The 57,447-nt window shown below is 70.2% G+C and carries 50 protein-coding genes and 1 pseudogene (1 of these 51 only partly in view); 42 read left to right on the top strand and 9 right to left on the bottom strand.

Annotation, left to right across the window (positions count from 1 at the left end):
- On the bottom strand, positions 1–136 hold the start of the coding sequence (locus ACFU8Q_RS02415) for an IclR family transcriptional regulator (protein ID WP_384446883.1). The gene continues 665 nt to the left of window position 1, outside the view; 136 of the gene's 801 nt are visible here — the first part of the coding sequence; it begins with the start codon at positions 134–136; its stop codon lies off the left edge, out of view.
- Between the two features lie 361 nt (positions 137–497).
- On the opposite strand from ACFU8Q_RS02415, the gene allB reads away from it, so the two are divergent.
- From allB to ACFU8Q_RS02375, 8 genes are all read left to right on the top strand, one after another.
- Positions 498–1,841, top strand: a complete 1,344-nt coding sequence (gene allB, locus ACFU8Q_RS02410) for an allantoinase AllB (RefSeq protein ID WP_384446882.1) — start codon at positions 498–500, stop codon at positions 1,839–1,841.
- Between the two features lie 2 nt (positions 1,842–1,843).
- A complete protein-coding gene (gene alc, locus ACFU8Q_RS02405; protein ID WP_384446880.1) occupies positions 1,844–2,959 on the top strand; it encodes an allantoicase in 1,116 nt (371 codons plus the stop codon).
- Positions 2,960–3,026: 67 nt separating this feature from the next.
- On the top strand, positions 3,027–3,359 hold the full coding sequence (locus ACFU8Q_RS02400; RefSeq protein ID WP_384446878.1) for a putative quinol monooxygenase: 333 nt from the start codon (positions 3,027–3,029) through the stop codon (positions 3,357–3,359).
- Positions 3,360–3,521: 162 nt separating this feature from the next.
- Entirely contained in the window at positions 3,522–4,145 is a 624-nt protein-coding gene (locus ACFU8Q_RS02395) for a dihydrofolate reductase family protein (protein ID WP_384446876.1), read from the top strand.
- A gap of 214 nt (positions 4,146–4,359) precedes the next feature.
- On the top strand, positions 4,360–5,283 hold the full coding sequence (locus ACFU8Q_RS02390; protein WP_384446874.1) for a DMT family transporter: 924 nt from the start codon (positions 4,360–4,362) through the stop codon (positions 5,281–5,283).
- A 119-nt stretch (positions 5,284–5,402) separates the two neighbouring features.
- On the top strand, positions 5,403–6,620 hold the full coding sequence (locus ACFU8Q_RS02385) for a sensor histidine kinase (RefSeq protein ID WP_384446873.1): 1,218 nt from the start codon (positions 5,403–5,405) through the stop codon (positions 6,618–6,620).
- 183 nt (positions 6,621–6,803) lie between these two features.
- Complete coding sequence (locus tag ACFU8Q_RS02380; RefSeq protein ID WP_384446871.1) at positions 6,804–7,994, top strand: cytochrome P450; 1,191 nt, start codon at positions 6,804–6,806, stop codon at positions 7,992–7,994.
- 16 nt (positions 7,995–8,010) lie between these two features.
- Positions 8,011–8,433, top strand: coding sequence for a PaaI family thioesterase (locus ACFU8Q_RS02375; RefSeq protein ID WP_384446869.1), 423 nt, complete (start codon positions 8,011–8,013; stop codon positions 8,431–8,433).
- Between the two features lie 21 nt (positions 8,434–8,454).
- Here ACFU8Q_RS02375 and ACFU8Q_RS02370 read toward each other — a convergent pair whose 3' ends face one another.
- The gene (locus ACFU8Q_RS02370; RefSeq protein ID WP_384446867.1) at positions 8,455–9,507 is read right to left on the bottom strand and encodes a Gfo/Idh/MocA family oxidoreductase; all 1,053 of its coding nucleotides are present in this window, start codon (positions 9,505–9,507) and stop codon (positions 8,455–8,457) included.
- Between the two features lie 137 nt (positions 9,508–9,644).
- Between ACFU8Q_RS02370 and ACFU8Q_RS02365 the strand changes: the two genes are divergently transcribed.
- The 10 genes from ACFU8Q_RS02365 to ACFU8Q_RS02320 all read left to right on the top strand — a co-directional run bounded on the left by ACFU8Q_RS02365 (position 9,645) and on the right by ACFU8Q_RS02320 (position 19,596).
- Positions 9,645–10,403 carry a GntR family transcriptional regulator gene (locus tag ACFU8Q_RS02365; RefSeq protein WP_384446865.1) on the top strand — a complete coding sequence of 253 codons (759 nt, stop codon included), beginning with the start codon at positions 9,645–9,647 and terminating at the stop codon, positions 10,401–10,403.
- 93 nt (positions 10,404–10,496) lie between these two features.
- Positions 10,497–11,507 carry a sugar ABC transporter substrate-binding protein gene (locus ACFU8Q_RS02360; RefSeq protein ID WP_384446863.1) on the top strand — a complete coding sequence of 337 codons (1,011 nt, stop codon included), beginning with the start codon at positions 10,497–10,499 and terminating at the stop codon, positions 11,505–11,507.
- Between the two features lie 194 nt (positions 11,508–11,701).
- On the top strand, positions 11,702–12,685 hold the full coding sequence (locus tag ACFU8Q_RS02355; protein ID WP_384446861.1) for a sugar ABC transporter substrate-binding protein: 984 nt from the start codon (positions 11,702–11,704) through the stop codon (positions 12,683–12,685).
- Positions 12,682–13,734 (top strand): ABC transporter permease, encoded by a 1,053-nt coding sequence (locus ACFU8Q_RS02350; protein WP_384446859.1) that lies wholly within the window; start codon positions 12,682–12,684, stop codon positions 13,732–13,734. Before ACFU8Q_RS02355 ends, ACFU8Q_RS02350 begins: the two co-directional genes overlap by 4 nt.
- On the top strand, positions 13,731–14,591 hold the full coding sequence (locus tag ACFU8Q_RS02345; protein WP_384446857.1) for an ATP-binding cassette domain-containing protein: 861 nt from the start codon (positions 13,731–13,733) through the stop codon (positions 14,589–14,591). The genes ACFU8Q_RS02350 and ACFU8Q_RS02345 overlap by 4 nt, the downstream gene beginning before the upstream one ends.
- A gap of 131 nt (positions 14,592–14,722) precedes the next feature.
- Positions 14,723–15,886 carry an ROK family glucokinase gene (locus ACFU8Q_RS02340; RefSeq protein WP_384446855.1) on the top strand — a complete coding sequence of 388 codons (1,164 nt, stop codon included), beginning with the start codon at positions 14,723–14,725 and terminating at the stop codon, positions 15,884–15,886.
- A 14-nt stretch (positions 15,887–15,900) separates the two neighbouring features.
- On the top strand, positions 15,901–16,491 hold the full coding sequence (locus ACFU8Q_RS02335; RefSeq protein WP_384446853.1) for a hypothetical protein: 591 nt from the start codon (positions 15,901–15,903) through the stop codon (positions 16,489–16,491).
- Between the two features lie 54 nt (positions 16,492–16,545).
- Entirely contained in the window at positions 16,546–18,099 is a 1,554-nt protein-coding gene (gene pcaC, locus ACFU8Q_RS02330) for a 4-carboxymuconolactone decarboxylase (RefSeq protein WP_384446925.1), read from the top strand.
- A gap of 12 nt (positions 18,100–18,111) precedes the next feature.
- Positions 18,112–18,768 carry an MBL fold metallo-hydrolase gene (locus ACFU8Q_RS02325; protein WP_384446851.1) on the top strand — a complete coding sequence of 219 codons (657 nt, stop codon included), beginning with the start codon at positions 18,112–18,114 and terminating at the stop codon, positions 18,766–18,768.
- A 48-nt stretch (positions 18,769–18,816) separates the two neighbouring features.
- Positions 18,817–19,596 carry an exodeoxyribonuclease III gene (locus ACFU8Q_RS02320; RefSeq protein WP_384446850.1) on the top strand — a complete coding sequence of 260 codons (780 nt, stop codon included), beginning with the start codon at positions 18,817–18,819 and terminating at the stop codon, positions 19,594–19,596.
- Positions 19,597–19,729: 133 nt separating this feature from the next.
- Here the strand turns inward: ACFU8Q_RS02320 and ACFU8Q_RS02315 are convergent, their stop codons facing one another.
- Positions 19,730–20,911, bottom strand: a complete 1,182-nt coding sequence (locus tag ACFU8Q_RS02315) for a Cmx/CmrA family chloramphenicol efflux MFS transporter (protein WP_384446848.1) — start codon at positions 20,909–20,911, stop codon at positions 19,730–19,732.
- Positions 20,912–21,411: 500 nt separating this feature from the next.
- Between ACFU8Q_RS02315 and ACFU8Q_RS02310 the strand changes: the two genes are divergently transcribed.
- The 5 genes from ACFU8Q_RS02310 to ACFU8Q_RS02290 all read left to right on the top strand — a co-directional run bounded on the left by ACFU8Q_RS02310 (position 21,412) and on the right by ACFU8Q_RS02290 (position 25,176).
- Positions 21,412–21,852: a DUF6278 family protein gene (locus ACFU8Q_RS02310; RefSeq protein ID WP_384446846.1), complete on the top strand. Its 441-nt coding sequence runs from the start codon at positions 21,412–21,414 to the stop codon at positions 21,850–21,852.
- Positions 21,853–21,975: 123 nt separating this feature from the next.
- Positions 21,976–22,719, top strand: coding sequence for an amino acid ABC transporter ATP-binding protein (locus ACFU8Q_RS02305; protein ID WP_384446923.1), 744 nt, complete (start codon positions 21,976–21,978; stop codon positions 22,717–22,719).
- 14 nt (positions 22,720–22,733) lie between these two features.
- Entirely contained in the window at positions 22,734–23,645 is a 912-nt protein-coding gene (locus ACFU8Q_RS02300) for a glutamate ABC transporter substrate-binding protein (RefSeq protein WP_384446921.1), read from the top strand.
- A 17-nt stretch (positions 23,646–23,662) separates the two neighbouring features.
- Positions 23,663–24,307 (top strand): amino acid ABC transporter permease, encoded by a 645-nt coding sequence (locus ACFU8Q_RS02295; RefSeq protein ID WP_384446845.1) that lies wholly within the window; start codon positions 23,663–23,665, stop codon positions 24,305–24,307.
- Complete coding sequence (locus ACFU8Q_RS02290) at positions 24,304–25,176, top strand: amino acid ABC transporter permease (protein ID WP_384446843.1); 873 nt, start codon at positions 24,304–24,306, stop codon at positions 25,174–25,176. The genes ACFU8Q_RS02295 and ACFU8Q_RS02290 overlap by 4 nt, the downstream gene beginning before the upstream one ends.
- Positions 25,177–25,233: 57 nt before the next feature.
- Here the strand turns inward: ACFU8Q_RS02290 and ACFU8Q_RS02285 are convergent.
- Positions 25,234–25,466, bottom strand: a pseudogene (locus ACFU8Q_RS02285) (acyl esterase); the annotation flags it as partial.
- Positions 25,467–25,562: 96 nt separating this feature from the next.
- The gene (locus ACFU8Q_RS02280) at positions 25,563–26,777 is read right to left on the bottom strand and encodes an Ig-like domain-containing protein (protein WP_384446841.1); all 1,215 of its coding nucleotides are present in this window, start codon (positions 26,775–26,777) and stop codon (positions 25,563–25,565) included.
- A 224-nt stretch (positions 26,778–27,001) separates the two neighbouring features.
- On the opposite strand from ACFU8Q_RS02280, the gene ACFU8Q_RS02275 reads away from it, so the two are divergent.
- The 5 genes from ACFU8Q_RS02275 (at position 27,002) to ACFU8Q_RS02255 (ending at position 32,542) form a co-directional block, all read left to right on the top strand.
- A complete protein-coding gene (locus ACFU8Q_RS02275; protein ID WP_384446839.1) occupies positions 27,002–28,168 on the top strand; it encodes a lipid II:glycine glycyltransferase FemX in 1,167 nt (388 codons plus the stop codon).
- Positions 28,165–29,829 carry a murein biosynthesis integral membrane protein MurJ gene (murJ, locus tag ACFU8Q_RS02270; RefSeq protein WP_384446837.1) on the top strand — a complete coding sequence of 555 codons (1,665 nt, stop codon included), beginning with the start codon at positions 28,165–28,167 and terminating at the stop codon, positions 29,827–29,829. Before ACFU8Q_RS02275 ends, murJ begins: the two co-directional genes overlap by 4 nt.
- A gap of 66 nt (positions 29,830–29,895) precedes the next feature.
- Positions 29,896–30,579, top strand: a complete 684-nt coding sequence (locus ACFU8Q_RS02265) for a response regulator (RefSeq protein WP_384446836.1) — start codon at positions 29,896–29,898, stop codon at positions 30,577–30,579.
- A complete protein-coding gene (locus ACFU8Q_RS02260) occupies positions 30,576–32,012 on the top strand; it encodes an ATP-binding protein (RefSeq protein WP_384446834.1) in 1,437 nt (478 codons plus the stop codon). Before ACFU8Q_RS02265 ends, ACFU8Q_RS02260 begins: the two co-directional genes overlap by 4 nt.
- Positions 32,009–32,542 carry a hypothetical protein gene (locus ACFU8Q_RS02255; RefSeq protein WP_384446832.1) on the top strand — a complete coding sequence of 178 codons (534 nt, stop codon included), beginning with the start codon at positions 32,009–32,011 and terminating at the stop codon, positions 32,540–32,542. Before ACFU8Q_RS02260 ends, ACFU8Q_RS02255 begins: the two co-directional genes overlap by 4 nt.
- 117 nt (positions 32,543–32,659) lie before the next feature.
- On the opposite strand, the gene ACFU8Q_RS02250 is transcribed toward ACFU8Q_RS02255, so the two are convergent.
- Both ACFU8Q_RS02250 and ACFU8Q_RS02245 read right to left on the bottom strand, forming a co-directional pair.
- Complete coding sequence (locus tag ACFU8Q_RS02250; RefSeq protein WP_384446830.1) at positions 32,660–33,520, bottom strand: alkaline phosphatase family protein; 861 nt, start codon at positions 33,518–33,520, stop codon at positions 32,660–32,662.
- A 44-nt stretch (positions 33,521–33,564) separates the two neighbouring features.
- Positions 33,565–35,682, bottom strand: coding sequence for an alpha-galactosidase (locus tag ACFU8Q_RS02245; RefSeq protein ID WP_384446828.1), 2,118 nt, complete (start codon positions 35,680–35,682; stop codon positions 33,565–33,567).
- Positions 35,683–35,838: 156 nt separating this feature from the next.
- Between ACFU8Q_RS02245 and ACFU8Q_RS02240 the strand changes: the two genes are divergently transcribed.
- The 11 genes from ACFU8Q_RS02240 (at position 35,839) to ggt (ending at position 52,221) form a co-directional block, all read left to right on the top strand.
- Entirely contained in the window at positions 35,839–36,996 is a 1,158-nt protein-coding gene (locus tag ACFU8Q_RS02240; RefSeq protein WP_384446827.1) for an ROK family protein, read from the top strand.
- A 140-nt stretch (positions 36,997–37,136) separates the two neighbouring features.
- Positions 37,137–38,408 carry an ABC transporter substrate-binding protein gene (locus ACFU8Q_RS02235; RefSeq protein WP_384446826.1) on the top strand — a complete coding sequence of 424 codons (1,272 nt, stop codon included), beginning with the start codon at positions 37,137–37,139 and terminating at the stop codon, positions 38,406–38,408.
- Complete coding sequence (locus ACFU8Q_RS02230) at positions 38,405–39,397, top strand: carbohydrate ABC transporter permease (RefSeq protein ID WP_384446824.1); 993 nt, start codon at positions 38,405–38,407, stop codon at positions 39,395–39,397. The genes ACFU8Q_RS02235 and ACFU8Q_RS02230 overlap by 4 nt, the downstream gene beginning before the upstream one ends.
- A gap of 5 nt (positions 39,398–39,402) precedes the next feature.
- Positions 39,403–40,248 (top strand): carbohydrate ABC transporter permease, encoded by an 846-nt coding sequence (locus ACFU8Q_RS02225; RefSeq protein WP_384446822.1) that lies wholly within the window; start codon positions 39,403–39,405, stop codon positions 40,246–40,248.
- Positions 40,249–40,539: 291 nt separating this feature from the next.
- Complete coding sequence (locus tag ACFU8Q_RS02220) at positions 40,540–42,495, top strand: glycoside hydrolase family 5 protein (RefSeq protein WP_384446820.1); 1,956 nt, start codon at positions 40,540–40,542, stop codon at positions 42,493–42,495.
- Between the two features lie 48 nt (positions 42,496–42,543).
- A complete protein-coding gene (locus ACFU8Q_RS02215; RefSeq protein ID WP_384446818.1) occupies positions 42,544–44,298 on the top strand; it encodes a glycoside hydrolase family 35 protein in 1,755 nt (584 codons plus the stop codon).
- Entirely contained in the window at positions 44,288–44,692 is a 405-nt protein-coding gene (locus ACFU8Q_RS02210; RefSeq protein WP_384446817.1) for a DUF3459 domain-containing protein, read from the top strand. The genes ACFU8Q_RS02215 and ACFU8Q_RS02210 overlap by 11 nt, the downstream gene beginning before the upstream one ends.
- Positions 44,693–44,767: 75 nt before the next feature.
- Positions 44,768–47,809, top strand: coding sequence for an alpha-mannosidase (locus ACFU8Q_RS02205; protein ID WP_384446815.1), 3,042 nt, complete (start codon positions 44,768–44,770; stop codon positions 47,807–47,809).
- Between the two features lie 162 nt (positions 47,810–47,971).
- Positions 47,972–48,643: an HAD family hydrolase gene (locus tag ACFU8Q_RS02200; RefSeq protein WP_384446814.1), complete on the top strand. Its 672-nt coding sequence runs from the start codon at positions 47,972–47,974 to the stop codon at positions 48,641–48,643.
- An 854-nt stretch (positions 48,644–49,497) separates the two neighbouring features.
- Positions 49,498–50,286: an SAM-dependent methyltransferase gene (locus ACFU8Q_RS02195; protein ID WP_384446812.1), complete on the top strand. Its 789-nt coding sequence runs from the start codon at positions 49,498–49,500 to the stop codon at positions 50,284–50,286.
- A gap of 126 nt (positions 50,287–50,412) precedes the next feature.
- The gene (gene ggt / locus ACFU8Q_RS02190) at positions 50,413–52,221 is read left to right on the top strand and encodes a gamma-glutamyltransferase (protein ID WP_384446810.1); all 1,809 of its coding nucleotides are present in this window, start codon (positions 50,413–50,415) and stop codon (positions 52,219–52,221) included.
- 111 nt (positions 52,222–52,332) lie between these two features.
- Here the strand turns inward: ggt and map are convergent, their stop codons facing one another.
- Positions 52,333–53,100: a type I methionyl aminopeptidase gene (map, locus tag ACFU8Q_RS02185; RefSeq protein ID WP_384446808.1), complete on the bottom strand. Its 768-nt coding sequence runs from the start codon at positions 53,098–53,100 to the stop codon at positions 52,333–52,335.
- Positions 53,101–53,141: 41 nt separating this feature from the next.
- Here map and ACFU8Q_RS02180 point away from each other — a divergent pair, with 41 nt between their 5' ends.
- Positions 53,142–53,411, top strand: a complete 270-nt coding sequence (locus ACFU8Q_RS02180; protein WP_384446807.1) for a helix-turn-helix domain-containing protein — start codon at positions 53,142–53,144, stop codon at positions 53,409–53,411.
- A gap of 247 nt (positions 53,412–53,658) precedes the next feature.
- Here the strand turns inward: ACFU8Q_RS02180 and ACFU8Q_RS02175 are convergent, their stop codons facing one another.
- Entirely contained in the window at positions 53,659–54,927 is a 1,269-nt protein-coding gene (locus ACFU8Q_RS02175) for an aminotransferase class I/II-fold pyridoxal phosphate-dependent enzyme (RefSeq protein WP_384446805.1), read from the bottom strand.
- Positions 54,928–55,197: 270 nt separating this feature from the next.
- Between ACFU8Q_RS02175 and ACFU8Q_RS02170 the strand changes: the two genes are divergently transcribed.
- Complete coding sequence (locus ACFU8Q_RS02170) at positions 55,198–56,040, top strand: nitrilase-related carbon-nitrogen hydrolase (protein ID WP_384446803.1); 843 nt, start codon at positions 55,198–55,200, stop codon at positions 56,038–56,040.
- A complete protein-coding gene (locus ACFU8Q_RS02165; protein WP_384446801.1) occupies positions 56,037–57,320 on the top strand; it encodes an aspartate aminotransferase family protein in 1,284 nt (427 codons plus the stop codon). The genes ACFU8Q_RS02170 and ACFU8Q_RS02165 overlap by 4 nt, the downstream gene beginning before the upstream one ends.
- Positions 57,321–57,447: the final 127 nt, after the last annotated feature.

Genomic DNA, 57,447 nt, shown 5'->3' with positions numbered 1-57,447 from the left:
AGAGTTCGCTCAGCCCGACCTCGCCCCCGGCATCCGCCATCCGCTCCAGCAGATCGAAGGCGCGCTCAAGGGACTGCACGCCGCCGCTGGAAGCGGCGGGCTTGGAGTCGGATGTGCTGGCGTGGGACGACGGCACGTCAACGGTCCTTTCGAGGCGGAAGAGCGGGTGCCTCGCCGGGCGAGGCACCCAGCAGACTACCGGTCGGTTCCCGATCGGCGCACTGCTCCGGGTGCGGCGTCCTTGCCGGTCAGAGCCCGTTTGTCCCGGTGTCTGCAGTCGGCGGGGTCATTCTGCGGTGCCGCACTGGTTCCATGTTACGTTCCGCTCTCCGAAATTGGTCTTTTACTTTGTGGAAACCTCCAGTCGTGGCCAGGGGTGGTCCACCTGCCGTCGAACGAGGAAAGTGGGGTCTTGACGGGCCCGAATCCCGAGTGAAGACTCCTTCAACAGTTCGTTGAATTTGTCAGTGGTCGAATGTCCGAAGTGAGGAGCACGGGTGTCCGGTGCGGACGTGAAACTGGTACTGCGCTCGACGCGTGTCGTCACCCCGGACGGGACGCGCCCCGCAGCGGTCGCCGTCGCCGAGGGGAGAATCGACGCCGTCCTGCCGTACGACGCCGAGGTGCCGGCCGGCGCCCGGCTGGAGGACTTCGGTGCCGACGTCCTGTTGCCCGGACTCGTCGACACCCATGTCCACGTGAACGACCCGGGGCGCACCGCTTGGGAGGGCTTCCACACCGCCACCCGCGCCGCGGCGGCAGGCGGCATCACGACCCTGCTCGACATGCCGCTCAACTCCCTCCCGCCGACCACCACGGTCCCGCATCTGCGCACCAAGCAGCAGGTGGCAGCCCCCAAGGCGCACATCGACACCGGATTCTGGGGCGGGGCGATCCCGTCCAACGTCAAGGACCTGCGTCCGCTGCACGAGGCCGGCGTCTTCGGTTTCAAGTGCTTCCTCTCGCCCTCCGGCGTCGAAGAGTTCCCCGAGCTCGACCAGGAGCAGCTGGCCCGGTCCATGGCCGAGATCTCCGGCTTCGGCGGGCTGCTGATCGTGCACGCCGAGGACCCGCGCCATCTGGCCTCCGCCCCCCAGTGCAGCGGGCCCGCGTACGCCGACTTTCTCGCTTCCCGGCCCCGGGACGCCGAGAACACCGCGATCGAGGGACTCATCGCGCACGCCAGGCGCCTGAACGCCCGGGTCCATGTGCTGCACCTGTCCTCCAGTGACGCGCTGCCGATGATCGCCGCCGCCAAGCGCGAGGGCGTACGGGTCACCGTCGAGTCCTGCCCGCACTTCCTCACCCTCACCGCCGAGGAAGTCCCGGACGGCGCGACGGAGTTCAAGTGCTGCCCGCCGATCCGGGAGGCCGCCAACCAGGACGCGCTGTGGGAGGGCCTGGCCGACGGGACGATCGACTGCATCGTCTCGGACCACTCGCCGTGCACCGTGGATCTCAAGACGCCGGACTTCGCCTCCGCGTGGGGCGGTATCTCCTCCCTCCAGCTGGGCCTCCCCGCCATCTGGACCGAGGCCCGCAGGCGCGGCCACTCGCTCGACGACGTCGTCCGCTGGATGTCCGCCGCCCCCGCCGAACTGGCCGGGCTGAGCCGCAAGGGTGCCATCGAGGCCGGCCGCGACGCCGACTTCGCGGTCCTCGCCCCCGACGAGACCTTCACCGTCGATCCCGCAGAGCTCTTTCACCGCAATCAGGTCACCGCCTACGCCGGCAAGACCCTGCACGGCGTCGTGAAGTCGACCTGGCTGCGCGGGCGGCGGATCGCGGCGGACGGCACGGTCGGCGAACCCACCGGCCGCCTCCTCGAAAGGAATCAGTGACCATGACGGCGACAGCCCGCTTCACCGGCGACGCGAACCCGTACGGCGGCGGCGACCCGTACGCCGACTACCGCACCGCCGACCTCCCCTTCATCGGCCTCGTCGATCTCGCCGACCGGCGGCTCGGCGCCGGGGTGATCGCCGCCAACGACGAGTTCTTCGCCGAGCGCGAGAACCTGCTGAAGCCGGAACCCGCCGAGTTCGACCCCGAACGCTTCGGCCACAAGGGCAAGATCATGGACGGCTGGGAGACCCGCCGCCGTCGCGGCGCGGGCGCCGACCGGCCGCACCCCACGGACGAGGACCACGACTGGGCGCTGGTACGGCTCGGCGCGCCCGGAGTCGTACGCGGCATCGTCGTCGACACCGCCCACTTCCGCGGCAACTACCCGCAGGCGGTCTCGGTCGAGGCGGCCTGCGTCCTCGGCTCCCCGTCACCCGAGGAACTCCTCGCGCCCGGAGTGAAGTGGACAACGCTCGTACCGCGTACGGCCGTTGGCGGACACGCGGCCAATGGGTTCGTCGTCGCGGCCGAGCAGCGCGTCACCCATCTACGGGTCAATCAGCACCCCGACGGCGGGATAGCCCGGCTCCGGGTGTACGGCGAGGTCACCCCCGACCCGGACTGGCTGGCCGCACTCGGCACCTTCGACCTGGTCGCCCTGGAGAACGGCGGCCTGGTCGAGGACGCCTCCGACCGCTTCTACTCGCCGGCCACCAACACCATCCAGCCGGGCCGGTCCCGCAAGATGGACGACGGCTGGGAGACCCGGCGCCGGCGCGACAAGGGAAACGACTGGATCCGCTACCGCCTCGTCGAGCAGGCGGAGATCCGTGCCGTGGAGATCGACACCGCGTATCTGAAGGGCAACTCGGCGGGCTGGGCGAGCCTTTCCGCCCGTGACGGGGAGAACGGCGACTGGACCGAGGTGCTGCCCCGGACCCGGCTGCAGCCCGACACGAACCACCGCTTCGTCCTGCTGGACGCGGTTCGGGCCACACACGTCCGGATCGACATCTTCCCGGACGGTGGCATTTCCCGGCTGCGACTGTTCGGGTCACCGACCGAGGAGGGTGCAACCCGGTTGGCCGCGCGCCACCGCGAACTCGGCGGTTAGGGTCTGTCCGGCGTCTTCCGGGTGCGTCTGATCTGTCCGTATCCATGGCATATGGGAACCTGGCGGCATGATCTTCATCGCCGTCAAATTCACCGTCCACAGCGCCGAACGCGACAACTGGCTCCCGGCCGTCGAGGACTTCACCCTCGCCACCCGGAACGAGCCCGGCAATCTGTTCTTCGAGTGGTCGTACAGCGTCGAGAACCCGTACCAATTCGTCCTGCTGGAAGCCTTCGCCTCCCCGGAGGCGGGCGAGGCCCATGTGAAGTCGGAGCACTTCGCGGCGGCGATGGACCGGATGGCGGATCTCGTCGCCGAGGCTCCGGAGATCATCAACGTCGAGGTGCCGGGCGAGGGTTGGTCCCGGATGACGGAACTCGCGCCGCGCGGCTCGCGGTGACCGGTACCTCCGGGATGCCGCGCGGCGGCCCCCTGTGCGCGGCCGTTCGGACGGCTGTCCGCCGCGCCCGGGACCGGCGGTCCCGTCGGGCGGGCCGATGAGTTCCGGGCAGAAGTGAGGTCACAAGAGGGAAGCGACTGTTTCCGGACCAGGAGAATGATCATGGCGAAGCTGACCCTCACCACATTCCTCTCCCTCGACGGCGTCATGCAGGCGCCGGGCACCCCCGACGAGGACACCAGTGGTGGGTTCGAGTACGGCGGCTGGCTCGTGCCGTTCGCGGACGAGGGCATGAATCAGTTCATGACCGAGGTGTTCGACCGGGTGGCTGCGTTCCTGCTGGGCCGTCGTACGTACGACATCTTCGCCGCGCACTGGCCCAAGGTGACCGATCCCGAGGACCCGGTCGCCGGCCGCCTCAACAGGTATCCCAAGTACGTCGTGTCGACCACACTGGAGAAACCGGACTGGCAGAACACGACCATCATCTCCACGGACGTCGCCGCGGAAGTCGCCCGGGTCAAGGAGCGGACGGAGGGCGGCGAACTCCAGATCCACGGCAGCGGCGCCCTCGCCCGCTCCCTGATGGCGCACGACCTGATCGACGAGTACAACCTCCTCGTCTACCCGGTCGTGCTCGGCCGGGGCCGCCGGCTCTTCCCGGACGGCGGGCTGCCGACGTCCTTCGAACAGACCGGGGCGCGCACGACGCCCAACGGCATCTCGATCCACACCTACCGGCCCACCGGCCGGGCCCGGTTCGGATCCTTCGCCCTCGACGAGTGAGACACGGCCCCGTCGCGGTCATCCGCGGCGGGGCACAGCAGCTGAGACGGGTATTCCCGGGACCGGGTACTGCCCGGTACGGTGATCGCTCCGCGTGTGAGCCATCGAGGTCTCCACATCGTGCCCGCATCGTTCGTGTGCCCTTCCCGCGGCCTTCCCGCGACGGGAACCGGCTGCGGAGAACGCGCCGTGGAGAACCAGGAGAACCAGCCAGGTGTCCTCGATCGCCGTGCCCGCTCTCGCCCCGTCCCGCCGCGCCTGGCTCACCGATCTGCCCGTCCTGCTCGTGGCCGTCGTCTGGGGTTCCAGCTACCTCGCGGCCAAGGGCATCACCACCACGCAGACCGTCGTCGCCGTCCTCGTGCTGCGCTTCGCCGTCGTGCTGCCGGTGCTGGCCGTGGCCGGCCGGCGCAGGCTGCGGGCGCTCGGCGCGGCGCAATGGCGCGGGGCGGGGCTGCTGGGCCTGGTCCTCAGCGGGATCTTCCTGGTGGAGACGTACGGCGTCGTGCACACCTCGGCGACCAACGCCGGGCTCATCATCAGCCTCACCATGATCTTCACGCCGCTCGCCGAGGCCGTCGTGAACCGTGTCCGGCCGCCCAGGGCCTTTCTCGGCGCCGCCGCGCTGTCGGTGGCCGGTGTGGCGCTGCTGACCCAGGGCGGTGGGTTCACCAGCCCGTCGGCGGGCGATCTGCTGATGCTGCTGGCCGCCCTCGCCCGTACCGTGCACGTGCTGCTGATGGCCCGCATCAAGTCGGTGCGGGGAGCGGACTCGCTGTCGCTGACCACGGTCCAGCTCGGCAGCGCGGTCGCCGTCTTCGCGCTGCTCGCCGCCGTACCCGGCACCGGTGAGGCGCCGTGGACGGTGGCCGCCGGGTTCGGCGTCCGGGAATGGGGCGGGCTGCTCTTCCTCTCCGTCTTCTGCACGCTCTTCGCCTTTTTCGTGCAGATGTGGTCCGTGCGCCGCACCTCGCCGTCCCGGGTCAGCCTGCTGCTCGGTACGGAACCGCTGTGGGCCGCCGCCGTGGGCATCGCGGTCGGCGGTGAGCGGCTCGGCGTCCTCGGCGCGGTGGGCGCGGTGCTGGTCCTGGCCGGCACCGGCTGGGGTCGTCGGGCGGTGACTCCGGTCGCTCCCTGACGGAGCGACCCAGGCCACTGGACGACTTCGCTGCGCCGGACGTCCCGGCCCCGCGACTCCGGGGCGTCGTCCGCGCCGGAACGCCCCGGGCTCGCGCCCGGCCTGGGTACTTTTGTCGCATGACGCGTACGGAGTACTCCTGGCTGCTGCCCTCGGCGATGGCCGACCCCGAGCTGCCCGGCGACCGGGGCGGCCGCTCCCGGCGCACCGTGCGGGACTGGGCCGTCGACATCACCGCATTCCTCTTCGCGGCAGGAATCGGGCTGCTCGCGGCGGCGTCGATCGACGCCGACCGCGCCCTCTCCGACGGCATCGTCCTCGTCGACTCCCTGGTCGGCGCGGCCGCCTGCTGCTCCCTGTGGGCGCGGCGGCGGTGGCCGGTCGGGCTCGCGGTGGGCCTGATCCTGCTCTCCACCGTCGAGCCGGTTGCCGCGGGGGCCATGCTCGTGGCCCTGTTCAGCGTCGCCGTGCACCGGCCGTTCCGCCCGGTGGCGGTCATCGGGGCGCTCGCCCTGGTCACCGCGCCCGTACAGCCGTACCTGCGCCCCGACCCGGGCAGCTCACTCGTCGAGTCGACGATCATCGGGGTGCTGCTGCCCCTGCTGGTGCTCAGCTGGGGCATGGTCGTACGGTCCAGGCGCCAGCTCGTCGTCACGCTCCGCGAGCGGGCCCGGCGGGCCGAGGCCGAGGCCGGGCTCCGGGCCGAGCAGGCGCAGCGGCTGGCCCGAGAGGCCATCGCCCGGGAGATGCACGACGTCCTCGCCCACCGGCTGACCCTCCTCAGCGTCCATGCCGGCGCCCTCGAATTCCGCCCCGACGCGCCCCCGGCCGAGGTGGCGCGGGCCGCCGGTGTCATCCGGGACAGCGCGCACGACGCGCTCCAGGACCTCCGCGAGATCATCGGCGTCCTGCGCAGCCCCGGCGAGAGCGACGGCCACCGGCCGCAGCCCACCCTTGCCACTCTGGGCTCACTGATCGCCGAATCCCGTCAGGCCGGCATGAAGGTCACCCTCGACAACCGCGTCACCGACCCCGCCGCGGCCCCCGCCGCCACCGGCCGCACGGTGTACCGCATTGCCCAGGAGGGCCTGACCAACGCCCGTAAACACGCGCCCGGCGCCGAGGTCACCGTCACCGTCACCGGCGGCCCCGGCGACGGGCTCGCCATCGATGTACGCAATCCGGCGCCCACCGCACCGTTCGAGCAGGTCCCCGGTTCCGGCCAGGGACTCATCGGCCTCACGGAACGCGCCACTCTGGCCGACGGCCGCCTCGACCACGGGCCCGAGCCGGACGGCGGCTTCGGCATCCGGGCCTGGCTGCCGTGGCAGCCCTGACCGCCGTGGTTGCGCCGGCGGTCGGACGGCCCGCAACGGCATCGACGTCGACAGCCGTGGCCGGATCGCGCCGTCGGCGCAGGACGCGGGCCCGGTCGACAACGGCGGTGCGGAAACCGGCGGCATAGGCTGAGCCGGTCGGTCCGAGACGATCGAGCCGTTCAGACCGGGAGGGGCGATCCCATGTCCGATGCCAGTGGCCGTGTCGATGTCGATCTGCGCGGGCTCGAGGACTTCACAGCGAATCCGTATCCGTACTACGCGAAGCTGCGCGCCGCGGGTCCCGTGCACACCGTCCGCACCGACGACATCGAGCGGGTCTGGCTCGTGGTGGGGTACGACGAGGCCCGCGCGGCCCTTGCCGATCAGCGGCTCGGCAAGGACTGGCGCGGCCTGCCCGGCGCGCCCGCCGAGAGCGCCCCGATCTTCGCCAACATGCTGGAGCTCGACGCACCCCACCACACCCGGCTGCGCAAACTCGTCGCCAGGGAGTTCACCGCCCGCCGGGTCGAGGCCCTGCGCCCGCGCGTCCAGCAGATCACCGACGAACTCCTCGACGCGATGGTGCCGTCGGGGCACGCCGATCTCGTCGACGCGCTCGCCTTCCCCTTGCCCATGACCGTCATCTGCGAACTGATCGGCGTGCCGGACCTGGACCGCGAGGTGTTCCGCCGGCTGTCGAACGGCGTCATCCATCCGGCCACACCGCAGGAGGCGGCCGAGACGGTGGCCGCCATGGGGGAGTATCTCGCCGAACTCATCGAGGACAAGCGCTGCTCACCCGGTGACGACCTGATGAGTGCGCTGGTCCGGACCCGCGACGAGGAGGGGGACGGACTCTCCCCCGACGAGCTCGTGGGCATGGCGTTCCTGCTGCTCGTCGCCGGCCACGAGACCACGGTCAACCTGATCGTCAACGGGGTACGCGCACTGCTCGAGCACCCGGAGCAACTGGCCGCCCTGCGAGCCGACTCCGGCCTGATCGACGGCGCGGTCGAGGAGATGCTGCGCTACGAGGGCCCGGTGGAGACCGCCACGTTCCGCTACCCGCGTGAACAGATCGAGATCGGGGACCGGGTCATCCCGGCGGGCGAGCCGGTTCTCGTCTCCCTGGCGGGCGCCGACCACGACCACGGCCGCTACGCGCGAGCGGACACCTTCGACATCCGCCGCGACGCCCAGGGGCATCTGGCCTTCGGGCACGGCAGCCACTTCTGCATGGGTGCCCCACTGGCCCGGATGGAGGGCCGGATCGCGATCCGTACGCTGCTGGAACGGTGCCCCGGCCTCGTTCTGGACGCGGACGCGAGCGAGTTCGACTGGATTCCCGGACTCCTGATCCGAGGGGTGCGTCGACTGCCCGTCCGCTGGTGAGGTAAGAACGCTTGTCATGACCGGACTTGACTTGCAGATGGCACAGAAGGTTCTCGACAACCAGCCGTTCAGCGGGCTCGTCGGGGCACGGATCACCGCCTTCGGGGACGGCGCGGCCACCCTCGAAGTGGACATCCGGCAGGAACTCCAGCAACAGAACGGCTTTCTGCACGGCGGAGTCCTGGCCTACGCCGCCGACAACTCGATCACCTTCGCCGCCGGGACGACGCTCGGCCCGGCCGTACTGACCGGCGGCTTCTCCATCCAGTACATCCGGCCCGCCACCGGCCGCACCCTCGTCGCCCACGCCGACGTCGTGCACACCGGCCGCCGCCAGGCCGTGGTCCGCTGTGAGCTGTTCGCCGCGGGCGAGGACGGGGTGAGGACGCTCTGCGCGGTCGCGCAGGGCACCGTACTGTCCGCCACGTCGTCCTCGTGAACCGCCCGGCATGCCGCCGGTTCACGAGGAGGGGCGGGCCGATTCCGCCGGACGTGCCGCGGCACTCCCGGCGATCTTCGCGACCTCCGCGATCTCCACGGGGCGCCGTTCGCGGCGGGACACCTCGCACGCCTCCGCGATCAGCAGCGCGTACCACGCCTCCCGGCCGTCGCACGGATTGGGCAGCGCGCCCCGCACCAGCCGTACGAACGCGTCCAGTTCCGCCTCGTACGCCGGGGCGAACCGCTCCAGGAAGCCGGGCCAGGGGCTGTGCGGTGCGGCGGGGCCCTGCGGCTCGGCCGAGGTGACCGGCGTACGGTCGTCCAGGCCGACCGTGATCTGGCCGAGCTCGCCCGCCAGCTCCATCCGTACGTCGTAACCGGCGCCGTTGCAGCGGGTGGCCGTCGCCGTGACCAGGGTGCCGTCGTCGAGAGTGAGCAGGGCCGCCGCCGTGTCGACGTCGCCGGCCGCCCGGAACATCTCGGGCCCGGCGTCCGATCCGGTGGCGTACACCTCGGTCACCTCACGGCCCGTCACCCACCGCAGCATGTCGAAGTCATGGACCAGACAGTCCCGGTACAGCCCCCCGGAGAGCGGCAGATACGCGGCGGGCGGCGGCGCGGGGTCCATCGTCATCGCCCGCACGGTGTGCAGCCGGCCCAGCGCTCCCGCCCGCACGGCGGCGCGCGCCGCCCCGTACCCGGCGTCGAACCTGCGCATGAAGCCCAGCTGGAGGATGCTTCCCGCCCGTTCGACCGCGCGCAGCGCGCTCAGCGTCCCCGGCAGGTCCAGGGCGATCGGCTTCTCGCAGAACGCGGGCAGTCCCGCCCGCGCGGCCTGCCCGATCAGCTCCGCGTGCGCAGACGTGGCCGAGGCGATCACCACGGCGTCCACACCCGCGCCGAACACCTCGGCGGCGCTGTCCGCGGCCGTCGCGCCGACGCGGTCCGCGACCTCGGCCGCCCGCGCCCGGTCGGTGTCCGTCACCACCAGGGCGTCCACCTCGGGATGGCGGGCCAGCACGCCCGCGTGGAAGGAACCGATCCGGCCGGTGCCGATGAGTCCGATGCGCATGGACCCAACGTGACGCCCCCGGGCTGCGCTGTCAACCATATGTCCTGACAAGGGGCGGCTTGTTCGGTGTTCATGCTGTCCGGACAACAGAACGACCTGACTACCGGAGGTTCTGACGCGGGGGTTACCCTCCACGCGTGCCCGAACCCACCCCCGACCCCGCCGCGCTCGAGCTCGGCGTGGACCGCACCAGCCCGGTTCCGCTGTACTACCAGCTGGCCCAGCAGCTGGAAGCGGCCATCGAGCAGGGCCGGCTCGCCCCCGGCAGCCTCCTCGGCAACGAGATCGAGCTCGCGGCCCGGCTGGGCCTGTCCCGGCCCACCGTCCGCCAGGCCATCCAGTCACTGGTCGACAAGGGCCTGATGGTCCGCCGCCGCGGCGTCGGCACCCAGGTCGTGCACAGCAGGGTCCGCCGCCCGCTCGAACTGAGCAGCCTGTACGACGACCTGGAGGCGGCGGGCGGGCACCCCACGACCCGCGTCCTGCGCAACACCGTCGAAACCGCCGGGGCCGACGTGGCCGACGCCCTCGGAATCGCGGCCGGCACCGACGTACACCTCGTCGAACGGCTGCGGTACGCGCACGACGAGCCGCTGGCACTCCTGCGCAACCACGTGCCCCTCGGGATCGTCGACCTCGCCACCGGACGGCTGGAGACCACCGGCCTCTACCGGATGATGCGGGGCGCCGGCATCACCCTGCACAGCGCCCGCCAGACCGTCGGTGCCCGGCTCGCCACCGCCGAGGAGGCGGCCGTACTCGCCGAGACGGAAGGGGCCGCCGTGCTGACGATGGAGCGCACCACCTTCGACGACACCGGCCGCGCGGTCGAGTTCGGCTCCCACATCTACCGGGCCTCGCGCTACTCCTTCGAATTCCAGCTGCTCGTCCGGTGACCACGGCCGCACGGCCCCGTTGACGTCTCGTACGCCCGCCGCTAGAACTCACCCAGCCGCACTCGGGCGGCCGGGAGAGAAGGCGGACCCACCATGCGTACCCCTCGCAAGGCAGCAACCCTGATCGCCGCGGCCGCCATCGGCATCGGCCTCACCATCGGCGGATGCAGCAGCTCCGGCGGCGAGCGCGCCGCGGAGAAGCCCCAGGGCAGCGGCAGCGGCGGAGGCAGAGCGGCCACCACCCCGCGGATGAAGATCGCGATGGTCACGCACTCGGGGGAGGGGGACACCTTCTGGGACATCGTGCAGAGCGGCGCGAAACAGGCCGCAGCCAAGGACAACGTCGAGTTCCTGTACTCGGCGAACAAGGAGGGCAAGGAACAGGCCCAGCTGGTCCAGGCCGCCATCGACAAGAAGGTCGACGGCATCGTTGTCACCCTCGCCAAGCCGGAAGCGGTCAAGGACGTCGTCGCCAAGGCGGTGAAGGCCGGCATACCCGTCGTGACCATCAACTCGGGCGCGCAGTTCTCCCGGGAGATCGGCGCGCTCGGACACATCGGACAGGACGAGAAGGTCGCGGGCGAGGCCGTCGGCGAGGAGCTCAACACACGCAGCCGCAAGAAGGCCGTCTGCGTCGTCCACGAGCAGGGCAACGTCTCGTTGGAGGAGCGCTGCGCCGGGGTGCGGAAGACCTTCGGGGGCACCGTCGAGAACCTCAACGTCGAGGGCACCAACATGCCCGCCTCCACCTCGTCGATCGAGGCGAAGCTCCAGGCCGACAAGGGCATCGACGCGATCGTCACCCTCGGCGCCCCCTTCGCCGCCGCCTCCGTCAAGGCCAAGGAGGGCGCCGGCAGCCGCGCCGAGGTCGACACCTTCGATCTGAACGCCGAGGTCGTCAAGCGGCTGAAGGCCCAGGAGGTCGGCTTCGCCGTCGACCAGCAGCCCTACCTGCAGGGCTATCTCGCCGTCGACGAACTGTGGCTGAACAAGACCAACGGAAACGTCATCGGCGGCGGAAAGCCCGTACTCACCGGCCCGGCGATCGTCACCGCCGACGACGTACCGCAGCTGGAGGAATACACCGCGCGCGGCACCCGATGACCCTCCCGCGCACGGCCGCGCACACCCGGTGCCCACGTACCCGGCCCGCCCCTGCCGGGAGGCGCCGTCGGCGGCTCGGGGATACTTGGGCAGCCGGGCGGGGCGTGAATCGTCCCCGGCCCCACCAAAGAGCACAGCGAGCAGCACAAGAAGGGCACGGCGTCGTGGCAAGGGTTCGGACAGGGGTACGTGCGATGGGCGCCGTGCTTGCGGCGGTGCTGGGGGCATCCCTCGTGGGATGCAGCAGCACCGGCGGCAAGCGGGCGGAGGAGCGCGCGGCCCGGGCTGCCGCCGAGGGCCGGTCCGCGGTGACCACGCCCCGCTGGACCTTCGCCATGGTCACCCACTCGGGTGACGGCGACACCTTCTGGGACATCGTCCAGAGCGGTGCGAAGCAGGCGGCCGTCAAGGACAACATCAAGTTCCTGTACTCGCACAACGACGAGGCGCAGCAGCAGGCCCAGCTCGTCCAGGCCGCCATCGACCAGAAGGTCGACGGGCTGATCGTCACGCTCGCCAAGCCCGACGCGATGAAGGACGTCGTCGCCAAGGCCACCAAGGCCGGCATCCCGGTGATCACGGTGAACTCGGGCTCCGCGGAGTCCAAGCAGTTCGGCGCGCTCACCCACATCGGCCAGGACGAGTCCATCGCGGGCGAGGCGGTCGGCGACGAGCTCAACGCCCGCGGCCGCAAGAAGGCCCTGTGCATCCTGCACGAGCAGGGCAACGTCGGTCACGAGCAGCGCTGCGCCGGAGCGAAGAAGACCTTCGACGGGCAGATGCAGAACCTGTACGTCGAGGGCACCAACATGCCCGACGTCCAGGCGTCCATCGAGGCGAAGCTCCAGGCCGACAAGGGTATCGACGCGGTCGTCACCCTCGGGGCGCCGTTCGCGGACGCCGCCGTCAAGGCCAAGAAGACCGCGGGCAGCAAGGCCGAGATCGACACCTTCGACCTGAACGCCAAGGTGGTCACCGCCCTCCAGGACAAGAGCCTCGGCTTCGCTGTCGACCAGCAGCCCTATCTCCAGGGGTACGAGGCCGTCGACCTGCTCTGGCTCTACCGCTACAACCGCAATGTGCTCGGCGGCGGCCGCCCGGTCCTCACCGGACCGCAGATCATCACCTCGAAGGACGCCGCCGAGCTGGCGGAATACACGAAGCGGGGGACCCGATGAGCACCGTCACCGGCCCACCCGCCCCGGCCGCGGCCGACGAGCGGCTGCTGCGCACCTCACCGTTGCGCAGACTGCTCGGCCGCCCCGAGCTCGGCTCGGTGGTCGGCGCCGCGGCCGTCTTCATCTTCTTCTCGATCGTCGCCGAAAGCTTCCTGCGCGCCTCCAGCCTCGGCACGGTGCTGTACGCGGCCTCCACCATCGGGATCATGGCCGCGCCGGTGGCGCTGCTGATGATCGGTGGTGAGTTCGACCTCTCCGCCGGTGTCCTGGTCACCAGTTCCGCGCTGATCTCGTCGATGTTCAGCTACCAGATGACGGCCAACGTCTGGGTCGGCGTCCTGGTGTCGCTGCTGGTCACGCTGGCCATCGGGGCATTCAACGGCTTCATGCTGACCCGTACCAAACTGCCGAGCTTCATCATCACGCTCGGCACGTTCCTGATGCTGACCGGCCTCAATCTGGGCTTCACCAAGCTGATCAGCGGGACGGTGTCGACGAAGTCCATCGGCGACATGGAGGGCTTCGACTCGGCCCGTCAGGTCTTCGCCTCGCAGTGGACCATCGGCGGCGTCGAGTTCAAGGTCACCATCCTGTGGTGGGCCGTGCTCGTCGCGATCGCCACCTGGATCCTGCTCCGCACCCGCTTCGGCAACTGGATCTTCGCGGTCGGCGGGGAGGCCGACGCGGCCCGCGCGGTCGGTGTCCCGGTGATCCGTACCAAGATCGGGCTCTACCTCGGGGTCGCCTTCGCCGCCTGGGTCTCCGGGCAGCATCTGCTGTTCTCGTACGACGTGGTGCAGTCCGGCGAAGGCGTCGGCAACGAGCTGATCTACATCATCGCGGCCGTCATCGGCGGCTGTCTGATCACCGGCGGCTACGGCTCCGCGATCGGCTCCGCGGTCGGTGCCTTCATCTTCGGCATGACCAGCAAGGGCATCGTGTACGCGGAGTGGAACCCGGACTGGTTCAAGTTCTTCCTCGGAGCCATGCTGCTCCTGGCCACCCTGCTCAACGCATGGGTACGCAAGCGCGCGGAGGCGACGAAATGACGGCCCCCCAGGCACCGGGCGACGGGCAGACGTCCCACCGGGCGCTCGTCGAGCTGGACCACGTCAGCAAGTTCTACGGCAACATCAAGGCACTCCAGGACGTCTCGTTGGAGGTCCACGCGGGGGAGATCTCCTGTGTCCTCGGCGACAACGGTGCCGGCAAGTCCACCCTGATCAAGATCATCGCGGGGCTGCACCGGCACGACGCGGGAACCTTCCTCGTCGACGGCGAGGAGACCACCCTCGCGAACCCGCGCGACGCGCTGGACCGCGGCATCGCCACGGTCTACCAGGATCTGGCCGTCGTCCCCCTGATGCCGGTCTGGCGGAACTTCTTCCTCGGCTCCGAGCCGACCACCGGCGCGGGCCCCTTCAAGCGCCTCGACGTGCGGCTGATGCGCGAGACGACCCGCTCCGAGCTGCTGCGCATGGGCATCGACCTGCGCGACGTCGACCAGCCGATCGGCACGCTCTCCGGCGGCGAGCGCCAGTGCGTCGCCATCGCGCGGGCCGTGTACTTCGGCGCGAAGGTCCTCGTCCTGGACGAGCCGACCGCCGCGCTCGGCGTCAAGCAGTCCGGGGTCGTCCTCAAGTACGTCGCGGCCGCCCGCGACGCCGGCCTCGGCGTGGTCCTCATCACGCACAACCCGCACCACGCGTACCTCGTCGGTGACCGGTTCGTCCTGCTCAAGCGGGGCGCCATGGCCGGCAGCCACACCCGGTCGAGCATCACGCTGGACGAACTGACCCGTCAGATGGCGGGCGGCAGCGAGCTGGAGGAGCTCGGCCACGAGCTGGAGCGGGCCCCGGGACCGACCCATCTCGGCGGCCACCCGGTGACCGACGACCCGCGGTAGCCCGGGCCGGTGGCGGACCCGGCCGAAGGTTCCGCCGACCGCGCCGCCCCCGGCAGTGGCAGAATCGAGCCCGACGGGCGCCGTCCGCCGCCGGGAGCACCGCCCCCGGCCCCCCAGACCCCGCAGGGACGATGAGCACGTACCGCGACTTCACACACCGCGGCTCCGCCCGCGCCACCGTCCTGCGGACCGTGGGCACCAGGGAGCGGCGCTCGCACCTCACGGCGCCGCGGGTACCCACCGTCGGCATCGACATCGGGGGCACGAAGGTGATGGCCGGCGTCGTCGACGCCGACGGCAACATCCTGGAGCAGTTGCGCACCGAGACGCCGGACAAGTCCAAGAGCCCCAAGGTCGTCGAGGACACCATCGTCGAGCTGGTCCTGGACCTGTCCGACCGGCACGACGTGCACGCCGTCGGCATCGGGGCGGCCGGCTGGGTCGACGCGGACCGCTCCAAGGTGCTGTTCGCCCCGCACCTCGCCTGGCGCGACGAACCGCTGCGCGACGCCCTCGCCTCCCGCCTCGTCGTCCCCGTCATGGTCGACAACGACGCCAACACCGCCGCCTGGGCGGAGTGGCGCTTCGGGGCGGGCCGCGGCGAGGACCACCTCGTCATGATCACGCTCGGTACCGGCATCGGCGGCGCGATCCTGGAGGACGGCCAGGTCAAGCGTGGCAAGTACGGAGTCGCCGGTGAGTTCGGCCACATGCAGGTGGTGCCCGGCGGGCACCGCTGCCCGTGCGGGAACCGCGGCTGCTGGGAGCAGTACAGCTCCGGCAACGCCCTCGTCCGCGAGGCCAAGGAGCTGGCCGCGGCCGACTCCCCGGTGGCGCACGGGATCATCGAGCGGGTCAAGGGCAACATCCCCGACATCACCGGGCCGCTGATCACCGAACTGGCCCGTGAGGGCGACGCGATGTGCGTCGAGCTCCTCCAGGACATCGGCCAGTGGCTCGGCGTCGGCATCGCCAATCTGGCCGCCGCGCTCGACCCCTCCTGCTTCGTCATCGGGGGCGGCGTCAGCGCCGCCGACGATCTGCTGATCGGCCCCGCCAGGGACGCCTTCAAGCGCCACCTCACCGGCCGCGGCTACCGCCCCGAGGCCCGGATCGCGAAGGCGGAGCTCGGCCCGGAGGCAGGTATGGTCGGCGCCGCCGACCTGGCCCGGCTGGTGGCCCGCCGATTCCGCCGTACCAACCGTCGTCGCGTCGAGCGGTACGAGCGGTACGCGCAGATCTATGACCAGGCCGCGAGCACCATCCGTAACACGCGCAACACTCGCACCTCCTAGGGATCTCCACAGACATGACCGCAGTCGAGCACCCCGTCCTGCCGCGCCAGTCCTCGCCGCCCGACGACGAAAGGCCGCCGCAGGACCGGCGCCGGATGATCCGCCGCCGTCTGATCACGGCGACCATCATCGTGCTGCTCATCGGCATTCCGGCCGGCTACCTGCTGATCTCCGCGGGCCAGAGCCGCCGCTCCGGCCAGAACAAGGAGGCCGAGGCCTCCGCGCAGGGGCTCCGGGAGGGCTGGCCGTCCCGGCTGCAGCGACGGATTTTCGAGCTGCCGATGCCCGGCAACGCGCAGGACATCCAGTACTACGAAACCAACAACTGGAAGGCCAGCCGCATGTACGTGGAGTTCCGCACCACGTCCGCCGGGCTCGACCGGTTCCTGAGCCGGATGGGCAGCGGCCGCGCCGAGCTGGTGACGGGCAAGGTCAGCATCGGCTCCCGCGACCAGGCGATCACGGGCTGGAGCTTCGACCCGGGCATCCAGTGGGCGGGCACCAAGCACACCAATAAGGACCCGCGGCCTGATCAGGACATCACCGTGAACATGACCGATCCGATGAACCCTGTCGTATATGTCGTATCCGCGGCGACCCCCTGACCGGGAGCCGACAGGCCGCTCACTAACCTGGAGCGAGTGAGCGACGCCAGTGACATGAATACCCCGCAGCCCGTGCAGACCCCGCAGCCCGTGCAGCCGGTCGCGGTCCCGGCCCCGGTTCCACAACCCGTGCAGGCCGTCCCGGTCCCGGAGCCCGCCCAGCCCGCACCCGCCCCGCAGCTCGTGCACCAGCGGAGCCGCCCCGCGCCTGACGCCGCACAGCCGACGTACCAGGGCCTGCCTGCCGACACACCGGCTCCCGTGCCGCCCGCCGCAATCGTGCCTCCCGTTTCTCCCGTGCCTCCTGTACGGATCCCACCCGCGGCCCAGGCAGAGGCCCTGCCCGTGCACACGCTGCAGTACCGGTTCGACGGCCCCGAGGACGCCCCCGTCCTCGTGATCGGCCCGTCGCTGGGCACCACCTGGCACATGTGGGACCGGCAGATACCGGAGCTCACCCAGCACTGGAGGGTCCTTCGTTTCGACCTTCCCGGCCACGGCGGCGCCCCCGCCCACCCGGCCTCCGCCGTCACCGAACTCGCCGACCGGCTGCTGGCCACCCTCGACGGGCTCGGCGTTCAGCGCTTCGGATACGCGGGCTGCTCGCTCGGCGGCGCGATCGGCGCCGACCTCGCGCTGCGCCACCCGCACCGGGTCGCCTCGCTCGCCCTGATCGCCGCCTCGCCCCGGTTCGGCAGCGCCGACGAATACCGCCAGCGCGGCGTGGTCGTCCGCACCAACGGCCTCGAACCGATGGCCCGCAGCGCGCCGGAGCGCTGGTTCACCCCGGGCTTCGCCGCCGCCCAGCCCGCCATCGTCGAGTGGGCCGTCCAGATGGTCCGCACCACCGACCCCGGCTGCTACATCGCGGCCTGCGAGGCCCTCGCAGGCTTCGACATCCGCGGTGACCTCGGCCGCATCACCGTCCCGACCCTCGTCCTGGTCGGTGCCGAGGACCGGGTCACCGGGCCCGGCGACGCCCGCACCCTGGTCGCGGGCATACCGGACGCCCGGCTCGCCCTCGTCCCCGGCGCCTCCCACCTCGCCCCGGTCGAGCAGCCCGGAGCCGTCACCGATCTGCTCCTCACCCACTTCTCCACGGCCTGGCAGGACACCCTCGCCGCCATTCCCGTCCCGCCGTTCACACCGCAGCTCTCCACTCCCGTGCTGCCCGTCGCCGAGATCACCGCCGCCACCGCGCAGCCGGAGACCGGCACCACCGGACGCGCCGACCCGTACGAGCCCGGCATGAAGGTGCGCCGCGAGGTGCTCGGCGACGCCCACGTGGACCGCACCCTGGCCGCCTCCGACGACTTCACCGGCGACTTCCAGGAGCTCGTCACGCGCTACGCCTGGGGCGAGGTGTGGACCCGGGAGGGCCTGGACCGCCGCACCCGCAGCTGCGTCACGCTCACCGCGCTGGTCGCCTCGGGCCGTCTGGAGAGCCTGGCCGCGCACGTCACGGCCGCGCTGCGCAACGGCCTCACCCCGGCGGAGATCAAGGAGGTGCTGATGCAGAGCGCCGTGTACTGCGGTGTGCCCGCCGCGAGCGCCGCGTTCGAGATCGCCCGGACCGTGATTCAGGAAGAAACGACGCCCCGCCCGTAGCAGGATGGGCCCATGAACGCTGCGAACCCCGTGCACCTGACACTGACCAAGAAGACGCACTCCTGCATCCGTCTGGAGAAGGGAGGGCGGACACTCGTCATCGACCCGGGCGGTTTCTCGGAGCAGGACGCCGCCGTCGGCGCCGACGCGATCCTGGTGACGCACGAGCACCCCGACCACTTCGACGAGGGGCGGCTGCGCGCGGGCCTGGAGGCCAACCCGGCCGCCGCGATCTGGACCCTGCGCAGCGTCGCCGACCGGCTGTCCGCGGCCTTCCCGGGCCGCGTCCACACCGTCGGCCACGGGGACACCTTCTCCGCGGCGGGCTTCGACGTACAGGTGCACGGCGAGCTGCACGCGGTGATCCACCCGGACATCCCGCGGATCACCAACATCGGCTTCCTGGTGGACGGTTCGCTCTTCCACCCGGGCGACGCGCTCACCGTCCCCGACCGGCCGGTCGACACCCTGATGCTCCCTGTGATGGCCCCCTGGAACAAGATCTCCGAGGTCATCGACTACGTACGCGAGGTCAAGCCGCGCCGCGCCATCGACATCCACGACGCGCTCCTCACCGACCTCGCCCGCCCGATCTACGACAATCAGATCGGCAGCCTCGGCGGCACCGACCACGGCCGGCTGGCCCCGGGGGACTCGACCGGCCTGTGACCCCGGCCGGTCCGGCGGCTGTCGGTGGCAGCCGCTAGGTTTATGTACATGCGCATCGCCACCTGGAACGTCAATTCGATCACCGCCCGGCTCCCGAGGCTGCTGGCCTGGCTGGAGAGCTCCGGCACGGATGTGCTGTGCATCCAGGAGACCAAGTGCGCCGCCGAACTGTTCCCGACGGACGCGCTCCGCGAACTCGGCTACGAGTCCGCGGTCCACGCCACGGGCCGGTGGAACGGGGTCGCGCTGGTCTCCCGGGCCGGCCTGGCCGACGTCGTCGAGGGCCTGCCCGGCGGCCCCGAGTACGAGGGCGCGCAGGAGCCCCGGGCGATCTCCGCGACCTGCGGCCCGGTCCGCGTCTGGTCGGTGTACGTACCCAACGGCCGCGAGATCGAGCACGCGCACTACGCGTACAAGCTGCGCTGGTTCGAGGCCCTGCAGAAGGCCGTCGCGGCGGACGCCGCGGGCCCGCGGCCGTTCGCGGTCCTGGGCGATTTCAACGTGGCCCCGACCGATGAGGACGTCTGGGATCCCGCGCTCTTCGAGGGCGCCACCCACGTCACCCCCGCCGAGCGCGCAGCCCTCGCCGCACTGCGCCAGGACGGGCTGTCCGACGTCATGCCGCGCCCGCTCAAGTACGACCGCCCGTACACCTTCTGGGACTACCGGGAGCTGCGCTTCCCGAAGAACAAGGGCATGCGTATCGACCTCGTCTACGGCAACGCGCCCTTCGTCGCGGCGGTCACGGACAGCTACGTGGACCGTGAGGAGCGCAAGGGCAAGGGCGCGTCCGACCACGCCCCGGTGGTCGTGGACCTCGACGTCTGAGCCGCGGCCGAGCCGTTGTTGTCAGTGGTCGCCGATACCGTGGTCGATGTCCTTATCCCGCTTGCTGGCTGCTTGCTGTGACCAGGACAGCCCCGCCCGTTCAGCGCCGGGCGGGGCCTCATCCACCCCGCTGTCAGACCGCGGGAACGCGGTCCGGGCTCCGTCGGCCGACGGCCCGGCGCATGCCCAGCGACACCCAGGCGGTGCCCAGCGCCAGAACCATCAGCAGTGCGCTCACCCACAGCGGTGAGCGGAAGCCGAACCCCGCACCGATCGCCAGCCCGCCGAGCCAGGGGCCGAGCGCTCCGCCCACATTGAACGCGGACGTGGCGAACGAGCCGGACAGGGTCGGCGCGTCGGCCGCCAGCCGGAACACCCACGAGATCAGCGCCGTCCCGGTGCCGAACGCGAGCATCCCCTGGACCGCGACGAGCGCGACCGTCGCGAACGGGTTCCCCGCGCTCAGCGCGAGTCCGGCCCAGCCGACGGGGAGCGCGACCAGACCGGCCGCGGTGAAAGCGAGGGGCCGTGCGTCGACGACCCGCCCGGCGACGGTGACCCCGACGAACGAGCCCAGTCCGAACAGCGCGAGCAGAACGGGCACCCAGCCGGTACCGAGTCCGGTGACCCGGGTGGCGAGCGGTTCGACGTAGGAGAACGCGCAGAACGTCGCACCCTGCACGAGGGCGCTCGTCAGCAGCGTGAGCAGCAGCCGCGGACGGGCCAGGGCCCGCAACTCGACACGGGCGCGTGCCGGGGCGGCCTCCGGCCGGGTCCCCGGAATCGTCCTGGCGATCACGACGACGGCCGGTACGGAGACCAGCGCCACGGCCCAGAACGCCGACCGCCACCCCCACTGCCCGCCCAGCGCCGCACCGGCGGGCACTCCGGCCACGCAGGCGATGGTGACGCCCCCGACGACCACGGACGTGGCGCGTGCCCGGGCCTCGGGCCCGACCATGGAGACCGCGGTCCCCAGGGCCACGGCCCAGAATCCGGCATTCGCCAGCGCCCCGACGACCCGCGTCGCGAGGAGCACCCCGTAGCCGGGGGTGAGCGCGCCGACGACATGGACGGTGCTGAAGACACACAGGAAGAACAACAGGGCGCGGCGGCGCGGCCAGTTACGGCTGAAGAGCGCCATCAGCGGCGCCCCGACAACCATCCCGATCGCGAAGGCCGAGGTCAGCAGCCCGGCGGCCGGAATGGATACGTGGAGGTCGGCGGCGATGTCCGTGACCAGACCGGAAAGCATGAACTCGGATGTGCCCTGGGCGAAGACGGCGAGCCCGAGTGCGTACACGGCAAAAGGCATGAAGGAACCCCATGGACGGCTGTTGGATGGACCATGCAGGGGGTGTGGGCCGCGCCCGCCCGTCAGGACGGACGGCAACACGGCGGAACGTCCGGGGTGTTCATGGACGGGACTCGACCACGCGCGGCAGGCGCAGGTGTCGGAGAATCCGCGCACGCGTGCACGTACCGGTGCGCCACGGGCACAGACGGGGAATGCGCAGCCCACACCGAGGCGGTCCTGCTGCGGCAGCCGGGCGCAAGCGGTCCCGTCACCGGTACACGACCGGGCGGGATCGACGCGACAGCGGATCAGCCACCGGCGGACCGGTGGCTAGTCTCTGTCGGACTCGGGGCTGGGCATGATCGCGAAGCTACCAGCCCCGCCACCCTCGACTCCACCTCTTTTCCGCCGGAGCAGCGGCAGCAGCCGGAACATCCGGACGCGGACGGCTCAGCACTCGAACGACAGGCCGCGCGCCCTGTGGTGCGTAACACGCCCGGGATGCGAACCTGAGTGGTATGAACATCCCTTTCTTGGACAACTGGCGTAAGCGTCACGACGGTACGCGAGGGGCAGGGCTCGCCGCCGCCGTCGCGGCCGATCCCGAAGGCGTGGCCGAGCTGCTTGCCGAGTGCGAGCTGCTGCGTGTCCGGGCAGGGCAACGGGGGCTCGAACTCGACGACAGCCCGGACTCGTTGGCGGCTCTCGACCAGTTGCCGCCGCGCTGGCGCGACGATCCCGAGGAGCTGCCCTGGCTGGGCAACGACGCGGGGCTCTACCTCGGCACGGTTCTGGTGCGCAATGTCCCTGGCGCGGTCTGGAACATCTGGCCGAGCGGGCAGCCCGTGGTGCGGCTCGCTTCGGGACGGGAGATCGACGTGGTCGAGGCCGGGCTGGACTGGGCGATGGCGGGCAGCCCCGAGCTCTCGCAGGTGTACTCGGAATCGGCCGAGGGGTAGGACTCTCGCTAAAACCGGATAAGACGCCTTATGCCCCATTTGTGCGTGTCGTAGGCGAAGTCCCTTTTCGCGCTGGATAGTTTGCGCTGACCTCGACATAGCGACAAGTGGGTGGGGCAGCGTATGGCCGTCGATCCTTTGATCGAGCTGCGGGACGTCAACAAGTTCTACGGGCAGTTGCACGTACTGCGGGACATCAATCTCACCGTCGGCCGCGGGGAGGTGGTGGTGGTCATCGGCCCCTCGGGCTCCGGCAAGTCGACGCTCTGCCGGACCATCAACCGGCTTGAGACGATCGAGTCCGGGTACATCGCGATCGACGGCAGACCCCTCCCCGAGGAGGGTAAGGGGCTGGCCCAGCTCCGGGCCGAAGTGGGCATGGTCTTCCAGTCGTTCAACCTGTTCGCGCACAAGACCGTGCTGGACAACGTCTCGCTCGCCCCGCTCAAGGTCCGCAAGCGGAAGAAGGACGAGGCCGACCGGCGCTCCCGGGAGCTGCTGGAGCGGGTCGGACTCGCCTCGCAGGCCGACAAGTTCCCCGCCCAGCTCTCCGGCGGTCAGCAGCAGCGGGTGGCCATCGCCCGCGCCCTCGCCATGGACCCCAAGGCGCTCCTCTTCGACGAGCCGACCTCGGCACTCGACCCGGAGATGATCAACGAGGTGCTGGAGGTCATGCAGCAACTCGCCCGGGACGGCATGACCATGGTCGTCGTCACGCACGAGATGGGCTTCGCCCGCTCCGCTGCCAACCGTGTGATCTTCATGGCCGACGGGCGTGTCATCGAGGACCGCACTCCCGAGGCGTTCTTCACCGCCCCGGAGAGCGACCGCGCCAAGGACTTTCTGTCCAAGATCCTGAAGCACTGACGGGGGGCTCCGTGTTGCGTACGAGAAAAGTTCTGGCCGCCTGCGCAGCTCTCCTGCTCGCCGTACTCGCCGCCGGATGCGGCAAGGAGGGCAGCCCGCCGGTGAAGGGGCCGAAGCCCGAACAGCTGCCCGTGTACAAGGTCGACACCGCCTTCCGGCTGCCCGGATCACCGACCTGGACGAAGGCGAAGAAGCGCGGATACCTGCGGGTCGGGGCCAAGGAGGACCAGCCCTACCTCGGCGAGAAGGACCCGGCCACCGGCGTCTACTCCGGCTTCGACATCGAGATCGCCAAGATGATGGCGGCCTCGCTCGGCTTCGACCCGAAGACGATCCGCTTCCGGACCATCGCCTCCGCCAACCGCGAGACGGCACTGCAGAACGGCCAGATCGACTACTACGTCGGCACCTACACCATCAACGCCCTGCGCAAGAGGCTCGTCGGCTTCGCCGGACCCTACTTCATGGCCGGGCAGTCGCTGCTCGTCCGCACCGACGAGCACGACATCAACGGACCGCAGGACCTGGACGGCAGGACGGTCTGCTCGGCGGCGGGTTCGACCCCGTACCAGCGCATCGCCGCCGACTATCCGAAGGCCATCCTGGTCTCCTACGACACGTACGCGATCTGCGTCGACAACCTGCTCACCTATCAGGTCGACGCCGTCACCACCGATGACGCGATCCTGCTGGGCTTCGCCGCGAAGGCGCCCGAGGAGATGAAGGTGGTGGGCAAGCCCTTCTCCGAGGAGCCGTACGGAATCGGCGTCCCGCGCAGCGACAACGTCCTGCGGTTCGCCCTCGACGACGCCCTGGAGGCCAACCAGAAGAACGGCAACTGGAAGAAGGCGTTCGAGGCGACACTCGGTCTGTCCGGAGCGCCCACGCCGACCCCGCCGCCCATCGACCGCTACCCGGCGATCTGAGAGGGCGGGCATCGACCATGGACGTACTCACACAGAACTTCTCGCTCTACGGCAAGGGCTTCCTCGGCACGGTCGAGCTGACCGTCTACTCCTCGATTCTGGCCCTGCTCCTCGGCTTCTTCATGGCCTCCTGCCGGGTGGCACCCGTCGGCTCGCTCCGGGCGCTCGGCACGGTCTGGGTGACGGTGCTGCGCAATACCCCGCTGACGCTGCTCTTCTTCGCCGTCCTGCTCGGACTGCCGCGCTTCGGACTGGTGCTTCCCTTCAATGTCTTCGCGGTCCTCGCGCTCGGCTGCTACACCTCCGCGTTCATCTGCGAGGTGCTGCGCTCCGGCATCAACACGGTGCCGAGGGGGCAGGGCGAGGCGGCCCGCAGCCTCGGCATGACGTTCGGCCAGACGCTCAACAGCATCGTGCTGCCACAGGCGTTCCGTACGGTGATCCCGCCGATCGGGTCGACGCTGATCGCCCTCGCCAAGAACTCGGCGATCGCCGGGGCCTTCAGCGTCACCGAGCTGCTCGGCACCTACAAGACCCTCAACGAGCTGGGCTACAGCATCATCTGGACCTTCGTCTGGATCGCCGTCGGCTACCTGATCATCACCCTGTCCATCAGTGCGCTCTTCAACGTGATGGAGAAGCGCTGGGGAGTCGCCCGATGACCACGCGCACCGCACCCTCCGCCACCGCGCTCTACGACGTCCCGGGCCCCGTCACCCGCAGGCGTCACCGCCTGTACGGGTTCGTGTCGACGGCCCTGATCCTCGCCCTGTTGGGCTGGATCGTCTATCTGCTCGTCGACACCGGACAGTTCGCCGGCGCCAAATGGACGCCCTTCGAATACAAGGGTATTCAGGAGCTGCTGCTGCGCGGACTGGGCAACACCCTCAAGGCGTTCGCGCTGGCCGCGGTGTTCTCCCTCGTGCTCGGGGCGGTGCTCGCCGTCGGCCGGCTCTCCGACCACCGGGCCGTGCGCTGGCTCTCGACGCTTCTGGTCGAGTTCTTCCGGGCCATGCCCGTACTGGTGATGATCTTCTTCATCTTCGTGGCCCTGAAGGTGCAGCCCCTGCCCGCGCTGGTCACCGGTCTGACGCTGTACAACGGCTCGGTGCTCGCCGAGGTGTTCCGTACCGGGATCAACTCGGTGGAGCGCGGCCAGCACGAGGCCGCGTACGCCCTTGGGATGCGCAAGACGCAGGTCACCACATTCGTACTGGCCCCGCAGGCGGTGCGCGCCATGCTGCCCACGATCATCAGCCAGCTGGTGGTGGCGCTCAAGGACACCTCGCTCGGCTACCTGATCACGTACGAGGAATTCCTCCACGCGGGCAAACTCATCGCGTCCAACCTCGACTACGGTCTTCCCTTCATCCCCGTGGTGATGGTGATCTCGCCGATCTACATCGGGATGTGCATGCTGCTCTCCTGGTTCGCGACCTGGGTGGCCAAGCAGGAGCGGCGCAATCCGAAGACGAAGGCCGTGGAGGTCGCACCGGCCGAACCAGGAACGCTGCTGCCGGGAGTGCAGTAGCCGGGACCCGCTGCGAGCGGTCTCCGAGGAGCAGTGCCCGTCGGCAGCAGTCGGTGATCACTTCTCGCGCGAGTCGGCGGTCCCGTACGACGGGTCCGCCGAGGGCGAGGAGAAGGTCAGCTGCGAGCCGGCTGGGCTGTGCTCGGCGTACAGCGGGTCGAGCGTGTCGATCACCAGGGCGGGCCGGCGACCGGCCGTGACACCACGGGCGGCGGAGAACAGCTCCGGGTCCGCGGGGGAACGGCCGGGCCCGGCGTCCGTCCGCGGAAGGTATAGGGGGCGTTACTGACAGCGTGCCGAGAGCGGCCCTTCGTCGTGGAGATGCACGACGGAGGGCCGCTCTTGCGTTTGAGGGTGTTGCCGGTGGCGCGACGGGGGTCAGCGGCTCACTTCAGTGCGCTCTTCGCCTGCCAGTCGGACCAGGTCACATTCCACGCCCCGTACCCGTTGCCCTCCGCGACCGTGCCCTTGGCGTCGGCGCCGGTGATCTCGAACGGGTCGCCGACCCGCACCTGCTGGTACAGCGCGCCGGCGTTGGCGTCGCTCATGCCGACACAGCCCGAACTGTGGTTGGCCACCCCGAAGTAGGCGGCGTTCCACGGCGCCGCGTGGGCGTACATCCCCGACCAGGTCAGCCGCATCGACGAGTCGACCATCTTGTCGTAGGCGTCGCCGAGACCGACCGTCTCGGAGCGCATGTTGATCGTGCCCTCCTTGGCCATCAGCACGGCGGTGCCGCGCCAGGACGCCTTCTCGCCGCCCGGAGTGCCGGCCGACATGGGCACGTCCATGACGGTCTTCCCGTCCCGCTTCAGCGCCAGCCGGTGACGGTCGAGGTCGACCTTGACCACCTGGTTGGTTCCGATGGTGAAGGTGGTCCTGTAGTCGCGGACGAACCAGCCGCCGGACGGGCCCGAGTCGATTCCGTTGAGATCGGCGTCGAGCGTGACCTTCGTACCGGCCTTCCAGTACTCCTTGGGGCGCCAGTCGACGCGGTCCTTGCCGGAGTAGTCCCGCAGCCAGCCCCAGGAGCCCTCGGTGTTGTTCGAGGTGGAGACCTTCAGGGCCTTCTCGACCGCGGCCCGGTCCTTCACCGGGTTGTCGAAGACGATCGACAGCGGCTGGGCGATGCCGACCGTGGTGTTCTTGCCGGGGGCCAGCGTCAGCTTGTTGACCTTGTCGGCCCCGGCGGTGGTGAACCCGGCCTTGTCGCTGCCGCCCTCGGTGTCCTTCGCCTCGACGCCGTACGTGGTGCCGGGCGCGGCCACCCGGTCCGACGTCCAGGTCCTGCCGTCGGCGGATATTCGGCCGGTGAGCGCGTCCCCCTCTGTTGCGCTCACCGTGACCGCCTTCAGCTTTCCGGCACCGAGGGTCACCTTCACCGGCTTCCCGGGGGTGGCGCGGGTGCCCTGGAGGTTCACCGAGATCTTGGTGTCGTGCGCCGGTGCGACCCCGGACGCCCCCTTGTCCGAGTCCGACGCCGAGGCACCGGAACAGGCGGTGAGCGTGGCGCCGAGCACCGCGGTACCGGCGATCAGGGTGAACCGGACCGGGCGGACGAGCGGGGCGGTACGGCGTATGCGCCGAGGTGCGGAGAACAACGGAAATACCTCCAAGGCCTTGCTTCTCGTGGGTGGAGAGGCACGCACCCGACGATAGGTTCCTCAAAACGACAGAAAGCCGGGAAATCCTCTGTGTGACATGGACCGCAGCGCAACGGTCATCATTCGGTCACATCCGCCGCTCGGCTCCGTCATGGACCGCTGTGAGCATCCTGTGCAGCCCCCGGACCCGACGGCGGGGCGGACCAGGGAGGGCCACGAACATGTCAGCGCTGCTCGCGACCGGAGACCGCGGCCATGACCACGAGCTGCGGATACGCGGCCTGACCTCCGCCGAGCACCGGGCCTTCGTCTCCACCCGTACGGACGCGAGCTTCCTGCAATATCCGTCCTGGGCCCCGGTGAAGGACAAATGGGCCTCCGAAATGGTCGGCTGGCACGGCGACTCCGGCGAACTGGCCGGAGCCGCGCTGGTGCTCTACCGACAATTCCCCGGTACCCGGAAGTACTTCGCGTATCTGCCGGAAGGTCCGGTCGCCGACTGGGCCGATCCCGACGTCGACCGGTGGCTGCGGCCGCTCATGGCGCACCTGCGCAAGTCCGGTGCCTTCGCCGTACGGATCGGCCCCTCACCGGCGTACCGCCGCTGGGACACCGCCCGCCTCAAAGCCGCCACCGGCCCCGGCCGCAAGGTCAGCGACGTTCTCGCGACCGAGGTGGACCCGCTCGGTACGGCCGTCGCCGATCGGCTCCGGGCCCGCGGCTGGCGCCGCTGCGGTGGCGACGGGGGAGCGGACGCCGACGCGCAGCCGCGCTACGTCTTCCGGGTGCCGCTCGCTGGACGGACCCCCGACGAGTTGTGGTCGGGGCTCAACCAGGAGTGGCGCCGCAATGTCCGCAGAGCGCAGAAGGCCGGTGTGCGGATCGTCATCGGCGGCGCGACCGAACTCCCTGAATTCCACCGTCTGCTGCGGATCACCGAGGAGCGCGACGGCTTCCGGCTCGGCCGTTCCCTCGCCTATTACCAGCAGCAGTACGCCGTACTCAACGCCGAACACCCCGGCCGGATGAAGCTCTATCTGGCGGTCCACCAGGGCGAGATCCTGGCCGCCCACACCATGATCAGCACAGGTCGGCGGGTCTGGTACCAGACCGGCGCCTCCGCCGACCACCGGCGCGAGGTCCGGCCCAGCAACGCGCTGCAGTGGAAGATGATGCTCGACGCCCATGGGCTCGGTGCCGATGTGCACGACATGCGCGGGGTACCCTCCACCCTTGACCCCGACGACCGCCCCTTCGGGCTGCTGCGTTGGAAGCTCGGCACCGGTGGTCAGGTCGTCGAGACCCTCGGAGAGTGGGAGACATCGGTGGGCGGAGCAGCCAACAACACCTTGTACCGGGCGTTCCAGGCGTACCTGGCGCGCCGATGACGGCCACCGATGCGGCCTCCACGAAGGCCGCAGGGCGCACGTCCGGCTCGGTGCTGCGCAGTGGCGCGGTCATGGCGTCCGGCTCCATCGTTTCCCGGGCTACCGGCTTCGTACGCTCGGCCGTCGTCGTCGCCGCGCTCGGCACCGGCCTCCAGGCGGACGGGTACACCGTCGCCAACACCGTGCCCAACATCCTCTACACCCTGCTCATCGGCGGCGCGCTCAACGCCGTCTTCGTCCCGGAACTCGTGCGGGCCGCCAGGAACCACGCCGACGGTGGAGCCGCCTACACCGACCGGCTGCTCACCCTCTGCACGATCGGGCTCCTCGCGCTCACCGCCGTCACGGTCGTCGGCGCGCCGTGGATCGTCTCGGTCTACGCCCCCGACTACCACGGCGAACAGGCCGAACTCACCATCGCCCTGGCCCGCTACTGCCTGCCGCAGATCCTCTTCTACGGACTGTTCACGCTGCTCGGCCAAGTGCTCAACGCCCGCGACCGGTTCGGCGCGATGATGTGGACCCCGGTCCTCAACAACGTGGTGATCATCGCGGTGTTCGGGATCTACCTGGCCGTCGCGGCAGGCTCCGACGGGACGTTGACTTCGGCACAGGCCCAGTGGCTCGGCTGGGGGACCACCGCCGGGATCGCCGTGCAGACCCTTGCCCTGGTGCCCGCGCTGCGCGCCGCGAAGTTCCGCTGGCGGCCGCGGTTCGACTGGCGGGGCAGCGGACTCACCCGGCCGCTGCGCGCGGCCGGGTGGCTCGTCATGCTCGTGCTGACCAACCAGATCGCCTACTGGGTGGTGACCCGGCTCTCCACCGCCACCGGTCAGCACGCCGTCGAACAGCATGTGCCGGGGGGCGTGGGCTACACGGCGTACAGCTACGCCTATCAGCTCTGGGTGGTGCCGCACGGCATCGTGACCGTCTCGCTCGTCACCGCGCTGATGCCCCGGATGAGCCGGGCGGCGGCCGACAACGACCTGGCGGGTGTGCGACGCGATGTCTCGTACGCCCTGCGCACCTCGGCCGCCGTCGTGGTGCCCGCGGTGGCCGTGCTGTTCGCGCTGGCACCGTGGGTGATCGGGGCCGTGTACGGATACGGGCGCACGGGCGGCGCGGACATCACGGTGATGGCGGGGATGATGATGGCGTTCGCGCCCGGGCTGATCGCCTACTCCGGGCAGTACGTGCTCTCCCGCGCGTTCTACGCGATGAGCGACACCCGCACCCCGTTCCTCCTCAATCTGGTGATCGCGGCGCTCAACGCCGGGCTCTGCGTCGCCGCGTATCTGCTGCTGCCTGTCCGCTGGGCGGTGACGGGGATGGCCGGGGCGTACTCCGTGGCGCTGTTCGTGGGCTTCGGCGCGACCGCGTACGTGCTGCACCGCAGGGTCTTGGGCGGCGATGCCGGGCGGCACTCGCTGCTGCGGTCGCCGGGGCTGTGGGCGCAGGTCCGGCTGGTGGTGGCGAGTGTGCCCGCCGGGCTGCTGGGGTACCTGGCCGCTCGCGCCTGCGCCGGGTACGGGGACTTCGCCGCGGTGGGGGCGGGGGCCGTCGTCCTCCTGCTCACGGTGGCGCTGCTGGCCCGGCCGCTCCGGCTGCGGGAGGTCAGCGCGGTGCTCGCGGCGGGCCGGGGGCGGCTGCGGCGGGCGTGAACCCGCCGGCCCCAGGGCTCGCTCATCGGTTCGAATCCACTCCTTGATCGCTGGGATACTGCTGCCATGCCTCGCGTGTTGCTGATCGAAGACGACCCTTCCGTACGTGAAGGGGTCGAGCTGGGCCTGCGACGGCGCGGCCATGAGCTGCGGGCCGTCGAGACCGGTGAGGAGGGGCTTGCCGCGCTGGGCGAGTTTCGGCCCGATCTGGTGCTGCTCGATCTGATGCTCCCCGGAGTGAACGGGGTGCAGGTCTGCCGCCGCATACGGGAGACCAGCCAGCTGCCGATCATCATGCTCACCGCACGCGGCGACGACTTCGACGTGGTCGTCGGGCTGGAGGCCGGCGCCGACGACTACATCGTCAAGCCCGCCCGTACCGAAGTGATCGAGGCCAGGATCCGGGCCGTCCTGCGCAGGCTCACCGAGCCCGCGGGGCGCAGCGGCATCGAACTCCACGGCGAACTGGCCGTCGACCGCGCCGGGCTCACCGTCGCCAAGGCGGGGCAGCGCGTGCTGCTCGCCCCCTCCGAACTGAAGCTGCTGCTCCATCTCTCGGCCTCGCCCGAGCAGGTCTTCAGCAGACAGCAACTCCTCGAATACGTCTGGGAACACAGTTACCACGGAGACGCGCGCCTCGTCGACGCCTGTGTGCGGCGGCTCCGCCAGAAGATCGAGGACGTGGCGGGACGCCCTCGCTACATCCAGACCGTCCGTGGTTTCGGCTACCGCTTCGGACCGCTCGCATGAAGCTGTTCGCGGCCCGGTTCGGACTACGGACCCGTCTCATAGGCGCATTCCTGCTGGTCGCCGCGATCAGTGCCGTCACCACCGCGACCCTGACCTACCGCGAGGCCCGCTCAGCCATTCTCCAGCAGGCCCAGGACACGGCCATCGACCAGTTCCGCGACCGGATCGCCGCACAGGCCGTGACCCTGCCGGTCGACCCGGAGCAGCTGCGGCGGGCCTGCCAGATCCTTGCCAGGGAGGGCAAACCGCACACCTGGAGAGTCTTCGCCGAGTACGGGAAGATCAGGGTCTCCTCGACGGACCGGCCCACTTCCGATGTGATCACGCCCGAGCTGCGCCAGGCCGCCCGCGGCAACACGCACGGCTCTTTCCAGCGGGTCGTGAAGGACGGCGAGTCCTGGCTGACCGTCGGCATGCCGACGGTCTTCGACCGGGGCGACGGGCGCCAGCCCACCGGGCTCGTCCTCTACGCCGTGATGCCGCTCGCCACCGAGGAGGCCAATGTCAGCGCCATGGTCACCGCGGCCCGTGACGGCGCCCTGCCCGCCCTTCTGATCGCGCTGGTGCCCGCCCTGCTCGCCGCCCGCAGCGTACTGCGCCCGGTGCGCGATCTGCGGCGGGCCGCCGCAGGCATCGGCCGCGGCGAGCTCGACACCCGAATCCAGGTCCGGGGCTCCGACGAACTCGCCGAACTGGCCCGGACGTTCAACGAATCGTCGACGAAGCTCCAGGAATCCGTGGAGGAGCTCCGGCGCGCGGAGGCACGGGCCAGGCGCTTCGCCTCGGACGTCTCGCACGAGCTGCGCACCCCGCTCGCCGGGATGCTCGCGGTCACCGAGGTGCTCGACGAGGACGCCGCCCAGCTGCACGCCGACACCGCGGCGGCCGTCCGGCTGATCAGCGCCGAGACGGGGAAGCTCGCGACCCTCGTCGAGGATCTGATGGAGATCTCCCGCTTCGACGCGAAGGCCGTGGACCTCCACCTCGACGAGGTCGATGTCGCGGAAACGATCCGTAAGACCCTGCAGGGCCGACGCTGGGAGAGCCGGGTCCGCACCGAACTCCCGGACGGAGTACGGGCGATGCTCGACCCGCGTCGCTTCGACGTCGTGGTCGCCAACCTCGTCGGCAATGCCCTGCGGCACGGTGCGCAGCCCGTCACCGTACGGCTGCGGACCGAGCGGCGGGGTGCGGCCCAGTGGCTGGTGGTCGAGGTCGCGGACGACGGGCCGGGTATCGACCCTGTCGTGCTGCCGCACATCTTCGACCGGTTCTACAAGGCCGATGCGGCCCGCACCCGGTCGGCGGGCAGCGGGCTCGGCCTGGCGATCACCCAGGAGAACGTACGGCTGCACGGTGGCACCGTGCACGCGGCCAACGGTCCCGGGGGCGGTGCGGTCCTGACCGTGGAACTACCGATGGAGGGGCAGTGAGACGGGTGCGTGTCCTCGGTGCTCTGCTTCCCCTCGTGCTGCTGGCGGCCGGGTGCGGAATCCGGGCGACGGATGTCGTCGAGGTCGGCGACCCGGCGACCGTGGAGGTGGCTCCGGGCGGTCAGCAGGGCACGGTGCTCTACTTCGTGTCCCCGTCGTCCCCGAGCCGGCTGATGCCCGTCGTGCGGCAGGTCGACCTGACGACGCAGGGCGAGGTCGGTGCCGGGGGAGCGGTGCCCGTGTGGCGTGGCTCCGACAAGGCCGTCGCCATGCTCTTCGCCGGGCCCACCGAGGCCGAGGCCGAGGCGGGCCTGCGCACCGAACTGCCGGACATCGGCGTGGTGTCGAGCGTGACTGTGAAGCCGGACGGGGTGAGTGTCCGGCTGAACACCGCCGTCAGGGAACTCTCCGAGGTCGCGCGGCAGCAGCTGATCTGCACGGTTGCCCAGGCCGGTACCGCGGACCGGAACACGGCGGTGACGGTGATCGGTACCGGCGGGGTCATCGGGCCGGTCAGATGCTCCGTCTGACCGCCGCCCGGTGGGACGCTTCTGCGACGGCGGGGTTCAGCCCGCCGCTCGGTGCGAGTTGCGGGCGGAACTCACCCGCTGGGTGAGGCGGTCGCCGGCCGGCGGTTCCTGCCGGCGTCAGGCGGTCTGCGGTGCGAGGGAGGGGAAGGGCCGTCCGTCGAGCGTCCAGTGCGGGTCGGGTGTGATACCCAGGGCGGCGTAGACGTGGGCGGCGACATCGGCGTGGCGGAGGCCGTCCGGCGTGGTGGAGGGGGTGATGGCGGGGCTGCTCGCGGCGATCCAGGCGGTGCGCTCCGATGTGCTGCGCCCGCCGTGGCCGCCTTCGTCGCGGTGGCCGTGGTCGGTCACCGCGATGATGGTCCACTCCTCGGACCGGGCGTCGGGACGTCCGCGTACGGCGCTGAGGAGCTGTCCGAGTCGTCGGTCGGCGGTCTCGATCGCATGCCGGTACTCGGGGCCGCAGCCGAGGTAGTGGGCGGTCTCGTCGACGGCGCCGAGGTAGACGAAGGAGGCGTCGAGGTCTTCGCCGGAGTCGAGAACCCTTACGGCCTCGTCGGTCACGCTCTGGTCGCATTCTTCCCAGGCCTGCGGGGTGTCCTCGCGCGGGGCGATGTAGGCGAGCCTGCTCGGGGCCGCGAAGACCGGGCCGCCCTGCCGGGCCAGGAACAGGGGTTCCCAACCGCCGGCCGCGAAGGTCCGCAGCCCGTGCTCGGCGGCCAGCCGGGTGGTGAAGTCGGGGAACACCCCAAGCCGGTTTCCGGAGAAGTTGTTGCCCCAGACTCCGTGCTTGGCCACGCCGACACCGGTGACGATCGTGGTCCAGCAGGGGCCCGACATGGTCGGTGTGTCGTCGTCGATGTGGACGGGCGCGAGGAAGCCGGCGTTCGCGAGTTCGTCGAGGTTCGGGGTGTCCAGCAGGGGCAACGTGTCGAGGCGGACGCCGTCGATGCCGACGACCAGGACCCGGGGTGTGGGCATGTTCTCGGTTCCTTCGTGAGTTGGGGGCAGAAGAGGGGCGGCGGTCAGATGGTCCGGCGTAGCCGGATCAGGCGGCTGGCGTAGTCGCCGGCCGGCAGCCGCAGGTCGATGCCCCGCCTGGTCAGGGCGGCGCCGCTGTGGGCGATGCCCTCGTCGATGTCGAGGTAGCGGGCCGCGGGGTCCAGGGCCGGCAGGGCGAGCCCGGGGGGCTGATGGCCGAAGCGGGTTGCGGGGCGCCAGGCAAGGACGGCATGTTCGGTGTCGTCCTGGGACGCGTAGTGCACGGCTGTCACTCCGCCGCGGCCGCGGAGGCGGTGCTGGTGGCCGTGCTGGACCAGGGGGCGGATCTCCTTGTAGCGGGCGACGAGCGCGGCGGCCTCGTCGAGTTCCTCCTCGGACCAGACGGTGAGGTCTCCGCCGAGGCCGAGTGCTCCGGCCATGGCGACGTGGAAGCGGAACCGGAGAGGGGTGGTGCGGCCGGTGGTGACGTTGGGGTTGTCGGTCACCCAGGCGGCCATGGCCTGGGCGGGGAAGAGCTGGCTGAAGCCGTGCTGGATGCTGATCCGGTCGACGGGATCGGTGTTGTCGGAGGTCCAGGCCTGGTCGGTGCGGGCGAGGATGCCGAGGTCGGTGCGTCCGCCGCCGCCCGCGCAGGCCTCGATGCGAAGGCCGGGGTGGTTGGCGCGGAGGCGGTCCGTGATCCGGTAGACGGCGCGGGTGTGGTCGATCCACAGCCGGTCGGGGTCCGGGTGGCCGGTCCATCCGGCCTCGGTGACGACCCGGTTGGCATCCCACTTGAGCCAGTCGACGTCGTGGTCACGCACCAACCGGTCCAGGGTCCGGTGGGCCCAGGCCTCGACGTCGGGGCGGGCGAAGTTCAGCATGAGCTGGTTGCGCAGTTCGGTGGCGTCCCGAGTCGCTGCGTGGATGACCCAGTCGGGATGGGCCCGGTAGAGGTCGCTGTCGCGGTTGACCATTTCCGGCTCCACCCAAAGTCCGAAGGCCATGCCCAGGCGGTGCACTTCGTCGGCCAGTGGGCGCAGCCCGTCGGGGAACGCCTCGGGCCGGGGTGTCCAGTCGCCGAGGCCCGCCCGGTCGCTGGTGCGTGCGCCGAACCATCCGTCGTCCACGACGAAAAGCTCTGCCCCCAGACGTGCGGCAAGGCGGGCCAGGTGCAGCTGGCCGGGGTGGTCGACGCCGAAACCGGTGGCTTCCCACGAGTTGTAGAGGACGGGCCGGTCGTGGTCGGGGGCGGGCAGGACGCTGGTGCGGATGTGGGTGTGCCAGGCGCGGCTGGCTGCGCCGAAGCCGCCGGAGGTGTAGAGGCCGGCGAAGACGGGTGTGTGCAGGCTCTGGCCGGGCTGGATGGTCCAGCTGAGTCCTTCGTGGCCGAAGCCGCCGGTCCAGGTGGTCCGGCCGACCGGGTCGCGGTGCACGGTGATGCGCCAGCTTCCGCTCCAGGCCAGGGCGGTGCTCCAGACCTCGCCGTGTTCCTCGTCGGCGGTGCCGTCGTCGAGGGCGAGCCAGGGGTTGGCGTGGTGGCTGGTGACGCCGCGGCGGCTGGTGAGCACGGTCTCGGAGACCGGGAGCCGGTCTCGGTGTAGTTGGAACTCGCTGTTCCAGCCCCCCACGAGGTGGCTGAGCCGGTAGTCGGGCAGTGCCGGTACCGTCCAGGAGGCCGAGTCCAGCCGGTCGACGGTGACCGGGCCCGAATCGTCGGCTCCGGTGTGGGTGAGTTCCACCCAGCGCTCGATGACGTCACTGCCGGGGCGGACGCGATAGCACAGCTCGGCGGCCAACGGGTAGTGCCTGTCGGTCAGTTGCAGGCGAAGCTCCCCGTCGTGGACCGTGTGCCCGGTAAAGGACCACTGGGCGCCGCGGGTGCCGTCGGCGAACCGCACTTGGAGGCCGGCGGGCCCGAACCGCGCACCGGTCTGCGGGGCCAATTCGTCCGGGGCGGGGTCTGCTTCGAAGCTGCTCGCGGCAGGCGAGGTGGCCGTGAGCAGTCCACCGAGGGCGTCGGTGTCGAGCATTTCCCCCCAGTGCAGATGCCGGGGGCTGCCGTCGGCGCCGATGCGCACGGCGTAGACGCTGTTCGGGGTCCGCAGGACCGCCAGCCCGCGGGCGGGGTCGAAGGAAACGGATGAGGGCGTGGGAGGCACAGGAGGTCCCGAGGGGTGTCGAGCGTCGGTGAGGATCGGGCGGCCAGCCATGGTGAACAGCGTTGGAAGCACCCGGAGTTGGGCCAGAGCGTAGGACCGCCCGGGCGGGAAAATCAATACTGGACGAAGTTATTTATTTGCCGGTAGGTTGCCGCCGTGTTTCCAAACCACTCGCGGCCACTGGTCACCGCACCGGCCGAAACCGCCATCCTCACCCTGCTGTTGGCCGAGAGCCCGCTCAGCCGGGTGGAGCTGGCCCGCCGGACGGGCCTGTCCTCGACCGCTGTGACCAAGGCTGCGCGACCACTCATCGACGCCGGCTACCTGCACGAGCTCCCCCCGGAGCGCACCGCTCCAGGGGCCGGACGCCCCGTGAACCCGCTGGCCGTCACTCCCGACCGGGAGTTCGTCGTCGGTGTGAAGATCAGTGCCGACACCCTCTTCGGCGCGGTCTGCGACCTGCGAGCCCGGATGCGCACCACCGCCAGCCGGCCCTTGGGCGACCGCGACCCGGCCGCCGTGTGTGGGCTACTGGCCGACCTCGTCGCCGAACTTCTCGACGCGAACCCCGAGTACCGGGCCCGCACCCGGCACCTGGGCATCGCGGTCTCCGGCGACGTGGACCGCCCTTGCGGGCGTGTCCGCTACTCCGTGCTCCCCAGCTGGCGCGACGTGCCGCTGGCCGATACCGTCGCCGCGGCGACCGGCCTGACCGTCACCGTGGAGAACGACGTCAAGGCCATCACCGCCGCCGAGCACTGGTTCGGCGAGGGCATCGGTACCGAGTACTTCGCGCTGGTCACCATCGGGGCCGGGATCGGCTCCGGGATCGTCATCAACGGTGAGCTGGTCGCCGGCGCGTACGGCGTCGCCGGAGAGATGGGGCACATCAGCATCGACCCGGCCGGGCCGCGGTGTCACTGTGGCCAGGTCGGCTGCGTCGAGGCCATCGCCTCCAGCGACGCCGTCCTCGCCGCCATCCGCTGCGCCACCGACGACCCCGACCTGGACTTCGACGGCGCCGTTCAGCTCGCCCGTGGCGGAGACCCCGCCGCACAGGGCGCCTTCGCGAGGGCGGGCCACGCCATCGGCGTCGGCATTGCCACCCTTGTGAACCTCGTAGGTCCCGAGCGCGTCGTCGTCACCGGCGAGGGGCTCGACACCTACGACCTTTTCGGAATGCACATCAAGGACGCCTACGCCGCGCACTGCTTCAAAGCAGCGGCGAAATGCCCGCTGACCCTGCGTCCACTCCCCTGGGAGGAGTGGGCCCGCGGAGCCGCCGTCGTCGGCATCCAGGCCCTCTTCCCCTGAGCGAGCGTCACCGTCCCGATCGCCGGCCCAGGCTTCCGGCGCGGCCGATGTCCGTCACCGTCTGCCAACTGTGAATGCCGGACACCGGCTGCGCCGGACAACAACACGTACCCCCACCCTCTCAACCTGAAGGATGCGAAGTGAGCGCACAGAGAGCCCAGCTTAGCCGCAGAGGATTCCTCGGCGGATCCATTCTGTTCGTCGCCGGAGCAGCGGTCGGTTGCAGCACCAGCCCGAGCGGCGGGGCCTCCGCCGGGGCGAAGACCACCCTGAACGTCTGGTCCCACGCCTACGGCGAGGCCGGCACCCAGCAGGCCCTCACCCGTTATGCCACCGAGTTCACCAAGGCCAACCCGGACATCGCGGTCAAGGTCACCTGGACCCCGGGCGACTACTCCAGCAAGCTCTACGCGACCCTGCTCACCGACTCCGCCCCGGACGTCTTCGAGATCGGCGACTTCAGCGAAAGCCTCGCCCGGCGAGGCCAGATAGCCCAGCTGGACGACCTCTACGGCAGCGCCAAGTCCGACTTCAACCCGGGCGACCTCGACGCGGTGACCGTCGACGGCAAGCTCTACGGCGTCAAGACGCTCGACGACGTCGTGATGCTCTACTACCGGAAAAGCGCGCTGTCCAAGGCCGGCATCACCCCGCCCGACAGCTTCGACGCGCTCGTCGCCGCGGCCAAGGCCCTGACCGGCAAGAAGACCAAGGGTCTGTTCCTCGGCAACGACGGCGTAAGCGAAGGCGCCGCCCTGGCCGTGTTCTCCAACGGCGGTGACCTGGTCACCGACGGCAAGGCGGCCTTCGGCTCCCCGCAGGCCGCCGAGGCCGTGGCCGGGCTCAAGCGCCTTCACGACGACCGGTCCCTGCTGCTCGGTTTCACCACCGACTGGTGGGATCCCGCCGCCCTCACCCAGAACGTCGTCCCGATGCAGTTGGGCGGCCTCTGGTCGATGCCCGCCATCAGGACCGCGCTCGGCGACGACTTCGGCATCCTGCCCTGGCCCGCCTTCAAGGCCGGCGGCAAGCCTGTCGTGCGCGTCGGTGGCTGGACCAGCTGCGTCAACGCCAAGGGCAAGAACGTGTCAGCGGCCAAGAAGTTCGTCCAGTGGCTCTGGATCCAGCAGACCGACCTCCAGAAGGACTGGTCGGAAAGCTACGGCTTCCACATCCCGCCGCGCATGTCTGTCGCAGCCTCCGCCGACAAGCTCGCCCAGGGTCTCGCCAAGGAGAGCGTCGAGCTCGCCGCCAATTACGGCAGGCACAACCCCAGCACCTGGAACAGCGCCGTGAGCAACCTCTTCACCGCGGCTGCGGCGAAGATCGTGAGCGGGCAGGGCGATGCGGCCCGGCTCCTGGCCGACGCGGCCAAGCAGGCCCAGAGCGAGATCGACAAGCAGCGCGCATGATGAAGTCCGCACCTTCGCCCACGCTTCACAGCGAGCGTGTCGGGTGCCCCGCAGCCGAGCCGCGGGGCACCGCCCCCACCCGCCGTCCCCGCCCGGACCGGCGTGCCTGGGGAGCGTTCGCACTGCTCGCCGGACCCCTGCTGATCGGCCTGGGCCTCTTCAAGTACGTCGCCATCGGCTGGAGCCTGCTGCTCAGCTTCAGTGAGGCCCGCGGCACCATCGCCCTGGGGCACTGGGTCGGCCTGGACAACTACCAGGCGCTGCTCTCCGATGCGGTGTTCCGCAGGTCGCTCGTCCAGATCCTGCTGTTCACGGTGTTCATCGTGCCGGTGACGTTCGCCGCCTCGCTGGGACTGGCGCTGCTGGTGCACCGGATCCGGCGCGGCCGGGCCCTGCTGCGCACCGCCTTCCTGATCCCGGCCGCCGTCTCCTACGTCGCAGCCTCCCTGCTGTGGAAGATGTGCCTGTTCAACGGGCTGCCGGCCGGTATCGCCAACACGGTCGGCGGATGGTTCGGCATGTCCGCCGTCCCGTGGCTGCAGACCACCTCGCCACCGCTGTACTGGGTCGTCCTCGTCACCCTCCGCCTCTGGCTCCAGGTGGGCTTCTACATGGTGCTCTTCCTGGCCGGACTCCAAGGCATCCCCAAGGAGGTCTACGAGGCCGCCGCCCTCGACGGCGCCACCGGCCTGCGCCTGCTGCGCAGGATCACCCTGCCGATGCTGCGCAACACCTCGGTGGCCGTCCTGATGCTGCAGTTCATCGCCGCCTTCCAGGCGTTCGACGAGTTCTACAACCTGTTCAACAGCGGGCTGTCCGGGGCAGCGACGGCCCCGGTCCGAACCCCGCTGGTCTATCTCTACGACACCGCGATGGGCGCCCAGAACTACGGCCTCGGATCGGCCGGAGCCTTCGTGCTCACCGCCCTCATCGTCGGTGTGACCCTGCTCCAGGGCCGGTTCACCGGCTTCGGCAAGGGTGAGGAATGAGCGATATGACAACCACACGAGAACTGCCGCAGGTACTGCGCCGGTCCGCGCGCGGCGTGCTGGCCGGCCTGCTGACGGCAGTGTTCCTGGCGCCCTTCTACCTGATGCTGCGCAACGCGCTGATGGACACGCAAGGCCTGACGTCACCGCACTGGACCTGGTGGCCGTCCACGATGCACTGGGAGAACTTCACCTCGCTCTTCAGCGACCCCACCCTGCACATGGGCCAGGCCCTCGGCAACTCGTTGCTGATCGCCGCGATCACCGCCCCGGTGTCGACGATCCTCGCCTCGGCCGCCGGGTACGCCCTCGCGCGGATCCCGGTGCCGGGACGCGGCGTCCTGCTCGCCCTGGTGGTGGCCACGCTGATGATCCCCGGCTCGGTGACGTTCGTGCCCACCTTCGTCGTCGTGGGCTCCATGGGCGGGGTCAACACTCTGTGGGGAATCATCGCACCCGGGCTGTTCAACCCCTTCGCCGTCCTGCTCTTCCGTAACTTCTACCTCCAGTTCCCCACCGAGATCGAGGAAGCCGGACGCCTGGACGGGCTCGGCTGGCTCGGCCTCTACCGCCGGATCGCGTTGCCGTCGTCCGGAGCGATGCTCGCCTCGCTCGGCGCGCTCGCCTTCATCGAAAGCTGGAACGCCTTCCTGTGGCCGTTGGTCATCGGCCAGGACCCGTCCGCGTGGACGGCCCAGATCGCCCTGTCGACGTTCCTCACCTCACAGACCATCAACCTGCCCGGACTGTTCGCCGGAGCCGTCGTGACCATCACACCGCTGGTGGCCATGTTCCTGGTCGCCCAGCGCTACATCGTCGAAGGCATCGCCACCAGCGGCCTCAAGGGCTGAGAGCCTGTCGGGTGACCTCTGATCGGGCGGCCACGCCCTGGCACGCACGCTTCCCGTGTTGCCGAAAGGGCCTGGTAGCTCCCTCCCCTAGCGCTCAGCTTCGTTCGAGCAGGGGGACGCCATCCGAGGCCATCCCGGCGCCTTGGAATCGTACGTACCATGCCGCGTCCGCTCTCCGATCGAAGGTCACCCAACAGGCTCAGAGCCGCTCCTGACTCCGGACCGCCGGTCCGGGCCGCACCACCTGAAGATCCGCCCGCACCCCCACCCCCACCCCTGGAGGGGACAATCATGAGATCCGACAGGCCGACTCCCGTCGTCAGGAAATTCTTCTCCCGAATCCTGCCTGCCGCGGCCGCCGCGGTTACCCTCGTCCTCGGGGGAACCTCCGGTTCCGCCGCGGCGCTCCCCAGCGCCACCACCGTCACTCCGATGACCGGGCCGCAGTTGGCAGCCTCCTGGACGGGACCGCTGAGTACCCGCGGGCGATACATCGTCGACGCCAACGGCAACCGCTTCAAGCTGAAGGCCGGCAACTGGGCCGGCGCCCAGGGCACCTGGGAAGGCAGCGGCGACGTCAACGACCCCGCGAACCACCAGGCGAACCAGATGTCGCACAACATCCCGTTGGGCCTGGACCGCGCGCCGATGACGCAGATCACGGCCGACTTCCACGAGCTCGGGCTGAACACCATCCGCCTGCCGTTCGCCAACGCGATGATGCGCGACACCACGGTCGTACCGGACTCCGCGGTCGCGGCCAATCCACAGCTGAAGGGCAAGACCGCGCTGCAGGTGTTCGACGCGGTGGTGGCGGCCCTGACCGCCGACGGGTTCGCGGTCATCCTCAACAACCACACCACCACCTACCGCTTCTGCTGCGGCCTGGACGGCAACGAGCGCTGGAACAGCGGCCAGTCCGCCGAACAGTGGCAGCAGGACTGGCTCTTCCTGGTGAACCGCTACAAGGCGAACAAGCGAGTCGTCGGCGCCGACCTGCGCAACGAGATTCGCCGCGACACCTGGGACGACCCCAACTGGGGCTGGGGTGACGAGCACGACGCGTACGCGGCCTTCGAGCTGGCGGGCACCCGCATCCTGGGAGCCGACCCCGACATGCTGGTCATCATGGAGGGCATCAACTGGTACGGCATCCCGCTGGACGGGCTGAACTACGGCAGGCCGATGCTGACCCCGGTCCGTGAACTCTCCAACACCCTGATCAGCTCGGGGAAGCTGGTCTACGCCGCGCACTTCTACGGCTACACCGGGCCGAACTACACGGGTGCCGCCAGCGGACCGGGGCACACCAACGACTGGCCGTACGAGGACTTCCCGCTCGACAAGCTGAAGCAACTGGTGCACGACGAGGCCCTGTTCGTCACCCGGTCCGGCCAGCACTTCACTGCCCCCGTCTGGATCAGCGAGTTCGGTGCGGCCGGCCGGGGGTCAATCGACGCCAAGGAGAAGACCTGGTTCGGCAACTTCACCGACATCCTGGTCGAGAACGACACCGACTTCGCCATCTGGCCGCTGGTCGGATGGACCGGTGCCAACGGCGCGCCGCAGGACAACTGGGCCCTGATCTCCTACGACGCCGCCGGTAAACGGCAGAGCCTCAGCGACCCCGGTGACTGGCGGTCTGCCGACTGGAACAAGCTGATCAACGCCCCGGGCGTCTCCGGTCCGGTCGCACAGGTCAACCACTGGAACATGCTCAACCTCGATTTCCGCGACCACAACGTCTCCTCCCGCATGCTCGCCCAGAGCGACTGGAGCCCCGGCTACCGCAAGGGCAACTGCCCCGACAACCAGCGCCTGATCGGCCTCGGCCGCAGCGACAAGCGTGGTCTGTGCACCGACGCGAACCAGCCCGCCAAGGGAGCCGGCGCCTGGGTGGCCGTCCATGACGAGCGCTACGTCACCCACGGTGACTGGGCCTCGGGCTACAACAAACTCCAGTGCCCCGACAACACCTTCGCCGTCGGCTACAGCGTCAAGGGCAACTCCATGGCCGGCCTGCTCTGCGCGCCATCCGCCGCGCCGCTGCCGCTGAACGGACGCAACGTCTGGTTCGACCACGGCGACAACCGCCCCGCCACGGGCGGCTCGGTCGAAAGCGACTGGGCCCCCGGCTACTACAAGGGGCAGTGCACCGACAACGAGTACATCGCCGGCGTCGCCTTCACCTGGCAGTGGAACAACGGCGGTGTCCCCGACGCACTGCTCTGTCGTCCGCTGAGCTGACCCGCCCCCATCAGTCCCATCAGTCCCATCATCGAGGAGACCACGGCCATGCCACGACTCGAGATTGCCGCAGACGGCTTCCGTCTCGACGACCGACCGCTGCGGATCATCTCCGGCGGACTGCACTACTTCCGGATCCATCCGGAACAGTGGGCCGACCGGATTCGCAAGGCGCGCCTGATGGGACTGAACACGATCGAGACCTACGTCCCATGGAACCTCCACTCGCCCCATCCGGGTGAGTTCCGGCTGGACGCAGGTCTCGATCTTCCCCGATTCCTCGATCTGGCCGCCGCCGAAGGCCTGCACGTGCTGCTCCGCCCCGGCCCGTACATCTGCGCCGAGTGGGAGGGCGGCGGCCTGCCCTCCTGGCTGCTCGTCGACGAGGACATCGAACTGCGCAGTCGCGACCCGCGCTACCTGAAGGCGGTGGACGACTTCCTCGGCGCCCTGCTGCCGCCCGTCCTTCCGTACCTCTCCACTCGTGGCGGCCCGATCCTCGCCGTGCAGCTGGAGAACGAATACGGTGCGTACGGCGACGACTCCGGCTACCTGGAGAATCTGGCGGAGCTGCTGCACCGGCACGGAATCGACGTGCCGCTGTTCACCTGCGACCAGCCCTCCGACCTGGAGCGCGGCGGCCTCGACGGCGTCCTGCGCACAGTCAATCTCGGCAGCCGGGTGGACGCCGGGCTCGCCGAACTGCGCACGCATCAGCCGTCCGGGCCGCTGATGTGCAGCGAGTTCTGGATCGGCTGGTTCGACCGCTGGGGCGGCACCCATGTCACCCGCAGCGCGGCCGACGCCGCGGCGGACCTCGACCGGCTGCTCGCGGCCGGTGCCTCGGTCAACATCTACATGTTCCACGGCGGTACCAATTTCGGCTTCACCAACGGCGCCAACGACAAGGGCACGTACCGCTCCATCGTCACGTCGTACGACTACGACGCACCGCTGGACGAGGCCGGCGACCCCGCGCCGAAATACGCCGCCTTCCGCGAGGTCATCGCCCGGTACGCGCCCGTCCCCGAGGAGCCGGTACCCGCCCCCGCACTCAAGCTCGCCCCGGCCGTCGCCGAACTCACCGCATGCGCGAGCCTCCTGGACCAGCGCGAGCGGCTCGGCAGCGCGGTGCACGCCGACCGTCCGCAGGTCATGGAACAGCTCGGCCAGTGCTTCGGATTCATCCTGTACGAGACGGTGCTCCCGGCGGCCGGGCCGACCGTCCTGCGCGTCGCCGAGGTGCACGATCGCGCCCAGGTCTTCGTCGACGGCCAGCCGGTCGGCGTCCTGGAACGCGAGAGCCATGAGCACACCCTCGCCTTCCACACCCTTCGGCGCGGCGCGCACTTGGCCGTGCTGGTGGAGAACCAGGGCAGGGTCAACTACGGGCAGGGCATGCACGACCGCAAGGGACTGCTCGGCGAGGTCACCGTCAACGCAGCGGCCCCGGACGGCTGGTACAGCCGACCCGTACCTCTCGACGATCTGGGCCGGCTGTCCTTCACCACGTTCGAGCCCGCCTCACCCCCGGTCGGCCCCACGTTCCACCGTGGACACCTGGACATCGAGCAGCCGGCCGACGGCTACATCGCCCTGGACGGCTGGACCAAGGGCCATGTCTGGATCAACGGCTTCGCACTCGGCCGGTACTGGTCCCGAGGACCGCAGACCACTCTCTACGTCCCCGCGCCGATCCTGAACGCCGGCCGGAACGAGATCACGGTCCTCGAGCTGCACGGCTCCACCACCCGCACGGTGGAACTGCGGGGCACTCCCGATCTGGGCCCCATTGAGGACTGAAGTCCGCGACACCGGACAGCACGCCTCAGCCGGCGGTTTCGGTACGGGCTTCAGCCGGCTGCCGCAGCCCGAGGGCCGGGGAGCCCTCAGCGTCGAAGCCCGGACCGGCGACCCGGACTCGACGCTTGAGCTGTACCGCGGCGCGCTCGCGGTACGGCGGGCGCACCCGGGGCTCGGCGCGGGTGAGGCCGTCGAATGGACCGACGCGCCTGCGGGCGTGCTCGTCTTCCGCCGCCTGGGCTTCGTCTGCACGCTGAACACCACCGATGGGGCGGTACGCATCCCCGCACCCGGGCGTCTGCTCCTCGCCGGCTCTCCGGTCGGCCGCACCAACGGCTCCCACAGCGCGAGCTTCGGGCCGGCCGCGAACACCACGGGGTGGTGGACGGTCTGACGCCTCCGTCCCCGCACCGCTCCTGACGGCCGGCCGCAACAAGATCACCGTCCTCCATCGACTACAGAGGAATCCATGCACAGCAAGCGACGCCTCACCGAGCAGCGGCTCGACCGGGTGCTGAACCAGCGCATCCGGCCCGCGGTCCACGCCCGTACCGTCCCGGTCGAGATCGCGATCTGGAGCGTGCCGGGCGAGCCGGTCCCCGTGGCCGACGGCCTGGCCGCACCGTACGAACCCGTGACGCTCGGGCACCGATGGGGGCCGCCCTGGTCCACGAGCTGGTTCAGGATCAGCGGCAGGGTTCCGGAGGAGTGGGCCGGCCTGCGGGTCGAGGCGGTCATCGACCTCGGCTTCAACGTCACCGGCGCGGGCTTCTCCACCGAGGGCCTGGTCTACCGGGCGGACGGCAGCGTGGTGAAAGCCCTCAACCCCCGCAACGCCTATGTCCCGGTCGCCGACCCGGCGGTCGGCGGCGAGGATTTCACCTACTACGTCGAGGCCGCCGCCAACCCCAACCTGGTCGATGACCACATCCCGTCCCGGACCGGGGACCAACCCTCCTGGATGACGGGAGTCGGCCCCGAGAGCGCACCCTTGTACCAGCTGCTCCGCCTCGATCTGGCGGTCTTCGACACCCAGGTGTGGGAACTCGCCCAGGACCTGGACGTCCTCGGTGAGCTCATGCGCGAACTCCCCGAGGCCGACCCGCGCCGCTGGCAGCTCCTGCACACCATCGAGCGGGCCCTGGACGCAGTCGACCTGCAGGACATCGCCGGCAGCGCCACCGCCGCCCGCGAGGTGCTGCGCCCGGCGTTCGCCGCCCCCGCGGTCGCCAGCGCCCACCGCATGTCCGCCGTCGGGCACGCCCACATCGACACCGCCTGGCTGTGGCCGCTGCGCGAGACCGTCCGCAAGGTCGCCAGGACGCTCTCCAACGTCACCCACCTCATGGACGACCACCCGGGCTTCCTCTTCGCCATGTCCCAGGCCCAGCAGCTGGCCTGGCTCAAGGAACACCGCCCCGAGGTCTACGGCCGGGTCCAGGAGAAGGCGAAGACCGGACAGTTCCTCCCCGTCGGCAGCCTGTGGGTGGAACCCGACACCAACATCACCGGCGGCGAGGCCCTCGCCCGGCAGCTGGTCCACGGCAAGCGCTTCTACCTCGATGAGTTCGGTGTCGAGACGAAGGAGATGTGGCTGCCCGACACCTTCGGCTACAACGCGGCCATGCCGCAGCTGATGAAACTCGCCGGCGTGCGCTGGTTCCTCACCCAGAAGATCTCCTGGAACACCACCAACAAGTTCCCGCACCACACCTTCTGGTGGGAGGGCATCGACGGCACCCGGATCTTCAGCCACTTCCCGCCCGTCGACACCTACAACGCCGAGATCACCGGATCCGAACTCGCCCACGCCGTAAGGAACTTCCAGGACAAGGAGGCTGCCAACCGCTCCCTTCTCCCGTTCGGCTACGGAGACGGCGGCGGCGGCCCCACCCGGGAGATGCTGGCCCGGGCCGAGCGCCTTGTCGACCTGGAGGGCTCGGCCAGGGTCGTCATCGAGAGCCCCGCGGACTTCTTCGAGCGGGCACACGCCGAATACCCCGACGCGCCGGTGTGGCAGGGGGAGCTGTACCTGGAGTTCCACCGCGGCACGTTGACCAGCCAGCTGAGGACCAAGCAGGGAAACCGGCGCAGCGAGCACCTGCTGCGAGAGGCCGAGCTCTGGTCGGCGACAGCCGCCGTGCGCACCGGATTCCCGTACCCCTACCAGGCCCTGGACCGGCTGTGGAAGACGGTCCTGCTGCACCAGTTCCACGACATCCTGCCCGGCTCCTCCATCGCCTGGGTGCACCGGGAGGCGGAGCGGACCTACGCCGCCGTCACCGCCGAGCTGCGCGCGATCACGGACGCCGCCCAGCGCGCCCTGGCCGGCGAAGGCAACCTGCTCGTGGTCTTCAACGCCGCTCCGTTCGCCCGTGACGGCGTCCCCGCCCTCGGTGCCACGCTCCGGACCCGGTCGCCGGGCCGACCCGTCGTCCCGGCCCCCTGCGGGGACGGCTTCGTGCTGGACAACGGCCTGGTCCGCGTCCGGATCGATGCCCAGGGCCTGGTGAACTCGGCGTACGACATCGGGGCCGACCGCGAAGCGCTGGCCCCCGGCACCGCCGCCAACCTCCTCCAACTGCACCAGGACTTCCCCAACGAGTACGACGCCTGGGACATCGACGCCTTCTACCGCAACACCGTTCACAACCTCCTCGACGCCGACTCGGTCAGGGCAGAGGAAGGCGGTGTCCGGATCGTGCGGACCTTCGGTGATTCCCGCATCGAACAGCTGGTCTCCCTGTCCGACGGCTCCCGACGCCTGGACATCGACACCGAGATCGACTGGCACGAGAAGGAGAAGCTCCTCAAGGCCGCCTTCCCGATCGACGTGCGGGCCGACCACTCCAGTGCGGAGATCCCCTTCGGACACGTTCGGCGCCCCACCCACACCAACACCAGTTGGGACGCCGCCAAGTTCGAGATCTGCGCCCACCGCTTCCTGCACCTCGGCGAACGGGGGTGGGGCGCGGCTGTGGTCAACGACTCGACCTACGGGCACGAGGTCACCCGAGACGTCCGTGCCGACGGCGGCACCACCACCACCGTCCGGCTCTCCCTGCTCCGCGCTCCCCGCTTCCCCGACCCGGATGCCGACCAGGGCCACCACCGTCTGCGCTACGGGTTCGTCATCGGCGCCGACATCGCCGACACCGTCCGCGAGGGCTACGCGTTCAACCAGCCGGAGCGCAGCCTCCCCGGCTCGACAGAGGTCCAACCGCTCGTCACCGCGGATAACGAGGCCGTCGTCATCGAGACGGTCAAACTTGCCGACGATCGTTCCGGCGACATCGTCGTACGCCTCTACGAGGCCCACGGCGGACGCGCCCGAACCGTCCTGACCGCCGGCTTCCCGCTGGCGTCGGCGGCCGAGACCGATCTGCTGGAGCGCGAACTCTACCCGCGCGAGAACGTGGACGTCGTACAAGCGGACGGCAGAAGGGTGCTCCTGGCACTCCGCCCGTTCCAGATCCTCACTCTTCGGCTGAGGCCCCGGACGGGTGACTGACCGAGGCCCTCCGGGACGGGCCGCGGCCGAGTCGTCGCGGGGCTCCGAGTAGCCGTGATCCTTGAGCCGCTCCATCGGCTCCACCACGCCGGCCATGGAGCCCCTAGGCCACCGACCTTTCGAGTGATCAGTCAACCCACGACCAAAAAAGGTAGGACCGCCGTGCCTGCACTCCCCGCCGCCGTCCTGTTCGACATGGACGGCACGCTGGTCGACACCGAGTACCTCTGGATAAAGGCCACCGCCGAACTCGCCGCCGGCCTCGGCCACACCCTCACCGAGGAGGACCTGCCCGAGGTGCTCGGCCGCGCCGTCGACCACACCGCCGCCCACCTGTACCGCGTGACCCGGACCAGTGTCACTGTGGATGCCTTGGCCGAACTCCTCAACGACGCGTTCAGCAGCAAGGTTGCCGCCGAGGTCGTCTCCCGGCCCGGCGCACTGGAACTGCTCGCCGAGCTGAGCGACGCTGCCGTGCCTACCGCGCTGGTCTCGTCATCACCCCGCCGCGTAGTAGACCTGGTCCTCGGCAGCCTCGGCGATCACTGGTTCACCGTCACCCTCGCCGCCGAGGACACCGAGCGCACCAAGCCCGACCCCGCCCCCTACCTGGCCGCCGCCGATCGACTCGGGCTGGACCCTGCCGCCTGCGTGGCCGTCGAGGACACTCCGACCGGGGTCGCCTCCGCGCGTGCCGCCGGCTGCTCGGTGCTGGCCGTTCCCTCCACCGTGCCGATCGCCGGGGCCGACCGGATCACCCTGCTGGACAGCCTCGAACAGGCCGACCTGGCGCTGCTCTCCGCGCTGACCGTGCCGACGACGCCGACCGCCTGATGTCGTCACCCGCTGCCCGGGACAGCAATGCGTTGGTGCCCTGGACGGTGAGTTGGCGGCTGAACTCCGCCAGAGCCGCGAAGACATGGAAGGCCGGGCGCCCCCGGGCGTGGTGGCGTCGAGCGACTCGTGCGGTGAGGTGAAGCCGATGCCACGACCCGGCGACCGTGGAGGTGGCTCCGGGCGGTCAGCAGGGCACGCTGCTCTACTTCGTGTCCTCGTCGTCCCGAGCAGGCTGATGCCTGTCGTGCGGCAGATCGACCTGAACACGATTGCCTCCAGTGGCAGCAGATGATGCTGGGCGAGGAACAGACCAGGGTCGTACTCGTCGGGGTCGTGTTCCACCTCCGACGCCTCGACTGTTCCGTTTGCACGTCAGCAGCAGCGTCACCAAGTCCGCAGGGAGAGGTGCTCCCGGTCCGTCTTCGACGCAATGGACATCGGCCGCGGTCGCGCCCGGTCGCAGTGTGGCGTGCGAGGCGGGCGCGTGTGCTGCCGGCCAGTTGGTGACGGCGGCCCATGCGGGCAGAACGTCGCTCACCGTGTCCTCCATGGGGCCAGGGGAAGGGAGTTGATGGTGTAGCCCGTTCGGGTACCTTGTCGACCAGCTAGAACTGGCGTTCCGTCAACCTGTGGTGTGCGGGGGCGAGATGGCTCTTCGGATCCTGCTTGATCAGCTGTTGCTCGTAGAGCGCCGGTCTGAGGCGTTCGCTCAGCAGCAGCGGGCCTGGGATGACCGCGGGGCCAGGTCGGCCGCGGATGTGACAGGGGCCTTCCGAGACCTCGTCCCTGGGGCAAGTACGGGGCGCTGGCTGCCACGGCTGCCCTTCAGACACTACGAGACGAGAACCGAAATGACTGAGCAGACAGAGCTCGAGGCCCAGATCCGCAGCGGCGTACCGCACTCGGCCCGCGTGTGGAACTACTGGATCGGAGGTAAGGACCACTACCCGGTCGACCAGGAACTGGGAGACCAGGTTATCGCGAGCTACCCCCAGACCCGGGACCTCGCCCGTGCGTCACGGGCCTTCCAAGCGCGTGCGGTGCGGTATCTGGCCGACGAAGCGGGAATCACCCAGTTTCTCGACATCGGAACCGGGCTCCCCGTCCAGAACAGCACCCACGAGGTAGCCCAGAGCATCCAGCCGAAGGCACGCATCGTCTACGTCGACAACGACCCGCTGGTCCTGGCGCACGCCCGCGCCCTGCTGACAAGCGCGTCGGACGGGGCGACGGACTACGTGCATGCGGACATGCTGGAAGCCGAGCGAGTACTCCAGGAAGCGTCCCGGACCCTGGATATGACACAGCCGGTGGCCGTCATGGTGCTGTCCACGCTGGGACACGTCGAACCCCGGGCCGGTATCGACCTCATGCGCCGATACATGGCCGGCACGGTGACAGGCAGCTACCTGGTCCTCTGCGACACGATCGCCACCACCCGGACACTGGCGGCCCAGGAAGCCTACGCGGCCGGAGACACTCCGCCCTACCTGGTGCGCCGGCCCGAGGAGATCCTCGCGAGCGCCGACGGGATGGAACTGGTCGATCCGGGATTCGGGTCCATCTCCCTGTGGCGTCCGAGCCTGAGTGACGATGGTGCTGAGCCCGTCGATCAGTGGGGGTTCGTCGCCCGCAAGTGATGGGCGGCCCTTGCATACAGGGGCGGGCATGTTGGCGGGCGAGGGGTCTCGGGTTCACGGGTGGTCCTGACGGGGTGGGGGGCGCGGCGTTACCCTGCGGCGGACAATCCTTCACTGGAGGTGCGCATGCGACGTCCCGTCGCGCGGTATGTGTCGTTGCCGGTCGTTCTCGCTGCTGTCGTCACGATGGGGGCGGCGGCCCCGTCCTCGTCCGCACCACCGTCCCAGCCACCGCCCAAGTCGCCTGTGGCGGTGGGGTATGGAGGGGCGGTCGCCAGCGTCGACGCGGATGCGTCGGCCGCAGGCATCGAGGTGCTCCGCAAGGGCGGCAACGCGGTGGACGCGGCGGTGGCGACCGCGGCGGCGCTCGGTGTGACCGAGCCCTATTCGTCGGGTCTGGGTGGCGGCGGCTATTTCGTCCACTACGACGCAAAGACGCACACCGTGGAGACGATCGACGGCCGCGAGACCGCACCCCGCAGTGCGGACTCCTCGCTGTTCCTGGAGAACGGCAAGCCGCTCGCCTTCGAGGACGCCGTCACCAGCGGACTGAGCGTGGGCACCCCCGGAACCCCGGCCACCTGGGCCACCGCGCTGGACACCTGGGGCAGCAAATCGCTGCGGCAGGTGCTGAAACCGGCCGAGCGGCTCGCCAGGGACGGCTTCGTCGTCGACAGCACGTTCCGCTCGCAGACCGAGGGCAACCAGGCCAGGTTCGCCGACTTCCCGGCGAGCCGGAAACTCTTCCTGCCGGGCGGCCAACTGCCGGTGGTCGGTTCGGTGTTCAAGAACCCCGATCTGGCGCGTACGTACGAACAGGTGGGCCGCGAGGGCATCGACGGGCTGTACAAGGGCGAGTTGGCCGACGATGTCGTGCGGACCGTACGCAACCCGCCCGTGGACCCGAAGGCGGGCCGGGTCGTACGGCCCGGCGACCTCACGGCCAAGGACCTGCGGTCCTACCGGGTGCTGCGGCAGGCACCGACGAAGGTCGGCTACCGCGGCCTCGACGTGTATGGCATGGCACCCTCCTCGTCCGGCGGCACGAGCGTCGGTGAGGCACTCAACATCCTTGAGTCCACAGACCTTTCGAAGCTGAGCGAGGCGCAGTACCTGCACCGCTACATCGAGGCGAGCCGGATCGCGTTCGCGGACCGCGGGCGGTGGGTCGGCGACCCGGCGTTCGAGGACGTACCGACGCAGGGGCTGCTCAGCCAGCGGTTCGCCGATTCGCGGGAGTGCCTGATCAAGGACGACGCGGTGCTGACCAGCCCGCTGGCGCCGGGGGACCCCAGCCACCCGGCCGACTGCGCGGCCGGTGGCACGGCCGCCCCGACGACGTACGAGGGGGAGAACACCACCCATCTGACGACCGCCGACAAGTGGGGCAACGTCGTCGCGTACACCCTCACGATCGAGCAGACGGGCGGCAGCGGCATCACCGTGCCGGGGCGCGGTTATCTGCTCAACAACGAGCTGACGGACTTCTCGTTCGCGCCCGCGAGCCCGGCGGTCCACGACCCGAACCTGCCCGGTCCGGGCAAGCGCCCGCGCTCGTCCATCTCGCCGACGATCGTGCTGAAGCACGGTGAGCCGGTGCTGGCCCTCGGGTCGCCGGGCGGGGCAACGATCATCACGACCGTGCTGCAGTCGCTCATCGGCACGGTCGACCGCGGGCTGCCCCTGGGCGACGCCATCGCGGCGCCGCGTGCCAGTCAGCGCAACTCGGCGACCACGGAACTCGAACCGGGGCTGTGGAACAGCCCGGTGCGGGCGCAACTGGAGTCGCTGGGGCATGCGTTCAAGCTGAACCCGGAGATCGGCGCGGCGACGGGGGTGCAGCGGCTGCCGGACGGACGGTGGCTTGCGGCCGCCGAGAAGGTGCGCCGTGGCGGGGGCTCCGCGATGGTTGTGAAGCCGAACGGCCGCCCCTGATGTTCTGTCAATAACGCTCTGTGCTGGTTTGGTTCGTCGCGATGTTTCGCGACGAACGAGCCTCGCAGTCTTGACGGGAGCATGTCTCAGAGGTCGTCTTGGCCCCGTTGATCACAGGGCGGTCAGGATCCGCGGACCGTCTTCGGTGATCGCCACGGTGTGCTCGGCGTGCGCGGCCCGGCTGCCGTCGGACGTGCGCAGCGTCCAGCCGTCCCGGTCCGGATGGAACGCGTCCTTGCCGCCGCCGATCAGCATCGGCTCGATCGCCAGCACCATTCCGTGCCGCAACGGCATGCCGCGACCCGGCCGTCCCTCGTTGGGGACGGCCGGGTCCTCGTGCATCGACCGGCCCACGCCGTGGCCGCCGAACCCCTCCGGAATGCCGTAACCGGCCCGGCGGCACACCGTGCCGATCGCATGCGCGATGTCACCGATCCGATTCCCGACGACCGCCGCCGCGATTCCCGCCTCCAGTGCCGCGAACGCCGTGTCGATCAGCCGGGTGTCCGCCGGCCGGGCGCGTCCGACGGTGAAGCTGATCGCCGAATCGCCCACCCAGCCGCCGAGCGTCGCGCCCGCGTCGATGCTCACCAGGTCGCCGTCGCGCAGCCGCTGATCGGTCGGGATGCCGTGCACGATCGCGTCGTTGACCGATGCGCAGATCACGGCGGGGAACGGAGTGGGGGCGAAATGCGGCCGGTAGTTCAGGAACGGTGACCCGGCGCCCGCCTCGCGGAGCACCCCACGGGCCACCTCGTCGAGTTCGCGCAACGAGACGCCGACCGCCGCCGCTTCCCGTACGGCCGTCAGCAGCTGCGCCACGATCCGGCCGGTCTCGCGCATCGCGTCGATGGATGTATCTGTCTTGAGTTGCACCATGCCAATTACTATACCGGTCGAGGCGGTATTAGAATGACGGCATGGTACGAACGCCCCTGACCCCGGAAGAGCGCCGCCGCGGCGAACGCCTCGGAGCGCTGCTCCGCGAGGCGCGCGGCGGGCGCAGCATGGTCGAGATCGCGGCGAGCGCCGGAATCTCCGCCGAGACGCTCCGCAAGATCGAGACGGGCCGCGCCCCGACCCCCGCGTTCTTCACCGTCGCGGCGCTGGCGGGGGCGCTCGGACTCTCGATGGACGAACTGCTCACGCGCTGCGCCCCGGAGCAGGATGCGGTGCCGCTGGCCGGGTAGGGCCGCGGGTTCCGCGCGCGGCCGGCGCGACCGGCCCCGGGCTCGGTCGGCGACCGGCTCCGGCCAGGGCTCGGTCGGCGACCGCCGGCTGGATCCGCCGGTGGGGCGGGTTGTCGATCTCGTCCAGCAGTGCGACCGCCAGATCGGGATGCGAGATGTGCCCGGTGCCGTCGAGCACGGCGCCCCGTGCGGCGCGATAGGTGCCGGTGTGCGGCCCGGCCGCGTCCAGGTCCATCGGCGGCACCACCTACCGGGCCTGCTGCTCGTATCCCACGAGGCGGACGCAGACGGCGAGTCCCTCGATCGCCTGCTCCAGCTCCGCGAGTCCCGGGTAGCTGGGCGCGATCCGGATGACCGCGTCGCGCGGGTCGTCGCCGTGCGGGTGGGTCGCACCGGCCGGCGTGAGCACGATGCCCGCCTCGCCGGCACGGCGTACGACCTCCTTGGCGCAGCCGTCCGGCACTTCGAGGGTCACGAAGTAGCCGCCCTTTGGGGAGGTCCAGGTCGCCAGTCCGGTCCCGCCGAGCTCGGCTTCCAGGATCCGGGCCACCGCCTCGAACTTGGGCTGCAGCAGGGCGCGCTGGCGCTCCATGTGGGCCCGTACTCCGTCGGCGTCCCGCAGGAACAGCGCGTGCCGGAGCTGGTTCACCTTGTCGGGACCTATCGACCGCTTGGCGTTGTTGCCGAGCAGCCACTGCACGTTCGCGGGCGACGAGCCGAAGAACGCGACACCGGCCCCCGCCGCGGTGATCTTCGAGGTGGAGCCGAACACGAAGGCCCGGTCCGGATTCCCGGCCCCGGCGCAGGCGGCGAGCAGATCGGCGATCTCGACGGGCTCGTCGGTGAGGTGGTGAGCGGCGTAGGCGTTGTCCCAGAAGATCCGGAAGTCGGGCGCGGCGGTGCTCATCGAGGCGAGCCGTGCCACGGTCGCGTCGCTGTAGCACACGCCGTCCGGGTTGCTGTACTTCGGTACGCACCAGTTGCCCTTGATCGCCGGGTCCTCGGCGACGAGCCGCTCCACGGTCTCCATGTCCGGGCCTTCGGGAGTCATCGGCACGGGGATCATGTCGATCCCGAACCGCTCGCAGAGCGCGAAGTGCCGGTCGTATCCGGGCACCGGACACAGGAACGCGATCCGCTCCTGCTCCACCCAGCGCGATTCGGCGCCCGGCACCACGCTCAGCAGTGCGTGCACCAGGCAGTCGTGCATCAGCTCAAGACTGGAGTTCCCGGCCGCGAGCAGTTGCCCGACCGGCACCTGGAGCAGCCCGGCGAATATCTCCCGGAGCTCGGGCAGCCCCTGCAGCCCGCCGTAGTTGCGTACGTCCGTGCCGTCGGCGGAGGTGTGCCGCCCGGCGGGCAGGCTCAGCAGCTCCTCGGAGAGGTCGAGCTGTTCCGGTGCCGGCTTGCCCCTGGTGAGGTCGAGCGAGAGCCCGAGTCCCCCGAGGTCCCGGTAGTCCTGACGGGCCCGCTCGAGGCGCCCGGTCAGGGTGTCGGGGCTCAGCTCGGTGGTCATGGTGGTTCCTCTCACAGGTGCCGCGCAGATGGGGTGGTGCCTGCCGAGAATACAAACCGGCGCGCGGGACCGGTCCGGGAGCAGGGCACCGTACGGCTTCGGGTGGCGCGCACATGTGGACCGCACGGGTGTGAAACATGATCGACTCCGTCGGTTCACGGCGATGGTCTTGCCCCGCTGTGTGACGGGGCTTACGTTCTCCTCTACGCACGTGTCTACGGGCGTAGAAACGCGTAGAGGCTCTCTGACGCCGCGTCGAAGGAGCAGCTCATGTCCCAAGTCGTACGCGCCGCACTCGTCCAGGCGACCTGGACCGGCGACACCGAATCCATGATCGCCAAGCATGAGGAGCATGCGCGCGAGGCCGCCCGCCAGGGCGCGAAGATCATCGGCTTCCAGGAGGTGTTCAACGCCCCCTACTTCTGCCAGGTGCAGGAACCCGAGCACTACCGCTGGGCCGAGGCCGTCCCGGACGGGCCGACCGTCCGGAGGATGCAGGAACTCGCCCGTGAGACCGGCATGGTGATCGTCGTGCCGGTCTTCGAGATCGAGCAGTCCGGCTTCTACTACAACACCGCCGCCGTCATCGATGCCGACGGCTCCTACCTCGGCAAGTACCGCAAGCACCACATTCCCCAGGTCAAGGGCTTCTGGGAGAAGTACTACTTCAAGCCCGGAAACATCGGCTGGCCGGTCTTCGAAACCGCCGTCGGCAAGGTCGGCGTCTACATCTGCTACGACCGGCACTTCCCGGAGGGGTGGCGCCAACTCGGGCTCAACGGAGCTCAGTTGGTCTACAACCCGTCGGCCACCTCGCGCGGCCTGTCCAGCTATCTCTGGCAGCTGGAACAGCCCGCGTCCGCCGTCGCCAACGAGTACTTCGTCGCCGCGATCAACCGCGTCGGCCAGGAGGAGTACGGCGACAACGACTTCTACGGAACCAGTTACTTCGTCGACCCGCGCGGCCAGTTCGTCGGCGAGGTCGCCAGCGACAAGGAGGAGGAACTCGTCGTCCGCGACCTCGACTTCGGCCTCATCGACGAGGTCCGTCAGCAGTGGGCGTTCTACCGGGACCGCCGGCCCGACGCATACGAAGGACTGGTGGAGCCGTGAGCAGTCTGCACGAACGCCATCTGGCCGTCAGCCCCGACTGGCTGGCGCTCTACTACAAACATCCGCTGGAGATCACCCACGGCGAGGGCCGCTACGTCTGGGACGCCGACGGCAGGCGCTACCTGGACTTCTTCGGCGGCATCCTCACCACCATGACCGCCCACGCACTGCCCGAGGTGACCAAGGCGGTCAGCGAGCAGGCCGGGCGGATCATCCACTCCTCCACGCTCTACCTCAACCGGCCGATGGTCGAGCTGGCCGAACGCATCGCCACGCTCTCCGGCATCCCGGACGCCCGGGTCTTCTTCACCACCTCCGGCACCGAGGCCAACGACACGGCCCTGCTCCTCGCCACCGCGTACCGCAGGTCCAACCAGATCCTCGCGATGCGCAACAGCTACCACGGCAGGTCCTTCGCCGCGGTCTCCATCACGGGCAACAACGCGTGGTCGCCCACGAGTCTGTCGCCGCTGCAGACGCTGTACGTGCACGGCGGCGTCCGCACCCGGGGACCGTACGCGCACCTCGGCGACGCCGACTTCATCGCGGCCTGCGTCGCCGACCTGGAGGACCTGCTCGGCCACATCCGCGAACCGGCCGCCCTGATCGCGGAACCCATCCAGGGCGTCGGCGGGTTCACCTCGCCGCCCGACGGTCTGTACGCGGCCTTCCGCCGGGTCCTCGACCGCCACGGCGTCCTGTGGATCTCCGACGAGGTGCAGACCGGTTGGGGCCGCTCCGGGGAACACTTCTGGGGCTGGCAGGCACACGGCGAGAACGGGCCGCCGGACATTCTCACCTTCGCCAAGGGCATCGGCAACGGCATGTCGATCGGCGGTGTCGTGGCCCGCGCCGACGTCATGAACTGCCTCGACGCCAACTCCATCTCGACCTTCGGCGGCTCCCCGGTCACCATGGCGGCCGGCCTCGCCAACCTCTCGTACCTCCTCGAACACGATCTGCAGGGCAACGCCCGGCGCGTCGGCGGGCTGCTGATCGAGCGGCTGCGTGCGGTCGGCGCGGCTTCCGCGTGTGTGCGGGAGGTGCGCGGTCGGGGCCTGATGATCGGCATCGAGCTGGTGAAGCCCGGCACCGACGAGGCGGACCCGCAGGCGGCCGCCGGCGTGCTCGAAGCGGCCCGGGAGGGCGGCCTGCTCATCGGGAAGGGCGGCGGTCACAACACCAGCGTGCTGCGGATCGCACCACCGCTCTCGCTGACCATCCCGGAGGCGGAGGAGGGCGCGGCGATCCTGGCCGAGGCCCTGCGGTCGGTGGGATGAGAAGCGGCTGCTGAGCGACGGAGGTGTGGGCGACGGCCGGTGCACACGACTGTGCCGCCGGCCGCCGTCACGTCCCCCGTGCGGCTGTCACCCGATGCGGCCGGGCCCCGGGCGGTGAGTCCGGGGC

The sequence above is a fragment of the Streptomyces sp. NPDC057543 genome (assembly GCF_042801895.1).
Lineage (GTDB): Bacteria > Actinomycetota > Actinomycetes > Streptomycetales > Streptomycetaceae > Streptomyces.
The sequence above is the reverse complement of the archived record's forward strand: the minus strand, read 5'-3'. Positions and strand labels throughout refer to the sequence as shown.

Excerpts from the sequence above, each read along its gene's own strand:
- alc (WP_384446880.1), top strand. The coding sequence starts at position 1,844 with ATGACGGCGACAGCCCGCTTCACCGGCGACGCGAACCCGTACGGCGGC.
- ACFU8Q_RS02400 (WP_384446878.1), top strand. The coding sequence starts at position 3,027 with ATGATCTTCATCGCCGTCAAATTCACCGTCCACAGCGCCGAACGCGAC.
- ACFU8Q_RS02395 (WP_384446876.1), top strand. The coding sequence starts at position 3,522 with ATGGCGAAGCTGACCCTCACCACATTCCTCTCCCTCGACGGCGTCATG.
- ACFU8Q_RS02385 (WP_384446873.1), top strand. The coding sequence starts at position 5,403 with ATGACGCGTACGGAGTACTCCTGGCTGCTGCCCTCGGCGATGGCCGAC.
- ACFU8Q_RS02380 (WP_384446871.1), top strand. The coding sequence starts at position 6,804 with ATGTCCGATGCCAGTGGCCGTGTCGATGTCGATCTGCGCGGGCTCGAG.
- ACFU8Q_RS02375 (WP_384446869.1), top strand. The coding sequence starts at position 8,011 with ATGACCGGACTTGACTTGCAGATGGCACAGAAGGTTCTCGACAACCAG.
- ACFU8Q_RS02370 (WP_384446867.1), bottom strand. The coding sequence starts at position 9,507 with ATGCGCATCGGACTCATCGGCACCGGCCGGATCGGTTCCTTCCACGCG.
- ACFU8Q_RS02360 (WP_384446863.1), top strand. The coding sequence starts at position 10,497 with ATGCGTACCCCTCGCAAGGCAGCAACCCTGATCGCCGCGGCCGCCATC.
- ACFU8Q_RS02355 (WP_384446861.1), top strand. The coding sequence starts at position 11,702 with ATGGGCGCCGTGCTTGCGGCGGTGCTGGGGGCATCCCTCGTGGGATGC.
- ACFU8Q_RS02350 (WP_384446859.1), top strand. The coding sequence starts at position 12,682 with ATGAGCACCGTCACCGGCCCACCCGCCCCGGCCGCGGCCGACGAGCGG.
- ACFU8Q_RS02345 (WP_384446857.1), top strand. The coding sequence starts at position 13,731 with ATGACGGCCCCCCAGGCACCGGGCGACGGGCAGACGTCCCACCGGGCG.
- ACFU8Q_RS02340 (WP_384446855.1), top strand. The coding sequence starts at position 14,723 with ATGAGCACGTACCGCGACTTCACACACCGCGGCTCCGCCCGCGCCACC.
- ACFU8Q_RS02335 (WP_384446853.1), top strand. The coding sequence starts at position 15,901 with ATGACCGCAGTCGAGCACCCCGTCCTGCCGCGCCAGTCCTCGCCGCCC.
- pcaC (WP_384446925.1), top strand. The coding sequence starts at position 16,546 with ATGAATACCCCGCAGCCCGTGCAGACCCCGCAGCCCGTGCAGCCGGTC.
- ACFU8Q_RS02325 (WP_384446851.1), top strand. The coding sequence starts at position 18,112 with ATGAACGCTGCGAACCCCGTGCACCTGACACTGACCAAGAAGACGCAC.
- ACFU8Q_RS02320 (WP_384446850.1), top strand. The coding sequence starts at position 18,817 with ATGCGCATCGCCACCTGGAACGTCAATTCGATCACCGCCCGGCTCCCG.
- ACFU8Q_RS02315 (WP_384446848.1), bottom strand. The coding sequence starts at position 20,911 with ATGCCTTTTGCCGTGTACGCACTCGGGCTCGCCGTCTTCGCCCAGGGC.
- ACFU8Q_RS02310 (WP_384446846.1), top strand. The coding sequence starts at position 21,412 with ATGAACATCCCTTTCTTGGACAACTGGCGTAAGCGTCACGACGGTACG.
- ACFU8Q_RS02305 (WP_384446923.1), top strand. The coding sequence starts at position 21,976 with ATGGCCGTCGATCCTTTGATCGAGCTGCGGGACGTCAACAAGTTCTAC.
- ACFU8Q_RS02295 (WP_384446845.1), top strand. The coding sequence starts at position 23,663 with ATGGACGTACTCACACAGAACTTCTCGCTCTACGGCAAGGGCTTCCTC.
- ACFU8Q_RS02290 (WP_384446843.1), top strand. The coding sequence starts at position 24,304 with ATGACCACGCGCACCGCACCCTCCGCCACCGCGCTCTACGACGTCCCG.
- ACFU8Q_RS02275 (WP_384446839.1), top strand. The coding sequence starts at position 27,002 with ATGTCAGCGCTGCTCGCGACCGGAGACCGCGGCCATGACCACGAGCTG.
- murJ (WP_384446837.1), top strand. The coding sequence starts at position 28,165 with ATGACGGCCACCGATGCGGCCTCCACGAAGGCCGCAGGGCGCACGTCC.
- ACFU8Q_RS02265 (WP_384446836.1), top strand. The coding sequence starts at position 29,896 with ATGCCTCGCGTGTTGCTGATCGAAGACGACCCTTCCGTACGTGAAGGG.
- ACFU8Q_RS02260 (WP_384446834.1), top strand. The coding sequence starts at position 30,576 with ATGAAGCTGTTCGCGGCCCGGTTCGGACTACGGACCCGTCTCATAGGC.
- ACFU8Q_RS02250 (WP_384446830.1), bottom strand. The coding sequence starts at position 33,520 with ATGCCCACACCCCGGGTCCTGGTCGTCGGCATCGACGGCGTCCGCCTC.
- ACFU8Q_RS02230 (WP_384446824.1), top strand. The coding sequence starts at position 38,405 with ATGATGAAGTCCGCACCTTCGCCCACGCTTCACAGCGAGCGTGTCGGG.
- ACFU8Q_RS02225 (WP_384446822.1), top strand. The coding sequence starts at position 39,403 with ATGACAACCACACGAGAACTGCCGCAGGTACTGCGCCGGTCCGCGCGC.
- ACFU8Q_RS02220 (WP_384446820.1), top strand. The coding sequence starts at position 40,540 with ATGAGATCCGACAGGCCGACTCCCGTCGTCAGGAAATTCTTCTCCCGA.
- ACFU8Q_RS02215 (WP_384446818.1), top strand. The coding sequence starts at position 42,544 with ATGCCACGACTCGAGATTGCCGCAGACGGCTTCCGTCTCGACGACCGA.
- ACFU8Q_RS02205 (WP_384446815.1), top strand. The coding sequence starts at position 44,768 with ATGCACAGCAAGCGACGCCTCACCGAGCAGCGGCTCGACCGGGTGCTG.
- ACFU8Q_RS02195 (WP_384446812.1), top strand. The coding sequence starts at position 49,498 with ATGACTGAGCAGACAGAGCTCGAGGCCCAGATCCGCAGCGGCGTACCG.
- ggt (WP_384446810.1), top strand. The coding sequence starts at position 50,413 with ATGCGACGTCCCGTCGCGCGGTATGTGTCGTTGCCGGTCGTTCTCGCT.
- map (WP_384446808.1), bottom strand. The coding sequence starts at position 53,100 with ATGGTGCAACTCAAGACAGATACATCCATCGACGCGATGCGCGAGACC.
- ACFU8Q_RS02180 (WP_384446807.1), top strand. The coding sequence starts at position 53,142 with ATGGTACGAACGCCCCTGACCCCGGAAGAGCGCCGCCGCGGCGAACGC.
- ACFU8Q_RS02175 (WP_384446805.1), bottom strand. The coding sequence starts at position 54,927 with ATGACCACCGAGCTGAGCCCCGACACCCTGACCGGGCGCCTCGAGCGG.
- ACFU8Q_RS02170 (WP_384446803.1), top strand. The coding sequence starts at position 55,198 with ATGTCCCAAGTCGTACGCGCCGCACTCGTCCAGGCGACCTGGACCGGC.